Below are 55,750 nucleotides of genomic sequence, written 5' to 3' on the forward strand. Positions count from 1 at the left end.
CACCTCATCGGGGTTGAAGGTGATCGCGACGTAGAAGTAGGTGAAGCCCACGATGAGCAGGAAGTACAGCAGCATGTACAGCGGGTGGTCACCCTGCGTGAGGTAGTTCGTGATCCAGGTGACCCATGGCTGCGGGTCTTCGCCCTGGGCGGGCTGGTTGAACTGGGCGATGAGCGCCGGCAGGTACAGCAGCGACGAAGCGAAGATGACGGGCACGACGCCGGCCATGTTCACCTTGATCGGGATGTACGTGTTGTTGCCGCCGTACGTGCGCCTGCCGACCATGCGCTTCGCGTATTGCACGGGCACGCGCCGCTGCGATTGCTCGACGAAGACGACGGCGACCACGATCACCAGGCCGATCGCGAGCACCATCGCGAAGATGTCCCAGCCGCGCGAGATGCCGATCGCCCAGAGCGAGCCGGGGAAGGTCGCGGCGATCGAGGTGAAGATGAGCAGCGACATACCGTTGCCGATGCCGCGCTCGGTGATGAGCTCACCCATCCACATGATGAGGCCGGTGCCCGCGGTCATGGTGATGACCATGAGCAGGATCGCGTACCAGGCGTCGTTGGTGATGAGGGCCGAGCACGCCGGATCGGTCGACGGGAACAGCGCGCCCGAGCGGGCGACGGTGATGAGCGTCGTCGACTGCAGCACGCCGAGCGCGATGGTCAGGTAGCGCGTGTACTGCGTGAGGCGCCCCTGGCCCGCCTGGCCCTCTTTGTAGAGGGTCTCGAAGTGGGGGATCACCACGCGCAGCAGCTGCACGATGATCGACGCGGTGATGTACGGCATGATGCCGAGCGCGAAGACCGACAGCTGCAGCAGCGCGCCGCCCGAGAAGAGGTTGACGAGGTCGTAGAGCCCCGATGCGCCGCCCTGGTTGGCGGCGAGACACTGCTGCACGTTGCCGAAGTCGACGAAGGGCGCCGGAATGAACGAGCCGAGTCGGAACAGGGCGACGATGCCCAGGGTGAATCCGATCTTGCGGCGAAGATCCGGCGTGCGGAAGATCCGCCCGATGGCGTTGAACACTCGTCCTCCTGTTGCTCCGTCGTGGAGTCAGTCCTTATGCGGCTCGAGCCTGTCGAGACCCCCGTGAATCATACGCGAGGTCCCGACAGGCTCGGGCATTCAGTGGTGCAGCGGTCTCAGTTGACCGAGCCGCCGGCGGCGACGATCTTCTGCTCGGCCGAGCCGGAGACCTTGTCGACCGCGACGTTCAGCTTCACTTGGATGTCGCCGTTGCCGAGCACCTTGACGCGCTCGTTCTTGCGCACGGCGCCCTTCTCGATGAGGTCGGCGACAGTGACGTCGCCACCCTTCGGGTAGAGCTCCGCGAGCTTGTCGAGGTTCACGACCTGGTATTCGACCCGGAAGGGGTTCTTGAAGCCACGCAGCTTGGGCGCACGCATGTGGTACGGAAGCTGGCCACCCTCGAAACCGGGGCGGATGTTGTTGCGTGCCTTCGAACCCTTGGTGCCGCGGCCCGCCGTCTTGCCCTTCGAACCCTCACCGCGTCCGACGCGGGTCTTGTCTTTCTTGGCACCGGGGGCGGGGCGGAGGTGGTGCACCTTGAGCACCTGCTCGCGCGGTTCCACGACGTCGGCCTTGGGGGCCTTCTTCGCGGGTGCCTTCTTCACAGGGGTCTTGTTCTCGGCAGCGGCCTTCGCGGCCGGCGCCTTCTCGGCAGCGGCCTTCGCAGGCGCCTTCTTCTCGGCGGCGGGCTTCGCCGCTGCCTTCTTCGCCGGAGCCTTCTTGGGCTCGGCGGCCTCTGCGGCCTTTTCGTTCTCTGCCATTAGTCGATCTCCTCAACCTTCACGAGGTGGGCGACGGTCTTGACGTAGCCGCGGTTCTGCGGGTTGTCGTCACGAACGACCGAGTCGCCGATGCGCTTGAGTCCGAGGCTGCGCAGCGTATCGCGCTGATTCTGCTTCTCGCTCACCTTGGACTTGATCTGGGTCACCTTGAGCTGCTTGGCCATCAGGCACCTGCCTTCGCTGCTGCGGCGGCCTCGGCCGCCTGGGCCTCGGCACGGATCAGGCGGGCCGGAGCGACCTCGTCGTAGTCGAGACCACGACGGGCTGCCACTGCGCGGGGCTCCTCGAGCTGCTGCAGGGCCTCGACCGTGGCGTGCACGATGTTGATGGTGTTCGACGAGCCGAGCGACTTCGACAGCACGTCGTGAATGCCGGCGCACTCGAGCACGGCGCGCACCGGGCCACCGGCGATGACACCGGTACCGGGCGACGCCGGGCGAAGCAGGACGACACCGGCTGCGGCCTCACCCTGCACGGGGTGCGGGATGGTCGCGCCCACGCGGGGGACGCGGAAGAAGTTCTTCTTCGCCTCTTCGACGCCCTTCGAGATCGCGGTCGGGACCTCGCGCGCCTTGCCGTAGCCGACGCCGACGAGTCCGTTGCCGTCGCCCACGACGACGAGCGCCGTGAAGCTGAAGCGGCGACCGCCCTTGACGACCTTCGACACGCGGTTGATGGTCACGACGCGCTCGAGGAACTGGCTCTTCTCGGCGTCGCGGCCACCGCGATCGCGGCCACCCTGGTTGCGGTCGCGGCCACCGCCGCGACGACCGTCGCGCTCGTTGCGAGCGGGCTCGGAAGCGGCTGCCGTCTCGACGGGTGCCTCTGCGGTCACCTCGGTCTCCTTCATAGTGCCATTTTCAACAGATGCCGTGCTCACAGGTTCAGCCCTGCCTCTCGCGCTCCATCGGCGATCGCTGCGACACGACCGGCGTACTTGTTGCCACCGCGGTCGAACACGACGGACTCGATGCCGGCCTGCTTCGCACGCTCTGCGACGAGCTCGCCGACCTTCTTGGCCTTGGCGGTCTTGTCGCCGTCGAACGCACGGAGGTCTGCCTCCATGGTCGAGGCGCTGGCGACCGTCAGGCCCTTGCTGTCGTCGACGACCTGCACGAACACGTGACGTGCCGAGCGGGTGACGACGAGGCGGGGCCGCAGCTCGGTGCCGACGACCTTCTTGCGAAGGCGGGTGTGGCGGCGCGAACGCGCTGCCGTCTTGGTCTTCACAGCCATGATTACTTACCTGACTTTCCGGCCTTGCGACGCACGACCTCGCCGGCGTAGCGGATGCCCTTGCCCTTGTACGGCTCGGGCTTCTTGATCTTGCGGATGTTCGCGGCGGTCTCGCCGACGGCCTGCTTGTCGATGCCCGCGACCGTGAGCTTGTTGTTGCCCTCGACCGTGAACGTGATGCCTGCCGGAGCCTCGACGACCACGGGGTGCGAGAAGCCGAGCGCGAACTCGATCGACGAGCCCTTCTGGGCGACACGGTAACCGGTGCCGACGATCTCGAGGCCCTTCGAGTAACCCTGGGTCACGCCGATGATCTGGTTGGCGATGAGGGTGCGGGTGAGACCGTGCAGCGAACGCGAGTTGCGCTCGTCGTCGGGGCGGCTGACGAGAACCTGGTTCTCCTCGACCTTGGCCTCGATCGGGGCGGCGACGACGAGCGAGAGCTCGCCCTTCGGGCCCTTGACCGAAACGGCCTGGCCGTCGATCGTCACGGTGACGCCGGCGGGGATGTCAATGGGGAGTCGTCCAATACGCGACATCAGTAGCTACCACACGTAGGCGAGGACTTCCCCACCCACGCCCTTCTTCTCGGCCTGGCGGTCGGTGAGCAGACCGCTGGAGGTGGACAGGATCGCGACGCCGAGGCCACCGAGGACCCTGGGCAGCTCGGTCGACTTCGCGTAGACGCGGAGGCCGGGCTTCGAGACGCGCTTGATGCCGGCGATCGAACGCTCGCGGTTGGGGCCGAACTTGAGCTGCAGCGTGAGGGTCTTGCCGACGCGAGCGTCGACGACCTCGAAGTCCGCGATGTAGCCCTCTTTCTTCAAGATCTCGGCGATGTGCGCCTTGAGCTTGGAGTTCGGCATCGACACGGTGTCGTGGTGCGCGGAGTTGGCGTTCCGCAGTCGGGTCAGCATGTCAGCGACCGGATCGGTCATCGTCATGTCAGTCGTTTCCTTTGTTTCACCAGGTTTCAGGACCCGTTACACGGGGACTGACCTGTGGTGCGTCGGTTCCAGCGGATGCCGGGACCGGGTCGGATGCCGCAGAGCGAGCCCTGCGGCATCCGGAGTCTCAGTTGGCCGCTTCGGCCGACTTGAACGGGAAGCCGAGCTGCTTGAGCAGCGTGCGGCCCTCGTCGTCGTTCTTGGCAGTGGTCACCACGGTGATGTCCATGCCGCGGACGCGGTCGATCTTGTCCTGGTCGATCTCGTGGAACACGCTCTGCTCGGTGAGACCGAACGTGTAGTTGCCGTTGCCGTCGAACTGCGCGTCGGAGAGGCCGCGGAAGTCGCGGATACGGGGAAGCGCGAGCGAGAGCAGGCGGTCGAGGAACTCCCACATGCGGTCGCCGCGCAGCGTGACATGCGCGCCGATCGGCTGTCCTTCACGCAGCTTGAACTGCGCGATGGACTTGCGGGCCTTGGTGACCTGCGGCTTCTGGCCGGTGATCTTCGTGAGGTCGGCGATGGCGCCGTCGATGACCTTGCCATCGCGCGCGGCCTCGCCGACACCCATGTTCACGACGATCTTCACGAGGCCGGGCACCTGGTGCACGTTGGTGTAGCCGTGCGCCTCGGTGAGGCTCTTCGTGATCTCGTTGCGGTACTTCTGCTTGAGGCGGGGCTGGATTTTGCCAGTTCCCACGGCAGTGTCAGTCATTACAGGTCCTTACCTGACTTCTTCGCGTAACGAACGCGGACCGTCTTCTCGACGCCGTCCTTCGTCACGACCTCTTCACGGAAGCCGACGCGCGTCGGCTTCTTCGTCTCGGGGTCGACGAGCGCGACGTTCGAGACGTGGATCGATGCCTCGTGGGTCTCGATGCCGCCCGTCTTGGTGCCGCGCTGCGTCTGGCCGACGCGCACGTGCTTCGTCACGAAGTTGATGCCTTCGACGACGACGCGGTTCTCGGCGACGAGCACCTCGAGCACCTTGCCCTGCTTGCCGCGGTCTCCGCCGCGGGCCTGGCTGCGGCCCGAGATGACCTGAACGAGGTCACCCTTCTTGATGTTGGCCATGGCTTAGATAACCTCCGGTGCCAGCGAGATGATCTTCATGAACTTCTTGTCGCGAAGCTCGCGACCGACCGGTCCGAAGATGCGGGTGCCGCGGGGGTCACCGTCGTTCTTCAGGATGACCGCGGCGTTCTCGTCGAACTTGATGTAGGAGCCGTCGGGACGACGGGTCTCCTTGACGGTGCGGACGATGACGGCCTTGACCACATCGCCCTTCTTGACGTTGCCACCCGGGATGGCGTCCTTGACGGTCGCGACGATGACGTCACCGAGGCCGGCATAGCGACGCTTCGAGCCGCCGAGAACGCGAATGGTGAGCAGCTCCTTGGCGCCGGTGTTGTCGGCGACCTTGACTCGTGATTCCTGCTGAAGCACTTCGAACTCCTTCTTTCAAGCAAGCCCGAGGCTTACTTGGCCTTCTCGACGATCTCGACGAGACGCCAGCGCTTCGTGGCGCTGAGCGGGCGGGTCTCGGTGATGACGACCAGGTCGCCGATGCCGGCGGTGTTCTGCTCGTCGTGCGCCTTGACCTTCGAGGAGCGACGCAGGACCTTGCCGTACAGCGGGTGCTTGACGCGGTCCTCGACCTCGACGGTGATGGTCTTGTCCATCTTGTCGCTGACGACATAGCCACGACGCACCTTGCGGTACGGGCGCTGGGCGACGGCCGTCTCGGCGACCTCGGCCTCGGGGGCCTTCTCGGTCTCAGCCATGATCAGGCCTCCTTCGTCTCTGCCTCGGCAGCTGCATCAGCGGATGCCTCGGCCTTGGCCTTCTTCGTCTTCTTCTCGGCCTTGGCGGGAGCCGCCTCGACCGGTGCGGGAGTGGCACGGATGCCGAGCTCGCGCTCACGGATGACCGTGTAGATGCGAGCGATGTCGCGCTTGACGGCCTTGACGCGGCCGTGGCTCTCGAGCTGGCCGGTGGCCGACTGGAAGCGCAGGTTGAACAGCTCCTCCTTGGCCTTCTTCAGCTCGTCGACGAGTCGCTCGTCTTCAAAGGTGTCGAGCTCGGCGGGGCTGAGCTCCTTGGTGCCGACGGCCATTATGCGTCGCCCTCCTCGCGCTTGATGATGCGTGCCTTGAGGGGCAGCTTGTGGATAGCACGGGTCATGGCCTCACGAGCGAGCTGCTCGTCGACGCCGGAGACCTCGAAGAGGACTCGACCCGGCTTGACGTTGGCGACCCACCACTCGGGCGAACCCTTACCGGAACCCATGCGGGTCTCGGCGGGCTTCTTCGTGAGCGGACGGTCGGGGTAGATGTTGATCCACACCTTGCCGCCACGCTTGATGTGACGGGTCATCGCGATACGAGCGGACTCGATCTGACGGTTCGTCACGTAGGCGGGGGTCAGGGCCTGGATGCCGTACTCACCGAAGGAGACCTTCGTGCCACCGGTCGCCTGGCCGGAACGGCCGGGGTGGTGCTGCTTGCGGTACTTGACTCGACGGGGAATCAACATGGTTATGCCTCAACTCCTGCTGCCACCGGCTCCTGCGCCTTGGGCGCACGGCGGGGGCGGTCACTGCGGTCACCGCGCGAGGGCTTCTGCGAAGCCTGCTCGCGGGCGAGCTCCTTGTTGGTGATGTCGCCCTTGTAGATCCAGACCTTCACGCCGATGCGGCCGAAGGTGGTCTTGGCCTCGTAGAAGCCGTAGTCGATGTTCGCGCGCAGCGTGTGCAGGGGCACACGGCCTTCGCGGTAGAACTCGGAACGGCTCATCTCGGCGCCGCCGAGGCGGCCCGACACCTGGATGCGAACGCCCTTGGCGCCGGCGCGCTGTGCGCCCTGCAGGCCCTTGCGCATCGCGCGGCGGAAGGCCACGCGAGCCGAGAGCTGCTCGGCGATGCCCTGCGCGACGAGCTGGGCGTCGGCCTCGGGGTTCTTCACCTCGAGGATGTTGAGCTGGATCTGCTTGCCGCTCAGCTTCTCGAGGTCGGCGCGGATGCGCTCGGCCTCGGCGCCGCGGCGGCCGATGACGATGCCGGGACGGGCCGTGTGGATGTCGACGCGGACCCGGTCACGGGTGCGCTCGATCTCGATGCGCGAGACTCCCGCGCGGTCGAGCGACGTCTGCAGCAGGCGACGGATCTTGACATCCTCGGCGAGGTAGTCGGCGTAGCGCTGTCCGGGCTTCGTCGAGTCGGAGAACCACCGCGACACATGGTCGGTGGTGATGCCGAGACGGAAGCCGTACGGGTTGACCTTCTGACCCATTACTTCGTACCCTCCTCGGGCGTGGCGAGCACGACGGTGATGTGGCTCGTTCGCTTGTTGATGCGGAAGGCACGACCCTGAGCGCGCGGCTGGAATCGCTTGAGGGTGGTGCCCTCATCGACGAATGCGCGGCTGATGTAGAGGTCCTGCTCGTCCAGGTATGTGTTCGAGGCATCGGCCTTGACGCGAGCGTTCGCGATGGCCGAGGCGACGAGCTTGTACACCGGCTCGCTCGCACCCTGGGGTGCGAACTTCAGGATGGCGAGTGCCTCCTGTGCCTGCTTGCCGCGGATCATGTTGACGACGCGGCGGGCCTTCATGGGGGTCACGCGGATGTGTCGCACGCGTGCGATCGACTCCACCATTTCTTTCCTCCTTCACGCCACCGCGTCAGCGGCGGCGGCCCTTCTTGTCGTCCTTCACGTGTCCACGGAAGGTGCGGGTGGGGGCGAACTCGCCGAGCTTGTGACCCACCATGGTCTCGGTGACGAACACCGGGATGTGCTTGCGGCCGTCGTGCACGGCGATCGTGTGCCCCAGCATGGCGGGGATGATCATCGAGCGACGTGACCAGGTCTTGATGACGTTCTTCGAACCGGCTTCGTTCTGGTTGACGACCTTGCGAAGCAGGTGATCGTCGACGAAGGGGCCCTTCTTGAGACTGCGCGGCATCTTCTTCTACTCCTACTTGCGCTTCTTGCCGACGGTGCGACGACGGACGATGAGCTTGTCGCTCTCCTTGTTGGGGCGACGGGTGCGTCCCTCGGACTGGCCCCAGGGGCTGACCGGGTGGCGACCACCGGAGGTCTTGCCCTCACCACCACCGTGCGGGTGGTCGACCGGGTTCATCGCGACACCGCGCACGGTCGGGCGGACGCCCTTCCAGCGCTTGCGGCCGGCCTTGCCCCAGTTGATGTTCGACTGCTCGGCGTTGCCGACCTCGCCCACGGTCGCGCGGCAGCGCGCGTCGACGTTGCGGATCTCGCCCGAGGGCAGACGCAGCTGGGCGTAGGGGCCGTCTTTCGCGACGAGGCGCACCGAGGCGCCGGCCGAGCGGGCCATCTTGGCACCGCCACCGGGGCGCAGCTCGATGGCGTGCACGACGGTACCGGTGGGGATGTTGCGCAGCGGCAGGTTGTTGCCTGGCTTGATGTCGGCGTTCGGGCCCGACTCGACGACGTCGCCCTGGGCGAGCTTGTTCGGAGCCAGGATGTACCGCTTGGTGCCGTCGACGAAGTGCAGCAGCGCGATGCGCGCCGTGCGGTTGGGGTCGTACTCGATGTGCGCGACCTTGGCGTTCACGCCGTCTTTGTCGTTGCGACGGAAGTCGATCACGCGGTACTGGCGCTTGTGGCCACCACCGATGTGACGCGTCGTGATGCGGCCCTGGTTGTTGCGGCCACCGGTCTTCGACAGGGGGCGCAGCAGCGACTTCTCGGGGGTCGAGCGCGTGATCTCCGCGAAGTCGGCGACCGACGAACCGCGACGACCCGGAGTCGTGGGCTTGTACTTACGAATAGCCATGTGTTTTCCTCTGCTCCCTAGCCGACAGCCGTGAAGATGTCGATCGAGCCGGACTTGAGGGTGACGATCGCGCGCTTGGTGTCTTTGCGCTTGCCGATGCCGAACCGGGTGCGGCGGGTCTTGCCCTGACGGTTCAGGGTGTTGATCGACGCCACCTGGACGTTGAAGATCTTCTCGATCGCGAGCTTGATCTCGGTCTTGTTCGAGCGGGGGTCCACGATGAACGTGTACTTGCCCTCGTCGATCAGGCCGTAGCTCTTCTCGGAGACGACCGGCGAGAGGATGATGTCGCGCGGGTCCTTGTTGTGTGCGGCGCTCATGCCGAGACCTCTTCTTTCTTCGCCGACTTCGCGGCCACGAAGGCCTCGAGCGCGGCGCTGCTGAAGACGATGTCGTCGGAGACGAGCACGTCGTAGGCGTTCAGCTGGTCGACCGGCAGCACGTGCACGGTCGGGATGTTGCGCACGGCGCGCTCGGCGAGCTCTTCGTCACGCGTGAGCACGACGAGGTAGCGCTTGGCCGGGGCGATCGCACCGAGGAGCGCGAGGGCGTCCTTCGTCTTCGGGGTCTCACCGGCGACGAACCCGGAGACCGCGTGGACGCGGCCGCCGCGGGCGCGGTCGGAGAGGGCGCCGAGGAGGGCGGCGGCGATCATCTTCTTGGGGGTGCGCTGCGAGTAGTCGCGCGGCTGCGGGCCGTGCACGATGCCACCGCCGGTCATCTGGGGAGCGCGGATCGACCCCTGACGGGCGCGGCCGGTGCCCTTCTGCTTGAACGGCTTGCGACCGGCGCCGGAAACCTCGCCGCGGGTCTTGGTCTTGTGCGTGCCCTGGCGTGCCGCAGCGAGCTGCGCGACGACGACCTGGTGGATGAGCGGGACGTTGGTCTGCACGTCGAAGAGCTCGGCGGGCAGCTCGACCGAACCGGACTTCTTGCCGGTCGCGTCGAGCACGTCGATGGTGTTGGCGGTAGCCATGGACTACGCCCCCTTCACTGCGTTGCGGACGAAAACGAGACGGCCGCGCGCACCGGGAACCGCGCCCTTGACGAGCAGGAGGCCCTTCTCGGCGTCGACGGCGTGCACGCGGAGGTTCAGCACGGTCACGCGGTCGCCGCCCATGCGACCGGCCATGCGCATGCCCTTGAAGACACGGCTGGGGGTCGACGAGGCACCGATCGAACCGGGCTTGCGGTGGTTGCGGTGGGCACCGTGCGAAGCGGAGACGCCCTTGAAGTTGTGGCGCTTCATGACACCGGCGAAGCCCTTGCCCTTGCTCGTGCCGACGACGTCGACGAGCTGACCGGCCTCGAATGTGCCGTCGGCGGTGAGCTCCTGGCCGAGCTCGTAGCTCGACGCGTCAGCGGTGCGCACCTCGGCGAGGTGGCGACGCGGGGTGACGCCGGCGGCCTGGAAATGGCCGGACGCGGGCTGGTTCACCTTGCGGGGGTCGATGGCGCCTGCGGCGATCTGCACGGCCTCGTAGCCGTCCTTCTCCGCCGTGCGGAGCTGGGTGACCACGTTCGGGGCGATCTCGATGACAGTGACCGGAACGAGCTTGTTGTTCTCGTCCCACACCTGGGTCATGCCGAGCTTGGTGCCCAGCAGTCCCTTCACGTTCTTGGTAGCGGAAGACATCTGTTACCTCAGAGCTTGATCTCGATGTTGACGTCGGCGGGAAGGTCGAGACGCATGAGCGAGTCGACGGCCTTCGGCGTCGGGTCCACGATGTCGATGAGGCGCTTGTGCGTGCGCATCTCGAAGTGCTCGCGGCTGTCCTTGTACTTGTGGGGCGAACGGATGACGCACACCACGTTCTTCTCGGTCGGAAGCGGCACCGGGCCGACGACCGTGGCGCCCGCGCGGGTCACCGTGTCGACGATCTTGCGCGCCGAGGTGTCGATGACCTCGTGGTCATACGACTTCAGTCGAATGCGGATCTTCTGTCCCGCCATCTCGAACTCTCTCTCTGTCAAGGCGTCTTACCCCTTCCGAGGGCATTGGACGCCGCGTAGCCACTTCGTGCGAAGCACCACTGTTCTTCTGTCAAAGGCCGGTGATCGAGCCTGTCGAAACCACCGTTCGGGATCTCCCCGGGCGGTACCCTCGACACGCTCGACCTTCGAGCCTCACCGACGCGCGCGCGGACATAGGCGACCTATGGCCTCGAGGTTGTCGGTTTGTCTGTTCTCCTGCCTGCGGCCTAGCCTGACCCCTCGCCTGCTCTCTCACGAGCACCGCGGGTGGCTATGCACTGCCTGACAGTGATTCGATCAGCGCGCACGAGTGCACGCGTTCGAAATGTTGAACCCAACGAGTTTGCCACAGTCGCGGCATCCGTGCAACCCGGGCGTGTCGCGCCCGACGCATCTCCCAGCGACGTCGCAGGAACCACGGATTCCCGCGCCGCTGTGGCGCATGATGGAGGCAGCACCCACCGCGATGACAGGAGACCCCATGAGCGAGCACGCGCACCAGGTGAGCGAGCGGATCGGACCGGGCAGCGTCTCGGTCACCCGCACCGGAGGCCGCACGTATGAGGGCCTGAACGAGCGCGGCGCGACCGTGCGCATCGGCGGCTCCGAGCTCGAGGGCGAGCACTTCACCCCGGGCGAGCTGCTGAAGATCGCCCTTATCGGCTGCGCCGGACTCAGCACCGACCGGGTCGCCGCCCGCCGCCTAGGTGACGACTACGCCATCACCATCTGGGCGCACGGGGTCAGCGACCCCGAAGAGAACCGCTACACCCGCATCGAAGAGGAACTGCTCGTCGACCTCGGGGGGCTCGACGCCGGCGACCGCACCAAGCTCATCGACATCATGCAGCGAGCGATCCAACGCGGATGCACCGTGGCGCGCAGCGTCGAAGACAGCATCGAACTCGACACGACGATCGACGGCACTGCCGTCTGAGCCTGCGGCGTCGCATCAGTCGCCCTCGTCACGCCCCTGCGGCTGCGGCTGCGACTGCTCGCAGGCCAGCATGTTCTCGGCGGCGACGCTCGGAGCGACGAATCCGGCACCGACGATCACCGAGATGCTGGCCGCGAGCCCGCCGAGCAACACCCTCGACCGCACGCGTATGCCGTGCGCGCCATGTCGGAACGGGTCTTCGATCCACCGCTTGGAGAGGCCGGCGACCGTGAGCGAGACGACCACGAGCAGCACCATGAGCCACGGCGGGCTCGGCATACCGGTGATGTACGGGGTGAACATGAAGATCGGCCAATGCCAGAGGTACAGCGAGTACGAGACGTCGCCGACCCACTGCACCGGGCGGAGCCCGGCCACCCGGGCGGTCGACAGCGGTCCGGGTGGCATGCCCGCCCAGATGACCGCCATGGTTCCGACGACGGGGATGACCACGACGAGCCCGGGGAAGACCTCGGGCGACCGGAACGTCACGATCGGCACGACGATGAGCACGAGACCGACCCACGAGACCACCGTGCGCAAGCGGTCGTTGCCCGGCCAGGGCCTGCTCGCCACGATCGCGAGGATGCCGCCGACTCCGAACTCCCACGTGCGGGAGAGGGTCGAGAAGTAGGCGAGGTTCGCGTCGTCGGCGGTGAGCACGAGCGAGTGCGCGAACGAGGCGAGGGTGACGGCGCCGAGCATCGCGAGCACGGTGCCGACCGAGCCCGCGCCCCGGCGGGCGGCGACCCAGAGCGCGACGACGATCAGCAGCGGCCAGAACAGGTAGAACTGCTCTTCGACCGAGAGCGACCAGAAGTGCTGCACGGGCGTCGACTCGAGGTCGGCACGCTGCGGGATCTGCGAGTCGATCGCGAGCTGCCAGTTCTCGTAGTAGAGCGTGCTCGCGACGATCTCACGGAACCACGCCGCCCACTCGCGTTGCGGCACGAAGGCCAGCGTCATCGCCGAGATGACGAGCAGCGCGGCGACCGCGGCGGGAAGGATGCGTCGCGCGCGCCGCATGTAGAACTTGCGAAGCGAGATGCGGCCGCGCTGCTCGGCTTCGCGCATCAGCAGGCCGGTGATCAGGAAGCCCGAGACCACGAAGAAGACGTCGACGCCCATGTACCCGGCGGGAGCCACGGCCGGCCATCCGTGATGCAGGAGGACCGCGCCGACGGCCACGGCCCGAAGAGCTTGGATCTCGGGTCGTGCGGGGGATCTCGTGGGTGGCGGTGGTGCGGCCATCGGTACCAGCGTAAACGCGACAAGCCCTCAGAAAGAATCCGCCGCGCAATCATTTGTCACCACAATGGGGGACGCCCTGCTCGCGGGTGCGAAATGGGGCTCACGGGGTGCCACGAAGGGGGCCGGGCCCGCCGACCGCGCGATGCCGTCCCGACCTCCGCATGCACGACGAAGGGGGCCGGGCCCGCCGACCGCGCGATGCCGTCCCGACCCCCGCATGCACGACGAAGGGGGCCGGGCCCGAAGGCCCGACCCCCTTGCAGGTCGCAGATCGCGAAGACTACTTGATGATCTTCGTGACGGTACCGGCGCCCACGGTGCGGCCACCCTCGCGGATGGCGAAGCCGAGGCCCTCCTCCATGGCGATCGGCTGGATGAGCTCGACCGTCATGTCGGTGGTGTCGCCGGGCATGACCATCTCGGTGCCCTCGGGCAGCGTGATGACGCCGGTGACGTCGGTGGTGCGGAAGTAGAACTGCGGACGGTAGTTCGCGTAGAACGGGTTGTGACGGCCGCCCTCGTCCTTCGAGAGGATGTAGGCAGTGCCCTCGAAGTTGGTGTGGGGGGTCACCGAGCCGGGGGCCACGACGACCTGGCCGCGCTCGACGTCTTCACGCTTGGTACCACGGAGCAGGAGACCGCAGTTCTCGCCGGCCCATGCCTCGTCGAGCTGCTTGTGGAACATCTCGATGCCCGTGACGGTGGTCTTCTGCGTCGGGCGGATGCCGACGATCTCGACCTCGGAGTTGATCTTCAGCGTGCCACGCTCGGCGCGGCCCGTGACGACCGTGCCACGACCGGTGATCGTGAAGACGTCTTCGATGGGCATGAGGAACGGCTTGTCCTTGTCGCGCACCGGGTCGGGGATCGAGTTGTCGACGGCCTCCATGAGGTCGAGGACCGACTGGACCCACTTCTCGTCACCCTCGAGCGCCTTGAGGCCCGAAACCTGCACGACGGGAGCGTCGTCGCCGGGGAAGCCCTGGCTCGAGAGCAGCTCGCGCACCTCGAGCTCGACGAGCTCGAGGATCTCTTCGTCGTCGACCATGTCGCTCTTGTTCAGGGCGACGAGCAGGTACGGCACGCCGACCTGCTTGGCGAGCAGGACGTGCTCACGCGTCTGGGCCATCGGGCCGTCGGTCGCCGCGACCACGAGGATCGCGCCGTCCATCTGGGCTGCACCGGTGATCATGTTCTTGATGTAGTCGGCGTGACCAGGGGCGTCGACGTGCGCGTAGTGGCGCTTCGGCGTCTCGTACTCGACGTGCGAGATGTTGATCGTAATGCCGCGCTGACGCTCTTCAGGAGCGGAGTCGATCGACGCGAAGTCGCGCTGCACGTTGGTGGCCGACGGGTACTTGTCGGCGAGCACCTTCGAGATCGCTGCGGTGAGCGTGGTCTTGCCGTGGTCGACGTGACCGATCGTTCCGATGTTGACGTGCGGCTTGGTCCGCTCGAACTTGGCCTTAGCCACTGTGGGTCCTCCTCAGGACTCGTGTAGACACCCCGGGCGCTGGATTGCGACCGGTGTGCTACGGGGATTTGTTGATATGTTACGCGACCCGGGTGGGCCGTGCGGGCAGAGGGCCAGAGCCCCCGCTAGGGAGAATCATTCGCCCTTGTTCTTCTGGACGATCTCGTCGGCCACAGCCTTCGGGACCTCCGCGTAGCTCTCGAACTCCATCGAGTACACCGCGCGGCCCGAGGTCTTCGACCGCAGGTCACCGATGTAGCCGAACATCTCCGAGAGCGGGACGTGCGCACGCACGACCTTCACACCGGCGGCGTCCTCCATGGACTGGATCTGACCGCGGCGCGAGTTCAGGTCGCCGATGACGTCGCCCATGTACTCCTCGGGAGTACGGACCTCGACGCTCATCAGCGGCTCGAGCAGAACGGGGTTCGCCTTGCGAGCGGCCTCTTTGAAGCCCATCGACCCGGCGATCTTGAACGCCATCTCCGAGGAGTCGACGTCGTGGGCGGCGCCGTCGAGCAGGATGCCCTTGACACCGACCATGGGGTAGCCCGCGAGGATGCCGTACTGCATGGCGTCCTGGAAGCCGGCGTCGACCGAGGGGATGTACTCACGCGGAACGCGGCCGCCGGAGACCTTGTTCTCGAATTCGTACGTCGTCTCGGCGGTGACCTCGAGAGGCTCGAGGGCGAACTGGATCTTCGCGAACTGGCCGGAGCCACCCGTCTGCTTCTTGTGGGTGTAGTCGTGCTTCTCGACCGCGCGCTTGATGGTCTCGCGGTAGGCCACCTGCGGCTTGCCGACGTTCGCCTCGACCTTGAACTCCCGCTTCATGCGGTCGACGAGGATGTCGAGGTGCAGCTCGCCCATGCCCTTGATGACGGTCTGGCCGGTCTCGGGGTTGAGCTCGGTGCGGAACGTCGGGTCTTCTTCGGCGAGCTTCTGGATCGCAGTGCCGAGCTTCTCCTGGTCGGCCTTGGTCTTGGGCTCGATCGCGACCTCGATGACCGGCGCCGGGAACGTCATCGACTCGAGCACGACCTGCTTGTCGGGGTCGCACAGCGTGTCACCCGTGGTCGTGTCCTTGAGGCCGATGACCGCGTAGATGTTGCCGGCGGTGACCGAGTCGACCGGGTTCTCCTTGTTGGCGTGCATCTGGAAGATCTTGCCGATGCGCTCTTTCTTGCCCTTGGTCGAGTTGATGACCTGGGCACCCGAGTCGAGGTGACCCGAGTAGACGCGCACGTAGGTGAGGCGGCCGAAGAACGGGTGCACGGCGACCTTGAACGCGAGGGCGGCGAAGGGGTCGTTGGCGTCGGGGTGACGCTCGATGATCTCTTCTTCGTTGCGCGGGTTGCGGCCCTCGATGGCGGGCACGTCGAGCGGCGACGGCAGGTAGTCGACGACCGCGTCGAGCATCGGCTGCACACCGCGGTTCTTGAACGCCGAACCGCAGAGCACGGGGTAGATCTCGGAGTTGACAACCATCTTGCGGATGGCGCCCTTGATCTCGGCGACCGTGAGCTCTTCGCCGCCGAAGTACTTCTCGAGCAGCGCGTCGTCGGTCTCGGCGACCGTCTCGAGCAGCGTGTGGCGGTACTCGTCGGCCTTCTCCTTGAGATCGGCCGGGATCTCTTGCACCTCGTACTTGGCGCCCATCGTCACGTCGCCCTTCGAGTCGCCGGGCCACACGAGGGCGCGCATCTCGACGAGGTCGACGACACCGATGAAGTCGTTCTCGGCACCGATCGGCAGCTGCAGCACGAGCGGCTTCGCACCGAGGCGCGAGACGATGGTGTCGACGGTGAAGTAGAAGTCGGCGCCGAGCTTGTCCATCTTGTTGACGAAGCAGATGCGGGGCACGTCGTACTTGTCGGCCTGACGCCAGACGGTCTCGGACTGGGGCTCGACGCCCTCTTTTCCGTCGAACACGGCGACGGCACCGTCGAGCACGCGCAGCGAGCGCTCGACCTCGACCGTGAAGTCGACGTGGCCGGGGGTGTCGATGATGTTGATCTGGTTCTTGTTCCAGAAGCAGGTCACGGCGGCAGACGTGATCGTGATGCCGCGCTCCTTCTCCTGCTCCATCCAGTCGGTCGTCGAGGCGCCGTCGTGGGTCTCGCCGAGCTTGTGGTTGACGCCCGTGTAGAACAGGATGCGCTCGGTGGTGGTGGTCTTGCCGGCATCGATGTGCGCCATGATGCCGATGTTGCGGACCTTGCTCAGGTCGGTGAGCACGTCTTGTGCCACGGGGGTTCCTCCGGAGGATTCAGGCAGGGGAAGGGAGTGCGAGCGGATGCCCCGTCGTGCTGTTGCCCGATGAGCACAGCGGGTCGGGACATCCGCTCAGCCCATTACCAGCGGTAGTGGGCGAAGGCGCGGTTCGACTCGGCCATCTTGTGGGTGTCTTCGCGGCGCTTGACCGCGGCACCCAGGCCGTTCGATGCGTCGAGGATCTCGTTGGTGAGACGCTCGGTCATGGTCTTCTCGCGACGGGCCTTGGCATAGCTGGTGAGCCAGCGCAGCGCCAGGGTGTTCGCACGGTGGGGCTTGACCTCGACGGGGACCTGGTAGGTCGAGCCGCCGACGCGGCGCGAGCGCACCTCGAGGGTGGGGCGCACGTTGTCGAGCGCTTTCTTGAGGGTGGCAACGGCGTCTTGGCCCGACTTGGCGGCGACGGTCTCGAGCGCGTCGTAGACGATGCGCTGCGCGAGGTCCTTCTTGCCGTCGATGAGGATCTTGTTGACGAGCTGGCTGACGACGGGCGAACCGTAGACCGGGTCGGCGACGACGGGGCGCTTCGGAGCGGGACCCTTGCGAGGCATTACTTCTTCTCCATCTTCGCGCCGTAGCGGCTACGAGCCTGCTTGCGGTTCTTCACGGCCTGCGTGTCGAGCGCGCCGCGGATGATCTTGTAGCGCACACCGGGCAGGTCTTTCACACGACCGCCGCGCACGAGCACCATCGAGTGCTCCTGCAGGTTGTGGCCCTCACCGGGGATGTAGGCGGTGACCTCGGTGCCGTTCGAGAGCTTCACACGAGCGACCTTGCGGAGCGCGGAGTTCGGCTTCTTCGGGGTGGTGGTGTACACACGCGTGCACACGCCGCGCTGCTGGGGGTTGGCCTTCAGGGCGGGAGCCTTGGTCTTGGTGACCTTCGGCGAGCGACCCTTGCGGACCAACTGCTGAATGGTTGGCACTGCTTCTCCTTGTTGTGCTGCACGGTGACAGCGTTGATGGAATTTCACATCACGACCCACCGGCCCTGCAGAACTGCAGGGCCTTCAGTTGGTGGGTATGCCGTGGGGGCGACCCGTCGGGTGCCCGTGGAGTGTGCGACCTTCGCCCGCTCGCCGCCTGCCCATGTCGTTCACGATCGAATGTCGCAGATCGAATGTTGCCATCGAACTGCAGGCAGGAAACAAGCACGCGTCAACGCGCACACCCGATCAATGGTAATGCCGCGTAACGTTGCGGTCAAATGACGGTCGGATGCCGCATGCCGCGGCCGTTCGTCAGCCGAGCCATCCCGGTGAGTCGAGTTCGCGATCGAGATCGGCGAGGAGGTCTTCGATCTGCGGCTCGACGAACTCGGCGACGGCGACGCCGATGCGTTCGCGGTGATGCGTGAGCTCGCTGCAGATGCGGCGGCCGAGCTGCTTTGCGAAGTCGTCGGCGAGGCGCACCTCTTCGCGCAGCGCCTCTTTCTCGTCCATGGTGAACGGCCGCGGCGCGGGCTCGGCGGCCTCGGCGGCGGCATCGGCCTCGAGGCCCGTGAGGGTGAACAGGAACGGCTGGTCGGGCACGGGCTCGGGGTCGAGCTCGAGCCCCAGGAACTCGGGATCGAGCCCCTCGCCCGCGCGGTACGGCCGGCGCGCCTTGCGCTCCTCGGCGAGGCGGATCTCGCGGTGCAGCATCGGCAGGTTGCGTGCCGTGTAGTCGTCGACGGCGAGGTCGATGATGCCTTTCATGCGCATCGAGAACGCGTGCTGCACGGGGTGCGGAACGTCGACCTCGAGGCCGGCCGCAGCGAGGATCGGCGAGCCGAAGCAGCGCTGGCAGAGGCGAACGCGCGCGCGGTGCGTGCCGGGTCGCCACCGCGGCAGCCAAGCGAGCCAGCGGTCGACCTCGTGGCTCACGCGCGCCTCGACGGAACCCTCCACGGTGTTCACGATACTGCGAGCGGTGACGGGCCGGGCGACCGGGCGAGCAGGTGGCGCGTCGCAGGTGCCGCTCACGCAGGCTCAGGCCGCGCCGTCATTCGTCTTCATCGCGCTCCCACGGCCACCGCGGGCGCTCGGCCCCGCCCTGCTGGCCGCGCGCGATGAGCACGGCGAGCGAGGCGACGAGCCCCGCGAGCGCGGGGATCAGCAGCCCGAACCAGCTGACGCCGAACCCGAGCGCGAACAGCAGGCTCGCCAGTGCCGTGCCGGTGGCGAGCGAGTAGGCGATCGTCGCGACGACCACGGCCGCGAGCCACGTCCAGAGGGCGGCGAGCAGAACGGCGCCCGCCATGTGCGCCGGTCGGCGCAGCGCCCGCCCGAGGTGCAGCAGCAGTGCGGTCACGGCGGCAGCGACGATCGCGGGGCCGACGAGCAGCCCGGCATCGGGGCTGGCGATGACCTCGGCGTCGGTGAAGAGGCTGACGAAGCCGTAGGCGCAGACGACGAGCGCGAGATATGCCGCCGCCGAGAACGCGGCGACGACCCAACCCGAGCGTCGCGTCTGATCCACACGTCGAGCCTACGCACCGGGTTGCCGTCGACGGTGCCGGAGCCGCCGGTCGTCCGCACCCGACGCGGGTGCCGCCTCGGCGAATCGGTAGGGTCGATGCGACGCCCCGATTCCGAAAGGCCGACCGTGAAGCCGACCGACGCCACCCTCAGCGCGCTGCCCGAACAGTTCCGACGCACCCGCTCGGCGGCCCGCACCGCGGTCTACTCGGCACTCGCGGCGAGTGCGCTCATCGGCCTCGTGCTCGCCGTCGTCGCCTTCGACGCGATCGTCGTCGACTCGTCGCAGATGACCGGGCGTCGCGCCGGCATGAGCGGCCTCGTCGCCCCCGGGCTCGTGGTGCTCACGGCGTTCTTCGCGTTCCTGTTCGGATGGCTCGCCATCAGCGGCTCGTACACGTGGCGGCTGCTCCCCTCGGGTGCGCCGCTGACGCGCCGCATGTTCCGCATCGATTGCAACGCCGAGACGGCCGCCAGGTGGCATGCCGCGTTCGCGAGCGGCGACCCCGCACAGTACCTGCCGATCGGCAGCCACAAGAAGGGCGAGACGTACGTCGGAGTCTACGTCTCGACCGACGAGCAGGTCGCGTTCGTCACCGTGGCGCACGGCACGGGCGCCGCAACCCGCACGTGGCCGCTCATCACCCTGCGCGACGGTGCCTACGCGCAGCTGAAGGCCCTCGGCCCGGACGACTACGGCAGGCCGTCGAAACGGGGCGCCGCCGGCTCGATCGACCCCTTCCTGCGGGGCTGAGCCGTGGAGGTCCTGCCGACGGGCGGCCCCGCCCGATTCGACGTGCCGCTCGATCTCGCGAAGGTCGCGACCGCCGGGCGGTGGAACTCGGGGTTCATCGTGGTCGGCGTCGTGCTGCTGCTCGCTTCGCTCGCGGGCATCTGGGCGATGGCCGCGACCGGATTCGGTTCGTGGTTCACGATCACCCTCGCGGCCGTCTTCGCCGTCGCCTCGGCGGGCCTCGTCGTGACGAGCGTGCTGCGCCGGCGCCTGCTCCTACTGCTCGTGGGCGACTCGTCGTCGGCGTGCACGATCACCGAGCGCGGCATCACGCTCGCGGGAGCGCCCGAGATCGAATGGGGCGACCTCGTCTTCGTGGCCGTGCTCAACGACCGCCCCCGCACCAACCGGCTGCGCTCGGTGCCGATCTACGGCTGGTTCGGGCGACTCGCGCTGAAGGCGGGCAACGGCACGGTGCTCAGCGAGCTCGCGGTGCGCGACGGCGAGGCGCTGCGGCGACGCTGCGCGTCACTCGCGGCCGCGAAGCGCATCACGCTGTACGGAAGGTGGCCCGACGGCAGCCGCCGCGGCGTGCTGCCCCTATTGCTCGACGCTGTGCTCTCGGAGCAGTCGACGAGCGATGTCGTATGCGCGCTGTTCGCGGCGGCGACTGCGCACGGCATCCCGGCGACGCTGCACGAGTCGGCGTTCGACAGCCTCAAGTGGAAGGCCCCGCAGCTCGACCCGAAGTGGCCGGCCGAGACGACCTGACCGCGACGCCGGCAAGGGGCTGCTCACCAGCCGGGAACGCCCTGGCAGGCCTCGCCGAGCGGGTTGAACCCGATGTTCGGGTCCTTGAGGAGCGCCCACGCTCCCGCGGCGTCACCGGCGCGTGCTGCGGCATCCATTCGGTGCAGTGTCGCGACCCCGATCGGATGCCAGTCGAGGTACGCCTGCTCATCGATGCCGGCAGTGCCGGCGGCGAGCACCGAGCGCACCGCCTCGATGCGCTCGGCGAGCTGCGGAACGGCCGACGGCTTCATGGTCGCCAGGATGCCGATCTCGACGAGGTCGAGCACCGGCTGGCGCAGCTCCTCGCAGCGCGAGGCGAGCGCGTCGCTGGTCATTCGGGCCGTCCCGCCGCCTCAGATCCGTCGATGACGAACTTCTCGGGCGGCGTGCGCACACCGTCGAGGAACGCACCGAGTCCGGCCTCGAAGTTGACCGCCGAGCCCACGAAGAGCACGCTCTCGTCGGGCGCGACGTAGATCTTGCCGCCACCGCGGATGGCGTGCACGATGCACACCCCCGCATCATCGGCGAGTTCGACGACATTCAGCCGGGTGTCGGGAGTGAGCTTCGCGAAGTACGCGGTGCCGACCTCGGTGAGTCGTCGGATGTCGATCTCGGCCATCGGATGGCGCCCCTTTCGAGAGTCACGGTACCCGCGGAAGCCTATCGGTTCGGCCCGCGAGGGGCCTCGGGGAGCACTCCCCATGCACCCGCGCGAGATGGGGAGCTCTCCCCATGCCCGAGCCGGTCGCGGCCGACTTCGAACGGATACGCTGGACGGCATGTTCGACGATCTTCGGCAGCAACTCGACGCCCGCGGCATCCTCAAGACTGCCGTCGTCCTTCCCGGCGACGATGTGCGGCCCATCGAGGGTGCGCTCGAGATCCTCGCTGCCGACGGCGGCTTCCAGCTCGCGACGCTCGACTACGGGCAGGCGGCGCCCCTCGCCCGCGATGACACCGAGGCCGGCATCGCCCGGCTGCTGCTCGAGTACCTCGACCGGCCGCTGCCCGTTCCGCGCACCCTGCCCGCCGCCGAGTTCGAGGCGCTCGCCGCGGGTGCGGCCGGGCACTACGCCGAGCTTCGCGAGCGTCTCGCCGCCGGCAGCCAGCTCATCACGCTGCCGCCCGAGCTTGCGCTCGATCGCATCGGTGCGCTCGACGGCGTGCTGCTGTTTCCGGCCGGTACCTCGGTCGAGGCGCGTGCGCTGCCGCCGACCGCACTCGTCGAGGGAGCCGAGCTGCATCGGTTCGTGACCGCCGGCGACGTGCTCGTGCGTGCCGACCTGGTGCAGCCATGGTTCGGCCAGCCGGGTGGCGCACTGCGGTTCACGCTCGCCGAGGACTTCCGCGGCATCCGCGACCTCGTCGTCGCCGGCTCGCTCGAACAGGTCGCGCTCGCGTAGATCGCGCTCAGGCGGTGGCGAACAGCGGTCGACCGCTCGGCTCGAGCAGCGATTCGATGAGTGTACGCTCGGACGCCGTGGCGTAACCGGCGAACTGCACCGCGTCGCGTTCGCCCGCACTGCCGGGCCGGAATCGCGCCGACATCGCTTCGCCGCGCTCGGTCCACACGAGCTCGATACCGTTCAGGTCGCTGACGGTGTCGGCGCCGCTGACGGTGTCGGCGTCGACTGCGTTGCTGAGCACGAAGCCGTCGGGCAGCGCGGCCGGATCGAACGCAAGCGCCAGGCGCGGCAGTCGCAGCTCGGCACGTACGGTCACACCCAGCACGCGCAACAGGAACCGGCGCACCGCCTCGAGCGACGTGCTCGACATGAGCAACATGGGTGCGGGGCTGCGCTGCTGCCGGGTCAGCTCGAACCGTTCACCGTGCTGCCGCAGCTCGTAGAGCTGTTCCATGTCGCCGATGCGCAGCATCGCGTCGTCTGGGGAGAATACGGTGATTCGACCCTTCGCCGCGAACGCGAGGAGCTCTGCGTCGGCGTCGCCGATGCGGCCGGCGTCAGGCGTGCTCGCCTGCCCGCCGGTCACAGCGGACCGCGGACGGCGACGGTGTTGCCCGCGAGTTCGATGATCGCGTCGATGCGCGATTCGCTCACGATCGCGCCGTAGCCCTCGGGCAGCGCCAGCGCCCGGGCGAGGTGCTTGTTGATTCCGAGGGTCTGGTACGCCGGCCAGCGCACGAACTCCGCGGGCTCGCGCCGACGGTCGGGCTGCGGGAAGACGTCGATGAACCAACCGGAGTCGTCGGGCGCGTCGCGACGCGTCGTGCGGCTCATGATGAGGCGCTCGGCACCCTCGATGTCGCGGGCGCAGAGCACCGTGTCGGCGAAGTGGATCGGACGGGCGGCCGTCTCGGGCAGTTCGCGGGCGAGCGTGACCTGCCCGTTCAGCACCCACAGCGCGAGGGTGAGATCGGTGACCCAGCCGACGTGCTCGGGCGTCTTCGTGGCGAAGTCGGGTGCTGCGACGTCGAATCGCCCCTCGCCCCGTTCGACGAGCATGAGCGGCGCCCATCCGGCCTGGATGCTGAAGCCGTCGACGAGCTCGCCGTCGTGCGACTCGAACAGGTCGAGCACTGCCGCGGCCTGGGTCACGAGGGTGTCGGCGGCGTTGACGGCGACTCGGGCCGCGCCGATCTGCCGCGAGAACTCGCTCAGCTGAAGGCTCACGTGGGGTTCCGTTCCGGTCGAAGGTCTCTGTCGATGATGTCAGAGCCGCGGGGCGTTTCAGCCGCGCAGCAGCTCGTCGATGTGCGCCTGCAGCGCCGCCTCGGACTGCTCGCCGATGCGCGACCAGGCCGCCGCGACGTGCGCCGGCACCGGAGGTCGGCCCTGATGCCCGCCTGCGGCGAACCACTCGGCGAACGTGCGACCGCCCTTCGAGGAGTTCGATCCGCCCTCGAGCCCGACGAAGTTGTCGGCGAGGTTCACGACCTCGAGCATCTGGGGCCAGGTGAGGTCTCGGAATCCGGGCATGTCCACGATCTGCACGAGCGGGTGGATGTGGTCGGCGTGCAACGTGGTGGCGCTCACGTTCGTGTAGATCGGATCGTGGCCGGGTGAGGCCTGGTTCACCATGACGCGCAGCTCGTCGGTCGGGGTGAGGTCACGCAGCTCGCGGGCCAGTTCGGGGCCGTCGAGGCCGTCGGTCTGGGGCGAGTTCGGGGTCGAGAGGCTCCCGGCGGGGGTCAGGCCCTCACCGGCCGCGTCGATTCGCGACTCACGCTCGATCTCGGCCCGCACATCGTCGGGGATCGGCGCGTCCGAGTCGATGCCGCGGCTCGCGAGCTCCGCGTCGAGTTCGGCCAGCATCGCGTCGATGCTCTGGGCCGAGCCGCGGGTGGTCGCACCGCGCTCGGCCGGTGCGTCACCGGCCGGTGCGTCGGGCGTTCCCGTGTGAGGGGCCTGCGCTTCGGGTGAGGAGGCGCGGGACGGGCCGTCGACCTCGGTCTGGTGCAGGATGCCGCGGTCGAGGAGTTCGTCGACCGGCATCGGGTTGCCGTCGGCGTCGAGGATGCGCACCTGCAGTCCGCCGCCGTCGCGACCGAACGCCGGTGCGATCTCGGAGACCTCGATGCGCGTGCCGGCCGGCATCGAACCGCCGAACTCGTAGGTGAAGTACGGGCTGCTCAGGTTGCTCGGCGGCAGCGCACGGTGCTCGAACGGCGTGCCCGGGAACGAGAGGAAGTCCCCTGCCGGGCCGCCCATGCGGTCGAGCAGGTCGCCGTAGTTCGCGATGAACGCGTCGAGGTCGTGGAACTCCACGAACGAACCGGGCGTGCCGCCGTCGTTGCCGGGGTAGATCGGCCGTCCGTCGGCGTTCGTGTAGCGCGCCTCCCACTGCTCACGGGTGAACGGGGATCCGTCGGGACCCCGGCCGTACGGCGCGTCGGGGTCGGTGATCAGGTGGGCGATCTCGTTCGGCACCGTTCCGGGGTGTGCGTAGGGGTCGGCGAGGTGGCCGCTCTCTGCCGGTGCTCGGACATCGCCGTAGTTCGGGTCGATCGGGTTGTGCGGGGTGCGGTCGGGCACGCGCTCCCAGCCCGGCCCGTTGTCGGCACCCGACAGCACCGGATCGCCCGGGCCGTCGGCCGGTGTCGCGGGGTCGGGACTCGTGCTGCGATCACCCATCGTCGCGGGCTCGGATGCCGGCACCGTGGTGTTCGGGGCAGAGGCATCGGGTGCCGTCGCAGCCGGTGCCGTCGCATCCGGTGCCGTCGCAGTCGGTGCCGTCGCATCCGGTGCCGCCGCATCCGGCGACGACACGTCGGGCGTCGTCGCGGTCGACGTCGGCGGCGCGGCCGGCGCGACGTGCTCGGGCGGGATCGACGCGTCCCAGGTGGTCGCGTTCGGCTCGTTCGGCGGCCAGGGGCTCATCGTGCCGGGCTGCGCATCGACGACCCACACGTTCGTGCCGTCGAAGTAGGCGTTGAACCAATGACCGTCGCCGTGCGAGCGGTCGATGCCCACGACGCAGTGCGAACCCGGGCCGAGTGCCCGCAGCGACGCCTCGATCTGATCGGGCGTCATCGGCGTCTGCGGGTTTCCGGTGCGCGCCTCCATCTGCGCGATGTCGAGCGTTCCGGTGGGCGCTTCGGCGGTCGGCGACCCGTTGAAGAAGTCGTTCATGTTCGCCGAGGTGTTGCCGCAGTTCGTCGCGTACCCGTTCGACGGGTCACTCGGGTCGTAGTTCGGGTTGATCTCGCCGAGCGCCTGCAGGATCTCGTGCGGCGTGCGCTCGGTGCGGTTGTTCGCTGTCGTGTCGGGAGTACCTTCGGGCCCGTCGGCCGGCGTGCCGTCGTCGGGCGTGCTGCCGTCGGGCGTGCTGCCGTCGGGCGTGCTCGCGTCGGGCGTGTTCGCGTCGGGCGTGCTGCCGTCGGGCGTGTTCGCGTCAGCGGGCGTGTTCGCATCGGGCGCGTTCGGCGCGGATGGCGTCGTCGGCTTCGCGCCCAACCCCGCGGGCTTCGAGAGCAGAGCTGCGCCACCGGCGGCGGCGGCCGCCCCGCCCGCCGCAGCGACCTCGTCGGGCTCGGGGCCGTCGACGGGCTTCGAGCCGTCGACGGTGTCGGCCGACGAATCGGCATCGGGTGCGTCGGCCTCGGTGCCGTGCGCATCGGGCGCGGTCGCGTCGGCCGCGGGCTTCGACGAGCCGGCACCGGTCGCCGCTGCGACGGGCGAGTCGGAGCCTGGACCGCTCTGCGCATCGACGGGCGCCTCGGGGGCGGTCGGCGCGTCAGGTGCGGATGCCTCAGGCCTCGCCGCATCGTGTGCGCCCGCGTCGCTCGCGGTGGGCGCGTCAGGCGTGCTCGCATCGGGTGCGCTCGGGGCGTCCGTCGAGTTGGGCGCCTCGGGTGCGCTCGCGCCGTCGGGGGTTCCCGCGTCGGGCGTGACCGGCGCATCGGGCGTGCTCGGCGCGTCAGGCGTGCCCCCATCGGGCGCGCTCGGCACGTCGGGCGTTGTGGGGGCGTCGGGTGCGCTCGGCGCATCCGGCGTGCTCGGCACATCAGGCGTACCCGCATCGGGTGAGCTCGGCGCATCCGGCGTACCCGCATCGGGCGCGCTCGGCACATCAGGCGAACCCGCATCGGGCGCGCTCGGCACATCAGGCGTGCCCGCATCGGGCGTGCTCGGCAGGTCGGGCGTTGTGGGGGCGTCGGCCGAGGGCAGGTCGATGCCGGGGCCGTCGCCGCCCGCCGGCGTGCCGGCGTCGCCGGAACCGGGGGTCGGGGCATCCGATGGAACATCGACCGACGTGCCGTCGCCTGTCGGCGTGGTGCCTGCGTCGCCGGCGCCGGGCGTCGGCGCGTCGTTCGAGACGTCGACGGGGTTGGCGCCGCCCTGGTTCGACCCAGCGGCGCCCGTGCCGCCGGTGGGAATGCCGCTCAGGTCGGGCGAGTCGACGTTCGAGCCGGCGCCGTTGCCGCCGGGGCCCGTGGGCGAGGTCGGGGCGGAGCCGGCGTTGCCGCCGGGACGCCCCGCGAGTGCGCCGCCGAGCAGCGCGCCGGCCGCCATCGAGCTGAGCGGGCTGAACGGGGTGCCGTTGAGTCCGGACTCGGCCGCGCCGCTGACGAGGCCGTCGATCGCGCCGCCGCCGGTCTCGACGCCGACGTGCGTGAGGCGCTGCAGCGCGCCGGGGTTGACGTTCGAGGTGAGCCGACCGCCGATGCGGGACGCACCGCCGCCCGCAGCGCCGCCGGCAGCGGCCGAGAGCGCGGCGTTGAGCACGTTCTGGGGCTGGTAGTTCGGGTCGAGGGCGCCGCGAACCTGGTTGAACGACGCGGTCGTGATGGCGCTCGCAAGACCCGCCGAGAGCGTCTCGCGGATGACCATGGCGCCGGCGCGGATCGCCATGCGCGCCATGCGCAGTGCGGCCATGACGAGCATGCGCAGCTTCTTGCAGAGGGCCGCGATCTTCAGCGCCCAGCGCATGACCGTGGTGGCGATCTTCAGCGCCATCGCCGCCGCACCGGCGCCGAACGTCACGGCACCGAGCAGCGCGCCGAGGCCGATCTCGATCGCGATCTCGACGGCCATCTGGGCGATGAACCAGCCGATCTCCTCCCACGCCTTGTTGACCGAGTCGATCATGCTGCGTGCGAAGCCGCCCATCGACGACGCAGACTCCGAGACCTTGCCGAGCGTGGTCGAGAGCGACCGCTGGCACGAGAGCATGCTCTGCTTCTGGGGCAGCGTCATCGCCGAGACGTTGGTGAACCCGGCGTCGACCTGCCCCTGGATGCGGGTGATGTCGCCAGACAGCGTGTTCCACGCCGACTCGGCGTTGCCGAGTTTGCCGGTGTCGGCGTCGGGGAGCATGACGCCGATCTTCGCGAGCGCGTCTTGCAGGAACTCGCCGAACTCGCCGAGCGGTGTCTCGGGGCCCTTGCCGAGCGCGGTGGGCACGCTCGCCGACGGCTCGCTGATGGTCGCCGTCGCCTCGGGGAAGCTCGACGACGAGGCCGGCTTGAACGCACCGACCAGTTGGGCGCCGTCGTAGGCGCGGGCCGAGTTGCCGAGGGCGGCGTCGACGACCTTGAGCGAGTTCGCGATGCCGAGCGCGCCCTTGAGCACGTCGACGGCGTACTGGTCGTAGCCGGGCTCGCCGTCTTGGCCCTGCGCGAAGACCTGTGCCGACTCCTCGTCGCCGGCCATGCCGCCGGTCGAACCGAGCGCGGACTCGCAGGCGCGCACGGCCTGGCTGAGCGAGTTGGCGATGCCGTAGAGGCTGTCGCCGTCGGTCACCAGACGTGCGGGATCAAGCTGAACCGAAGCCACCGTGGTTCCTCTCTTCGTCGATGCCGTCTAGCCGTTCAACGCCGCGGCGAGTTTCGACCACGCTTCGTCCAACGTCTGGATCGTCTCGGTGTACGCGGTGTGCGCACCCGTGACCTGGTCTTGCAGCCCTTCGGCCGCGAGCGTCATCGCCTCGGCGCCGAGTTGCCATTTCTCGAACATGCCGAGGAAGTTCGCCATGGCCGGACCCTGCCATTCGGCCGGCAGCATGTAAGCGAAGCCGGCTGCGCCCTGCTTGAGCGCCGAGCAATAGCTCACGAGTTCGCCGAGCGTATCGGCGAGCGCCTTGAGCTCGGCGGTGTCGGCCTGCTGTTCAGCCATCGCTCGGCTCGCTTTCGATCAGGGCGGCGGATGCCACGGGGCCGGAGTCGCCGCGGAACTGGTCGCCCTCGGGCCCGTCGGGGATGAGGAACACACCCTCGCCGATGGAGTCGTCGTCGCCGTCTGCATCGGTGTCGCCGTCTGCAGGGCCCGACCGGGTGCCCTGGCCGGCGCCGGGGCGACCGATCGCGCCGCCACCGAACTGCTCGACCTCGTCGTCGCCGGCATAGTCGCGGCCGAAGAACTCGGCCATGTCTTCGGCGCGTTCCTCGCCGCGGGCGACGCGCGCGCCGAGCGTGCCCTGCGACGACCGCAGGGCGGCCACCGCGGGAGCACGACCGGTGAACGAACGCTGCACTCCGCTCTCGTTCTGGGTGTACGAGCCGTCGGCGGCGATGAGGCCGGCCTGCAGCGCCGCGAGCGACTGCCGCACGAAGCCGGCGGTCGTCATGAACGTCGCCCAGCCCTCGGAGAAGCTGTCGGCGTCGTCGCCCTTCCAGCTCACGTCGACCGTGCGCTTGACCGCGCCGTCGACCGTCGACAGGTTCGTGTCGAACGTCGAGATCACGGTGCCGAGCAGCGCGGCGACCTCGCTGAGCGCCGCGGCGCGTACCCTGAATGCGACCATCTCACCCCTCCGAGAACGATCGGCCGGCGCGACTCACGCGCCGACCGATGTGTCTGAAACGTCAGCCGTTGAACGTGCCGGCGATCGCGTTCTCGCTGTCTTCGTACGACAGCGCGGCCTGGTTGAGCAGGTCGCTGATGCCCTGGAGGGACTCCTTCAGCTGCAGGCCGGCCTGGTCCCACTGCGAGTAGAGCTCGTTGAAGCTCTGCGACGCGGTGCCCGACCAGTCGCCCGAGATGAGGCCCTCGACGAGCGACTTCAGGTTCGACAGCTGCGACTCGATCGACTGCGAGCCGCTCGAGAGCTGCCCGGCGACGCCGGCGAGGGAGTCTGAAGTGACGCGGATCTCCGCCATGGTTTCCTCCGTGGATCAACGAGAATCTTGGGTGTGCTCAGTCACGCTACCAACCGAGCGCGAACGAACGAATGGGGAGCCCTCCCCATGGGTGCTCAGGCGGCGCGAATGGCGAAGCTGATGTCGCCGACCCAGACGGTGTCGCCCGGCACGACCTCGACCCGCGTTCCGGCGCTCTCGAGCTGCGCCACGGCGCCATCGCGCTCGACGCCCGAGCCGTTGCTCGACCCGGCATCACCGACCGTGATCACACCGTCGGCGACGTCGAGGAACAGGTGCACGCGCGAGACCGACCGGGTGTCGTCGGCGACCTCGATGGCCTGCACGCCCATCGCCAGCGCGGTGTCGGCCGGTTTGCGGCCGATGACGGCGCTACCGCCGACGATGACGCGCTGACCGGTCGAGAACGCGAGTTCGACGCGCTCGACGGGCTGCGCAGCGGCCTGCGGCTGCGCAGGGGCCGACGCGGGCGCATCGGCGGACGCGGCCGGGCGCTGCTGCCACGGGAGCGTGCCCGGCAGCGGCACCGGCTCGATGCGCGACGAGGGCTGCGGCACCGACGGCGCGGGCGCCTCGGCGGCCGGCGTCGCGGGGCGCGCGAACTGCGCCGGCACCGGGGGACGTGCGGGCTCCTGCGGGATGAGCTGCCCGCACTCGAGGCAGTACATGGTGTTCGGCTGCAGGGTTGCGTCGCAGTAGGCGCAGCGCGCAGAAGCCACGGATGAAGTCCCTTCGTCGAGGCGCGCGGGTGGCACGCACAACGGCACCAAGTCTACGACGGGTCATCCGTCGCGCTCACTGGCGGATGTCGGGTACCCGCACCGGCAGCCAGCCGGCCGAGGTGGTGAGCACGCCGGCGCCTGCCGAAGCCCGCCCGAGCATGAACTTCGGGATCGGCGAGCCGACCACCTGGGTGCCGTTGATGGCGCTCTCGGGTCGCAGCACGAGCGCGCGCCGCGACTTCTTGGCTTCGACGATGGGGCCGCCGAACAGGGTCGAGACCGACTCCGTGTCGGCCGACACGATGAACGTCGCGCGGTGCTTGACGCCGGCGAGGGCGTGCTCGATCGGCGCGTTCTTGTACTGCTCGGCATCGTCGACGACGACCGTGACCAGCTCGCCGAGCCCGTCGAGCACCTCGTCGAGGTGCGCCGGCGAGGTGTCGCCGGCCGCGATGACCGGGATCGAGTGCCCGGCTGCGACATCGGTGAGGATCGACTGGCGCGACGACACGACGAGGATGGGCTCCTTGCGCCACGCGAGCTGGTGCACGACCGCGGCGAGTGCCGACGACCGGCCCGACTTGCGGCTGCCCGTGACGACGAAGCCGCCCTCGGCCGGCCAGTCGAGGGTGAAGCGCGAGAGCTGGTCGCCGCCCACCGCGACGACCGGGCCCTCTGCGGGGCCCGATTCGCCGAGCGGCAGCTCGTACGACGCCGTGAGCGCGAGATAGGTCGGCAGCGGATCGACGCGGAACGGCCGCGGCAGCTCGGCCAGCTGCGGGAACCGGTCGAAGTGGTCGCGCACGCGCTCGACGGTGCGGCGAAGCGCGGTCGTCTGCGCCTCGCCTCGGGTGTCGCGCACGAGCACCGCGAGTTGGGCCTCGTTGCCCGCTGCGCCGTAGAGCACGCGGCCCGGCGGCAGGTCGAGCGGAATGTCCTTGGCGAGGATGCCCGCCGTGCGGTAGTCGCTGATGTCGCGCATCGGCAGCACGTACTGCTCGTCGATGAACGACGTGATCTTGTCGCCCGAGATGCCCCGGTCGCCCGTGATGAGCACGCGCACGCCGACCGCCGGGCCCTCGCGCAGCACCCGCATGAACTGGTCGCGGAACGTGATGAGCTGGTCGGCGTTCATCGTCGAGAGCATGCGCTCCCAGCCGTCCATGGCGACGAGGGTGTACGGCAGCGCGTCGGCGGGGGCCGCCTGCGCGCGCTGCTCGCTGATGTGGCCGACTCCAGCGGCCGAGAGTGTCGCCTGCCGGCGCCCCAGCTCCTCGAGCAGGCGCTGGATGAGCCGTGGCAGGCGGTCGGCGTCGAGCTGGGTCACGACCGCGCCGCAGTGCGGGGCGTCGACGAACGGCAGCAGCGCGCCGTTGCCGAAGTCGATCACGTAGAGGTGCAGGTCGGCCGGCGAGAACTGCTGCACGACCTGGGCGAGCGAGGTGCGCAGCGCGGTCGTGCGCCCCGACATCGAACCACCGAGGAACAGCAGGTGCGAGCCGTCGGCGACATCCCAGGTGAGGCCGCGCTGCGACTGCTCGCCCGGCACGTCCTCGAGGCCGAGCACGATCGAGGTCTGCGAGATCTGCTGGTCTTCGAACCGCTCGAGCGGCAGCACGGCCGGCAGCGGCAGCAGCCACGGCGACGGGTTCTTCGCGATGCCGAGCTGCTGGGTCGCCGCCGTGATGAGGTTCACGAGGGCTCGAAGGTCGGTGTCGTCGTGGTCGGTATTGGCGGCGTGCGTCGCGGCCGCGGCCGGGAACTTCGCCGGGAACCCGAGCGACGACCACTCGAGCGGAGCCTTGCGCGGTAGCTGCTTCACCGAGCGCGCCGCGCCGGGGCGAATGCCCGCGACGCGCGCGGTCTGGAACCCCTGCGGGGCCGCCGACGGGCCGAGGCGCACGTAGCCGCGGCCCGGCGTCGCGGCGCTGATGAGCGCCGCCTCGCCCGAACCCAGCACGTCGGCGGAATCGGCACGGTCGGTGACGCGCAGCGCCACCCTGAGGTTGATGTTCGACTGCATCTCGGGCGTGACGACGCCCGAGGGACGCTGCGTCGCGAGCACGAGGTTGACGCCGAGCGAGCGGCCGACGCGGGCGATACGCACGAGCCCGTCGATGAACTCGGGCAGCTCGGTGCGCAACTCGGCGAACTCGTCGATGACGATCATGAGGCGGGCGAGGCCGCGCCTGGCGGCGGTCTCGGCGTCTTTCGCCCACGCGCCGTCGACGTCTTTCGCGTTCATGTCGCGCAGCACGCGCTCGCGTCGCTTGAGCTCGGCGTCGAGTGAGGCGAGCGCACGCTCGGTCTCGCGGGCATCGAGATTCGTCACCATGCCGACGGTGTGCGGCAGCCGCTCGCAGTCGGCGAACGCCGAGCCGCCCTTGTAGTCGACGAGCACGAAGTTGAGCGCGTCGGGGCGGTTGGCCATCGCGAGGCTGACGACGAGCGCCTGCAGGAACTCCGACTTGCCCGAGCCCGTCGTGCCGGCGACGAGCGCGTGCGGGCCGTCGCGCGAGATGTCGAGCGCGAACTCGCCGTCGGTGTTCGCGCCGACGACCACGAACGTGTTGCGCGGCTGGGTCTGCCACCGCTTCACCAGATGCGAGGGGTCGTCGAGGTCGATCTTCAGCAGGTCGACCATGCGCACGCTGGTCGGCAGCATCGCATCGTCGCCGACGCCGCTGACGTGACGGATCGAGCACAGGCTGCGGGCGACCTGCTCGGACCGCACGATCGAGAGTCCGTCGACGAGCACGGTGGGGAAGTACTCGGAGCCGGTCTCGAAGCGCGCCAGAGCGGGATCGGCCCCGTCGATGACGACGACGCTCCTCGCCTCTTCGGGCAGTCGCGCGCGCTCGGTGTCGAGCGCGATCACGTGGATGTGGTGCGCGGTGCCGTGCTCGAGGATCGGCACCATGCCGGGCAGCATGCGCAGGTCGCGGGCACCGTCGACGACGATGACGAGGTCGCCGGGCGCCTCGGCGCCGCGCTGGCCCGCCACGCGCATGCGCAGGTCGAGCGCGACGGCGGCCTCACGCAGGCGTTCGCGGCGCGAGTCGTCGGTGTTGCCGAACATCGCGGGCACCCGCCCTGCGGGCTGAGCGTGCGGCAGCCACTGCGCCCATGCCCACGCCTCGGCATCGGCGTCGTCGCAGAGGATCATGATCTCGGCGTCGCGGGGCGAGCGCAGCGTCGCGAACGAGGTAAGCATCGCGCGGGCGACGCTGCGGGCCGCGTCGGCGGGGCCGGCGATGCCCACGACGCCCGTGCGCAGGTCGGCCGCGACGGGCACCGGCGTGACGCCGACGCGCGGCGTGACCGTGCGGTCCTTGCCGCCGCCCTCGAAACGCACGTCGAGTGCGACCTCGGTGACGCCGACGCGCATGAGCAGCGCGTCTTCGTCGCCGCGGCGTCGCTCCCAGAGTCGCGCCGACGGCGCCGTGGCGATGTCGGCGACGACGACCGGGTCGGGCAGCCGGTACCACGCCGCGATGCGCTGGATGCGCGCGAGCTCGGCGATGCGACGCCCTGCGGCCTTCACGTCGTCGATCCACTGCCCCTCGGTCTGCAGCCCCTTGCGCTTGGCCATGCGCCGGTTGGCCATGAACGAGCCGATCACCATGATCGGGCTCGCGGCCGCCATGAGCAGCATGATCGCGCGGCCGAAGACGATCGCCATCGTCACGCCGAGCACCACGGGAATGATCGCCGAAAGCCACGGCATGGGCGACTGGTCGGGGTCGGCCGGCTTGTCGCCGGGCAGCGCCACGACGGGCTGTTCCTGTGCCGGGCGGATACGAGAGGGCCTGTTGAAGCCCCGGGCGCCGAGCGCGTCACGGGTGAGGTCGGCGTCGGGCATCGGGGCGACGCCGATGCGCAGCATGCTGTTGCCGAGCTGCACCAGGTCGGCGGGCACCACGTCGACGGGCGCTTCGACCGCTTCGCCGTTCACCCAGATCGCAAGCCCGGGCGCCGCCGGCGTGACGGTGGCGGTGAGCGGGGCGCTGCGCCCGTTGTCGCCCACGGTGGCGGCGCTCACCGAGATGGTCGCGTGCAGCGGCGCGAGCGACGGGTCGGCGATCGCGACCGACGCGTTCGACGCCGACCCGATCGCGAGCGTCGCGCCCCGCGTGATCGGAACCGCCTCGCCCGCGAACGGCCCGCCGACGATCTCGAGCCGCAGCGTTCCCGGCACGACTCGGTCGGAATGCCGGCGGTCGGCGGGCAGCCGTGCGCCCGACAGCACTGTGGATTCGCTCAGCGGCGCATCACCGGTCGCGGTCGGGTCGAGCAGCGTCGAGGGCACCCCGAGCGACTCGGCGGCCTCGCCGATCGTCGTGGCCTCATCGACCTCGAGCAGCCACGAGCCGCTCGCGCGCTTGGCCGGATCGTCGACCGTGATGCGTACCGTCATTCGTTGCGTCCTCCTTCGGCGCTCAGTGCGCGCCGACCCGATCGAGTGTGCCGATGAGCGGGGCGAACACGCCGCCGCGGGATGTCTGTTCGCCTTCGACCGGCAGGCGCGGCACGATCGGCGTCGAGACGCCGTCGTCGCTGCGGGAACCCTGCGCCGGCGCAGGTCCGGCCTGGGGCAGGTCGGATGCCTCTCCGACGACCGTGACCGAACCGCTCGCCTGCTCGCCGTCGGCAGAGACGACGCGGAAGCTGAACTGGTCGACCGCGACGTCGCTCGATGACGCGTAGATCGCGGTGCCGTCGGCGGCGCAGGTGACGCTGCCGTGGATCGGGGCGCCGCACCCGGCGAGACGCACGTCGGAGCTGCCGGAAGAGAAGGCGAGGCCGGCGAGGTCGACCGTGACCGAGCCGTCGGCGCCTCGAGGCACGAACACGCTCTGGGCGATGAGCGCCTCGGGGCCGGGTGCGTACACGGGCACCACGACCTTCGCGTCGGCCGACCACGTGCCGAACCCGTCGGCGAACCGACCCACCAGTTCGGCGTCGCCGGTGAAGTCGAGCGCGGGGCGGAACACGAGGTGCGTCGGCGTCGCCGCGAGTGACCCCGCCTCGGCGGGCTGCACGGCCACGGCGGCGAGGGTGCCGCCCTCGGCGCAGACGGCGCACTCGGCGTCGAGGTCGCTGACCGGGACGAGCAGCACCGAGCCGGCCGCAACCGGACCGGGTGCGCGACGCGACGTCAGCGTCGGAGCCTCGGGCGCGGCGAGCTCGACTCGATACTCGAATGTCATCGAGGTGCGGCCGTTGCTCATCGGCACGGGAACTGCGGCCGGCACGGCCTCGGGGTCGTATCCGGTCGACGAGAGCTCGACCCGGCCCTCGTCGCACGCCGTGACGAGATCGGATGCCGCTGCCGGCGCCGCGCAGTCGGTGATGCGCCAGCCCTCGGCGGGCTCGATCGTCGCGGTGCCGAGATGGGGCACCGAGACGGAAGTGGGCGAGGAGGCCGGCGGCGCCGGCGTCTCGGCGGCACCCGCCGAACTCGAGACAGCGAGCGTGCAGACTGACAGGGCGATGATGCCGACGGCGATGGCCGTGATGCGCACGACCGAGCCGATCACCCCCGTCATCGTGCTCCCGTCGTCCCGTCTCGGGCGTCAGAGCACCCGATATAGCATGGTACGCGGTCGCCAGCGGCCGATACGCCCCGCCATCCGCGCGGTACACGAAGGGGAGCGATGTCCGACGATCTGCGGCCACCCGTTGCCGCGCGCACCGTGATCGGCACCGCCGCCGGGCAGCCACGACTCGACACCGCGGGCGCCGTGCGCCCGCTCGGCACCACCGGTTCGGTGCTGCCCGAGCTCGCCGAAGCCCCCCAGGCCGAACGCAAATGGTGGCGCCACCCCGCCTTCATCGTGTCGATCGGGCTCACCGTGCTCGCCCTTCTCGGGCTCGCGGCCTGGCTCGTCATCTCGGCCCTCACCGACGACTCGGTGCGGGTCACCGGGCTCGACATCGCCGACGACGGCGGCAACGTGCACCTGACGTGGGGCGACCCCCACGGCGACGTCGCCCTCTACGCGGTGCACGGCGACGGCGAGATCGTCGACCTCACCCAGCTGGTGCACGGCCACGAGGCCTGGGTGCCGGCCGCGACCGCACTGTACGAGAGCGACACGTGCTTCGTGGTGCGCCCCGCCTCGACGACCGCCGACGTGTCGCTCGACGCCGCGACGCTCGGGTCGCAGCGCGGCCAGAGCGCCTGCGTCGCCGACCTCGGCGCGTGACCGACCTCGCCATGACCCGCAGGCGACGAGCACTCGCCGGCGCGGCCGGCATCACGGTCGCGCTGCTGCTCGCCGGGTGCGCGGGTGCGTCGACGCAGGTCATCGCGACGCCCGACCTCGGCCCCTCCCCGACCGACGACCCCATCTCGGGCAACGGGCTCTGGCTGCTCGACGGCACCGCCGCAGCCGACGAGATCGTCGACGCCGTGCGCTCCGCGGGCACGGTGCGCTACTCGGGCACGTTCACCGAACTCACCGCGGCAAGCCCCGACACCGAGCCCGCGCCCGGCCGCGGGCTGACCGTCGAATACGAGGGCGGCCCCGCCGGGTCATCCGCTTCGTTCGCAGCCGGCGACCAGCGGGCGCACGTCGTCATGGTCGACGGACGCACCTACACGACCGGCAACGACGCGTACGCGACCGCGACCGCGCTCGACGCCGCCGCACGCGGGTGGGTGTGCTCGATCGGCACGACGAGCGCGCGCGACGAGTGGGCGCCGCTCCTCGATCCGGCAGAGCTCGTCGCATCGCTGCTCGGCACCGGCGAGTCGATCGCCGTCGAGACGCCCGCCGACGCCGACACGGTCGTCGAGGTGATCATCGGCTCGGCCGAAGCGCCGGTCGGCATCATGACCGTCGCGCGCGAGGGCGCGCCGCTGCCCGCGGAGTTCACGGCGGGCGACACCAGCGGCGACGGGTCGTTCACCTTCTCGGCATGGGGCGACCCGGTCGCGGTCGACGCACCCGACGACCCGCTGATCGCCTGCAGCGACTAGCTCCGCTGCACCTGCGGCCCTGCCGCGATCTGCCGGTCGTACTCCTCGAGTGCGAGCCGGTTGCGCTCGGTGACGGCGCGGCCGCGCGCCGCGATCCAGCCGCCGAGCCAGATCGGAATCTCGCGGGCGATCGCCGCCGCGATGATCGCGAACGGATCGAGCCAGCGCTGCGACACGAACTCCGACGCCTCTTCGAACGAGAGGGTCCACGCCTCGACCGTGAGCAGCGCCCCACCGATGTACGAGAAGTAGACGAGCGCTGCGACGAGCAGACCGAACACCGCGTAGGTCCACCACGGGCCGCGGTTGATGATCGCGGCGAGCACCATGAAACCCACGAAGAACGCCGCGACCGGCACCCAGAACACGGCGCGCGTGAGGAACTGGGCGAAGACGGTCGATGGGTCTTGCCCGGTGAGCAGCACGAGGTAGCCGATCGCGGCATACAGCAGCGCGAACAGCACCGTGCCGATGAGGGCGACCAGAATGCCGAAGCCGCGGTTGCCCTTCGCCTTCGGCGGGTTGGGCGCCTGCACGTAGACGGTCTGCGGAGCCGGGGTCGGCGCGACGTAGAGCGGCTCGGGCTCGGGCGCGAGGGTCGCCGCACCCACCGCGGCGCTGGTCGCGGCCGTCGAGGCCGGCACGTAGGTCTCGCGTCGTACCGAGTCGGCGGCGACCGGCGCCGGCGTCACGTCGGCATCGTCGACGCCGTCGTCATCGGATGCCGCAGCGCCGGCGTTCGCGCGGGCGACCGCCTCGTCGAGGGGAGAGGCCGACGCTTCGGGCTCGGGCTCGGGCTCGCGATCGGTGGGGTCGGGCTCGGATTCGGATTCGGATTCGGATTCGGGCTCGGATTCGGATTCGGATTCGGGCTCGGGCTCGGGCTCGGGTTTGTCGGCGACTGCCCCCTCTTCGTCTGCGGGGCGTTCGCGCGCCGATTCGTCGACGTCGGCGTCATCGGGCGACGTCTCGTCGGGCGCTGACTCGTCGTGTGCCGCTGCAGGCGTCGACTGGTCGGGCGCCATCTCATCGGGTGCCGTTTCGGGCGTCGACTCGTCGGCGGTCGCGTCGAACAGCGTCGACTCGTCGGCGGTCGCGTCGACCGGCGTCTCTTCGGGAAGATGCGACGCGTCGTCGGCGCGGCCGGGCTCGGAACCGGGAGTCGTGCTGCTCATGGTCGCGCTCCTTCCGGGCACCGTCGCGCCCACATTCGGCCTCCACCTTAACGCCGCGACACGCCCGAGCGCCTTATCCCGCGCCGCGCGCGTTTCAGTTCGGAGATCGCCGTGACGACGCCGTCGCCGGCCGGCCGAGGAGTTGTCGCGGCCCGTACCGCGCACCGACGCCGAAGGGCCCCGATCTCTCGGGGCCCTTCGTGCGGAGCTCGATTCGCACCGCCGTGGCGGCACGAATCGATCACCTGGATCAGCTGTAGTTGCCGGGCGTGAAGTCGTCGCTCGAGAACGCGTCGAAGTCGACGAAGCTGAGGTCGCCCTCGCTGAAGGCCGCGTCGTCGGTGAAGATGCGGTTCGGGTAACGCTCCGCCTTCGCCTCTTCGGTTGCCTCCACCGCGACGTTCCGGTACTTCTGCAGTCCGGTGCCGGCGGGGATGAGCTTGCCGATGATCACGTTCTCCTTGAGGCCGACCAGCGGGTCGGACTTGCCCTCCATGGCGGCCTGCGTGAGCACGCGGGTCGTCTCCTGGAAGGACGCGGCCGACAGCCACGACTCGGTCGCCAGCGACGCCTTGGTGATGCCCATGACCTCTTGGCGTGCCGAAGCCGTCTTCTTGCCTTCGGTGAGCGCGGCACGGTTGATGCCGTTGTACTTCAGGCGGTCGACGAGCTCGCCGGGCAGCAGGTCGGTGTCGCCGTGGTCGACGACCGTGACCTTGCGCAGCATCTGCCGCACGATGACCTCGATGTGCTTGTCGTGGATGGGCACGCCCTGCGAGCGGTACACGTCTTGCACGCCGTTGACGAGGTGCTTCTGCACCTCGCGCACGCCCTTGACCCGCAGGACCTCCTTGGGGTCGACCGTGCCGACGATCAGCTGCTGGCCGAGCTCGACGTGCTGGCCGTCCTCGACGAGCAGCGTCGAGCGCTTGAGCACGTTGTACGCGATCGGCTCGTCGCCGTTGTCGGGCGTGAGGATGACCTTGCGCTGCTTGTCGGTCTCGTCGATCGTGATGCGACCCGGGGCCTCGACGATGGGCGACGCACCCTTGGGAGTACGCGCCTCGAAGAGCTCCTGCACGCGGGGAAGACCCTGCGTGATGTCGTCGGCCGAGGCCGAACCACCGGTGTGGAAGGTACGCATCGTGAGCTGGGTGCCGGGCTCACCGATCGACTGGGCCGCGATGATGCCGACGGCCTCGCCGATGTCGACGAGCTTGCCGGTCGCGAGCGAACGGCCGTAGCACTTCGCGCAGACGCCGACGCTCGACTCGCAGGTGAGCACGGAGCGCACCTTGATCGACTCGACGCCCGCGCCGACGAGCTTGTCGATGAGCACGTCACCGACGTCGGCACCGGCTTCGGCGACGACCTCGCCCTTGGCGTCGACCGCGTCGGCGGCGAGGCTGCGGGCGTAGACCGCGTTCTCGACGTTCGGGTCGCGAACGAGCTCGCCCGAGGCGTCGACCGCAGCGATCGGAAGGTCGAGGCCCTTGGTCGTGCCACAGTCGTCTTCACGGATGATGACATCCTGCGAGACGTCGACGAGACGACGCGTGAGGTAACCCGAGTCGGCCGTACGGAGAGCCGTGTCGGCCAGGCCCTTGCGGGCACCGTGCGTCGCGATGAAGTACTCGGCCACCGACAGCCCCTCGCGGTACGAGGAGATGATCGGGCGAGGGATGATCTCACCCTTCGGGTTGTTCACGAGGCCTCGCATGCCGGCGATGTTGCGCACCTGCAGCCAGTTACCACGAGCACCTGACGTGACCATGCGGTTGATGGTGTTGTCGGTCGCGAAGTTCTCGCGCATCGCGACCGCGACCTCGTCGGTGGCCTTCGTCCAGATCTGGATGAGCTCCTGACGACGCTCGAGGTCGGTCGTGAGACCCTTCTCGAACTGCGACTGCACCTTGGCGGCCTGCTTCTCGTACTTCGAGACGATCTCGCCCTTGTTCGGCGGGGTCACGATGTCGGAGAGCGCGACGGTCACGCCCGATCGGGTCGCCCAGCGGAAGCCGGCGTCCTTGATGCGGTCGAGGGTCGCGGCGACCTCGGTCTTCGGGTAGCGCTCGGCGAGGTCGTTGACGATCTCGGAGATCTGGCCCTTGCCCGCCTGCTTGTTGAAGAACGGGTAGTCGACAGGGAGCGCCTCGTTGAAGAGCGCGCGGCCGAGGGTCGTCTCGATCAGGAACGGCTTGCCCGACTCGAAGCCCTCGGGCTCCTCGCCATCGGCGAAGTGCAGGCCGTCGAGACGGATCTTCACCTTCGCACCGAGGTCGAGCGCGAGCTCGCCCGGCTTGTTCTGGTCGAACGCGAGGATCGCCTCGGCGATCGACGAGAACGCGCGACCCTCGCCGGCGCCGCCGGGCTTCTCGGTCGTCAGGTGGTGCAGGCCGATGATCATGTCCTGCGAGGGCAGGGTCACCGGTCGCCCGTCGGACGGCTTCAGGATGTTGTTCGACGCGAGCATCAGGATGCGCGCCTCGGCCTGGGCCTCGACCGACAGCGGCAGGTGCACGGCCATCTGGTCGCCGTCGAAGTCGGCGTTGAATGCGGCACACACGAGCGGGTGCAGCTGGATGGCCTTGCCCTCGACGAGCTGCGGTTCGAAGGCCTGGATGCCGAGGCGGTGCAGCGTGGGTGCACGGTTCAGGAGAACCGGGCGCTCCCGGATGATCTCTTCGAGCACGTCCCAGACCTGGGGGCGCGAACGCTCGACCATGCGCTTGGCAGCCTTGATGTTCTGCGCGTGGCTCAGGTCGATGAGGCGCTTGATGACGAACGGCTTGAAGAGCTCGAGCGCCATCTGCTTGGGCAGACCGCACTGGTGCAGCTTCAGCTGCGGGCCGACGACGATGACCGAACGGCCCGAGTAGTCGACGCGCTTGCCGAGCAGGTTCTGGCGGAACCGGCCCTGCTTGCCCTTGAGCATGTCGCTCAGTGACTTGAGGGCGCGGTTGCCGGTACCCGTGACCGGACGACCGCGGCGGCCGTTGTCGAACAGTGCGTCGACGGCCTCCTGCAGCATGCGCTTCTCGTTGTTCACGATGATCTCGGGGGCACCGAGGTCGAGCAGGCGACGCAGGCGGTTGTTGCGGTTGATCACGCGACGGTAGAGGTCGTTGAGATCGGATGTCGCGAATCGGCCACCGTCGAGCTGCACCATCGGGCGCAGCTCGGGCGGGATCACCGGCACGACATCGAGCACCATCGCGGCGGGCGAGTTGCCCGTGGCGAGGAACGAGTTCACGACGCGCAGTCGCTTGATGGCGCGGATCTTTTTCTGACCCTTGCCCTCGGCGATCTGCAGGTGCAGGTCTTCGGCCTCGGCGGCCAGGTCGAACGAGAGCAGGCGCTTCTTGATGGCCTCGGCGCCCATGTAGGCGTCGAAGTACATGCCGAAGCGATCCTGCAGCTCGTGGAACACGGAGTCCTCGGGCTTGAGGTCGCCGACCTTGAGGGTGCGGAAGTCCTCCCACACGCGCTCGAGGTGCGCGATCTGCTCGTCGCCCGACTTGCGGACCTGCGTCATCTCCTTGTCGGCGGCCGCTTCGGCGCGCTTGCGCTGGTCGCTCTTGGCGCCCTCGGCCTCGAGCTGCTCGAGCTCAGCCTCTTTGCGCTTCATGAGCTCGGCGATGCGCGCGTCGCGCTGGTCGCCGATGGTCTTGATCTCGAGGCGGAGCTCGTTCTCGAGACCCGGCATGTCGGCGTGACGACCCTCGTCGTCGACGTCGATCACCATGTAGGCGGCGAAGTAGATGACCTTCTCGAGGTCTTTCGGCGCCATGTCGAGCAGGTAGCCGAGTCGGCTGGGCACACCCTTGAAGTACCAGATGTGCGTGACCGGGGCGGCGAGCTCGATGTGGCCCATGCGCTCACGACGCACCGAGGACTTGGTGACCTCGACACCGCATCGCTCACAGACGATGCCCTTGAAGCGCACGCGCTTGTACTTGCCGCAGGCGCACTCCCAGTCGCGGCTCGGGCCGAAGATCTGCTCACCGAACAGACCGTCCTTCTCGGGCTTCAGGGTGCGGTAGTTGATGGTCTCGGGCTTCTTGACCTCACCGTAGGACCACTTGCGGATGTCCTCTGCGGTGGCCAGGCCGATGCGAAGCTCGTCAAAAGTCGTTGCGTCGAGCAATTTCTCTCCTTGGAAAGTTCTGTAGTCGTCTACTGGCCTGGCTTAGATCTCGTCGATGTTCGACGATTCGAAGCGCGCGGAGATGTTGATGCCGAGCTCTTCCGCAGCGCGGAAGGCCTCGTCGTCGGTGTCGCGGAGCGAGACCGCCGTGCCGTCGGCCGAGAGCACCTCGACGTTCAGGCAGAGCGACTGCATCTCTTTCATGAGCACCTTGAAGGACTCGGGGATGCCGGGCTCCTGGATGTTCTCGCCCTTGACGATCGCCTCGTACACCTTGACGCGGCCGAGGATGTCGTCGGACTTGATCGTGAGGAGTTCCTGCAGCGCGTAGGCCGCGCCGTAGGCCTGGAGCGCCCAGACCTCCATCTCACCGAATCGCTGACCACCGAACTGCGCCTTACCACCGAGCGGCTGCTGGGTGATCATCGAGTACGGCCCCGTCGAACGCGCGTGGATCTTGTCGTCGACGAGGTGGTGCAGCTTGAGGATGTACATGTAACCGACCGAGACCGGGTACGGGTAGGGCTCGCCCGAGCGGCCGTCGAAGAGCTGCGTCTTGCCGCTCGAGTCGATGAGTCGCTCGCCGTCGCGGTTGGGAAGCGTCGAGTCGAGCAGACCCGCGATCTCCTCTTCGAACGCCCCGTCGAACACCGGGGTCGCGACCTTGGTGCCGGGCGCGGCCTCGTGGGCGTCCTTCGGGAGCTTCTTGGCCCACGCCGGGTTGCCCTCGACCTTCCAGCCCTGCTTGGCGACCCACCCGAGGTGGGTCTCGAGCACCTGGCCGAAGTTCATGCGGCCGGGGATGCCGAGTGGGTTCAGGATCACGTCGACCGGAGTTCCGTCGGCGAGGAACGGCATGTCCTCGACCGGGAGGATCTTCGAGATGACGCCCTTGTTGCCGTGACGGCCGGCGAGCTTGTCGCCCTCGGTGATCTTGCGCTTCTGCGCGATGTACACGACCACGCGCTGGTTGACGCCCGAGCCGAGCTCGTCGTCGCCGTCTTGCGCGTCGAACACCTTGACGGCGATGATCGTGCCCTGCTCACCGTGGGGAACCTTCAGCGACGTGTCGCGAACCTCGCGGCTCTTCTCGTTGAAGATCGCGCGCAGCAGGCGCTCTTCGGCCGACAGCTCGGTCTCGCCCTTCGGTGTGACCTTGCCGACGAGGATGTCGCCGGGTCGCACCTCGGCGCCGATGCGGATGATGCCGCGCTCGTCGAGGTCGGCGAGCAGGTCGGGGCTCACGTTGGGGAGGTCACGGGTGATCTCCTCTTTACCGAGCTTCGTGTCGCGCGCGTCGACCTCGTACTCCTCGATGTGGATCGACGAGAGCACGTCGTCCTTCACGAGGTTCTGGCTGAGGATGATCGCGTCCTCGAAGTTGTGACCCTCCCACGGCATGAACGCGACGAGCAGGTTCTTGCCGAGCGCGAGTTCGCCGTTGTCGGTCGCGGGACCGTCGGCGATGACCTCGCCGGCCTCGACGCGCTCGCCCGCATTCACGATGACGCGGTTGTTGTACGACGTGCCCTGGTTCGAGCGGTCGAACTTGCGCAGGAAGTACGTCTGCGTTCCGCCCTCGTCGAGCTGCACCGTGACGGAGTCTGCCGAGACCTCGGTGACGACACCGGAGCTGTCGGCAGTGATGACGTCACCGGCGTCGATCGCGGCGTAGCCCTCCATGCCCGTTCCGACGAACGGCGAGTCGCTGCGCAGCAGCGGCACCGCCTGACGCTGCATGTTCGCACCCATGAGGGCGCGGTTCGCGTCGTCGTGCTCGAGGAACGGGATGAGCGAGGTCGCCACCGACACCATCTGGCGCGGCGAGACGTCCATGTAGCCGATCTCGTCGGCGGGGAACAGGTCGACCTCGCCGCCCTTCTTGCGGGCGAGCACGCGCTGCTCGGCGAAGTGCGAGTCCTTCGTCAGCGGGGCGTTCGCCTGCGCGACGATGTAGTCGTCTTCTTCCATCGCGGTGAGGTAGTCGATCTGCTCGGTGACCTTGCCGTTCACGACCTTGCGGTACGGCGTCTCGATGAAGCCGAACGAGTTGATGCGCGCGAACGATGCGAGCGAGCCGATGAGACCGATGTTCGGGCCTTCGGGCGTCTCGATCGGGCACATGCGGCCGTAGTGCGAGGGGTGCACGTCGCGCACCTCGACGCCCGCGCGATCACGCGAGAGGCCGCCGGGGCCGAGCGCCGAGAGGCGACGCTTGTGCGTGAGGCCCGCGAGCGGGTTGTTCTGGTCCATGAACTGCGACAGCTGCGAGGTGCCGAAGAACTCCTTGATCGCGGCGACGACGGGTCGCACGTTGATCAGGGTCTGCGGGGTGATCGCCTCGATGTCCTGCGTCGTCATGCGCTCGCGAACGACGCGCTCCATGCGGCTGAGGCCGGTGCGCACCTGGTTCTGGATGAGCTCGCCGACCGCGCGGATGCGACGGTTGCCGAAGTTGTCGATGTCGTCGACGTCGAGCCGGATGTCGACGGCCTTGCCACCGCGGCGACCGGCGATCGTGGTGCGCTCGTCGTGGAGGGCGACGAGGTACTTGATCGTGGCCACGATGTCTTGCACCGTGAGCACCGAGTCGGTGAGCGGCGCCTCGAGACCGAGCTTGTTGTTGATCTTGTAGCGGCCGACCTTGGCGAGGTCATAGCGCTTCGGGTTGAAGTAGAAGTTGTCGAGCAGCGCACGCGCAGCTTCGGCGGCGACCTGCTCGCCCGGGCGCAGCTTGCGGTAGATGTCCTTGAGCGCCTCTTCCTTCGTGAGGATGTTGTCCTTCTCGAGGGTCAGGGCGATCGACTCGTAGCCGGCGAACTCCTCGAGGATCTCTTCGGAGGTGAGGCCGAGGGCCTTCAGGAACACCGTGACCGACTGCTTGCGCTTGCGGTCGATGCGAACGCCGACCTGGTCGCGCTTGTCGATCTCGAACTCGAGCCATGCTCCCCGGCTCGGGATGACGCGTGCCGAGTAGATGTCTTTGTCGCTGGTCTTCTCGGGGGTGCGCTCGAAGTAGACGCCGGGCGAACGCACGAGCTGCGAGACGACGACGCGCTCGGTGCCGTTGATGACGAAGGTGCCCTTGGGGGTCATCAGGGGGAAGTCGCCCATGAAGACCGTCTGGGTCTTGATCTCACCCGTGAGGTGGTTCATGAACTCCGCGTTCACGTAGAGCGGGGCGGAGTAGGTCTTCGACTTCTCTTTGCACTCGTCGATCGTGTACTTCGGCGGCTCGAGCTCGGGGTTCGTGAACGAGAGCTGCATGGTCTCGCCGAGGTCTTCGATCGGGGAGATCTCCTCGAAGATCTCTTCAAGACCGGTGGTCTCGGGCAGGTCTTGGCGGCCTGCGGCCTTGCCTTCGGCGAGGCGAGCCTTCCAGGTGTCGTTTCCGACGAGCCAGTCGAAGCTCTCGGTCTGGAGTGCGAGCAGGTCGGGTACCGTGAGGGTATCGGTGACCTTCGCGAACGAGAGGCGGCTGGCACCGCGTCCGTTCTTGGGGGTGGGCGTGGTTGCGTTGCGCGCAGCAGCCAAGTGAATAACCTCCATGGCCCATCGGCCGGTTCACTGTCGGTAGCGGAGAGTTGAGTACCCCTCAGACGAGGTGCGGATGCCGGAGACCGGGAGTCTCGACACGCACGAAGCCGACCGCAATATGAAGGCATGGTGGGTCTGGGAGCGCAAAGGTTAACTATAGGGCGCATGGCACGCCGTGTCCAGTCGATTCTTGACCTCGCCGCAGATCTCAGGTATAACCCAGCTTCGAGTCGGCGCGCGGACGCCACGAGCCCCGGCTTTCCGCGGAAGGATCCATACCCCTGGGGTATCGATAGAATACCGGTGCGGCACTGCGCCGCCCGTATCGACGACACGACCGAAGCGGCTGACCAGACGGAGGACACGGTGACCGAGACATCCAGCGAAGCCCAGCGCCGAATCGCGAATCGACTGAAGCGCGCGCGGGGGCAGCTGAACGCCGTGATCGAGTCCGTCGAATCGGGCGCCGACTGCCGCACCGTCGTGACGCAACTCTCGGCGGTCTCGAGCGCGCTCGACCGGGCGGGCTTCGCCGTCATCTCGGTCGCCATGCGCGACTGCGCGACCGACCAGGCCGGCGCCGAGCAGTCGGGCGCCGCCACAGGCGAGTCGCTCACATTCGAGGACCTCGAGAAGCTCTTCCTCTCGCTGGCCTGAGTAGTGTCCGATCCTCGGCCGAACAATACCCCTGAGGTATTTTGACAATACCCCGTGGGTATTTTACGATCGGTGCCATGACTTCCAAGCGCTACCTCATCATCGGCGGCGTCGCCGGCGGAATGTCCGTCGCGACGCGACTGCGCAGGCTCGACGAGCACGCACAGATCACCGTCCTCGAGCGCGGCGGCCACGTCTCGTTCGCCAACTGCGGCCTGCCCTATCACCTCGGCGGTGTGATCGAAGAGCGCTCCAGCCTGCTGCTGCAGACCCCTGAGTCGCTGCGCTCTCGGTTCGACCTCGACGTGCGCGTGCGCACCGAGGCCGTCGCGATCGACCGCGCGGCGCGCACCGTCACGGCCCGCGACCTCACGACCGGCGAGCAGACGGTGCTGCCGTTCGACGCGCTCGTGCTCTCGCCGGGGTCTGTGCCGATCCGCCCGCCGATGCCCGGCGGCGAGCGAATGCTCTCCCTGTGGAATATCGACGACCTCGACGCCGCCATGTCGCGCCTCGAGGCCAAGCCGCGGACGGCCCTCGTCATCGGGGCCGGGTTCATCGGCCTCGAGATGGTCGAGAACCTCGCGCACCGGGGCATCGACGTCGCCCTCGTCGAGCTCGCCGATCAAGTACTGCCGCCGGTCGACCCCGAGATGGCCGGCCCCGTGGCGCAGCGGCTCATCGACCGCGGGGTCGACGTGCGGCTCGGCACCGAGGTCGTCGAGATCGGGCCCGGCTCCGCCATGCTCGACGACGGCTCGGTCGTTGCGGCCGAGTTCGTGCTCGGCTCCGTCGGCGTGCGCCCCGAGACCGGGCTCGCTCGAGCCGCCGGCCTCGAACTCGGCGAGCGCGGCGGCATCCGGGTCGACGACCGGCTGCGCACGAGCGACCCGCACATCTGGGCCATCGGCGATGCCGTCGAGAAGGTCGACGCCATCACCGGCGAACACCGCCTCATCGCTCTCGCGGGCCTCGCCAACCGGCACGGCCGGCTCGCGGCCGACGCCATCACCGGTCGCGACATCCGCGTGCGCGACGCACTCGGCACCGCCGTCGTCGGCGTCATGGGGCTCACCGTGGCCGCCACCGGCTGGAACGAGAAGCTGTTGCGCTCGCGCGGTCGCGACATCCGGGTGCTGCACACCCACCCCGCCTCGCACACCGGCTACTACCCGGGCGCCGAGACGATGTCGCTGAAGCTCCTCGTCGACGCCGAGACCGACCTCATCCTCGGTGTGCAGGGCGTCGGCGGCGACGGCGTCGACAAGCGCATCGATGTGATCGCCACCGCGATGGCGGGCGGCATCACCGCCTCCGAGCTCGCCGAACTCGAACTGGCGTACGCGCCGCAGTACTCCTCGGCGAAAGACCCGGTCAACATGCTCGGCTACGTCGCCATGAACGCCGCCGACGGACTCACCCCGTCCATTCAGTGGCATGAGGTCGACCGCGCCGTCGAGGCCGGAGCCACCGTCCTCGACATCCGTACCGCGGGCGAGGTCGACGAGGGCGCCGTTCCGGGTTCCTTGCGAATTCCCCTCGACGAACTCCGCGACCGTCTCGACGAGCTGCCCGAGGGTCGACTCGTCGTTCACTGCAAGGTCGGCCAGCGCGGCCACACGGCGGTGCGCCTGCTCGCGCAGCACGGCCGCGACGCGGTCAACCTCGACGGCGGCTACCTGACCTGGCGGGCCGGCATCGACTCACGCCGCCTCGTCGCCCCCGCACCCGCTGGTACTCGCGCCGCATGAGCCCACTCCCGATCGTGCACGTCGAACCGGCATCGATCGCGAGCCCGACCCGAACCCCGACATTCGAGGAGAACCACCATGTGCAGTCCCGTCACCTGCAGCGTCTGCGGCAAGACCACCTGGGCCGGCTGCGGCCAGCACGTCGACCAGGTCATGCGCGGCATCCCGCTCAACCAGCGCTGCGCCGGACACCGGAACGAACCGTCCACCGGATTCTTGGCGCGTCTCTTCGGCCGCTGAGCCCCTGACCCGATCGCGAACCGCCCGGCCGGCCGGCCCAGCGATCCGGGCGATTCGCGTGGGACGATGCTCAGGTGCCGACACCCCCTCGCATCGAGTTCGAGACCGACGTCTTCTCGGCCTCCGGGCTCACCCTGCTGGTCGACGGCACCGCGCAGTCGCACGTGGACCCCGACGATCCGACACGCCTCTTCTTCGAGTACGTGCGCCGCATCGGCAACGTCATCGACGCGATCGGGCCGCCGGGCTCGCCGGTGCACGCCCTGCATCTCGGCGGCGGCGCCCTGACCCTCGCGCGCTACGTCGCCGCGACCCGGCCCGGCTCACGGCAGGTGGTCGTCGAGCTCGATGCCGAGCTGCTCGAGCTGGTGCTCGCCCGCCTGCCGCTGCCGGCCGGAGCCGACATCGCGATCATGGTCGGCGACGCGGCATCCGTCATCGACGACCTCGCGTCGCAGCGGCCGTTCGACGTCGTCATCGTCGACCTGTACGCGAGGCTCGAACCGCCGGCGTTCGTCGCGACGCCGGCGTTCATGAGCGGATGTCTCGCGCTCGTCGCCCCCGGCGGGCTGCTGGCCGTGAACGTGGCCGATGCCGCGGGGCTTGCGCGACTGCGCGCGCACTCACGCGCCGTCGCCCGCGCCGACCCGACCGCCGAGCTGCTCGTCACGGGCGACGCCGCGGTGCTCTCGGGCGCCGACGAGGGCAACGCGGTGCTCATCGCGGCTCCCGACGGCCTGCCCGGCCGGCTCGTGGAGCGGCTCGCGGCGAACGGCCCGCATCCGGCCGAGGTGCTCACCGGCGCGCGTCTCGACTTCGCGCTCTGGGGAGCGTGCTGACTCGCGGCAGTCAGGGGCACCGCGGGCAGGGGGTAGCGTGGCCAGCGTGCCAGACCTCGAACGCCGCCTCGCCGTGAGCGGGCACCTCGCCCGGCTCGAGGAGTCCCGCCAGACGCCCGGCTCGTGGACCCTCTACGTCGACGGCACGCCGCAGTCGCACGTCGAGCTCGAGCGTCCCGAGTGGCTCGGCTTCGAGTACGTGCGACGCATCGGGCATGCCGTCGACCTCGTGCGTCCCGAGGGCGAGGCGATCACGGCGGTGCACCTCGGCGGCGGTGCGCTCACCCTGCCCCGGTACGTCATCGCCACGCGCCCGGGTTCGCGACAGCAGGTCGTCGAACTCGAGTCCGACCTCGTCGACCTCGTGCGCGAGCACCTGCCACTCCCCCGCGGGGCCCAGCTGCGCATCCGCCACGGCGATGCCCGCGAGGTGCTGGCGAAGCTGCCCGGCGGCCTCGACGGCGCGGTCGACCTCGCGATCGTCGACATCTTCTCGGGTGCCCGCACCCCCGCGCACGTCACGAGTGCCGAGTTCTACGGCCTGATCGTGCCGCGGCTCGCGCCGGGCGGAATCGTCGCGGTGAACGTCGCCGACGGCGCGGGCCTCGCGTTCGCACGATCGCAGGCGTCGACGCTCTCGTACGTCTTCGACCACGTCGCGATCGCGGCCGACCCCGCGATGCTCAAGGGCCGGCGCTTCGGCAACGTCGTCATGTACGCGTCGAACGCCCCGCTGCCGTTCGATGCGATGCCGCGCCGCCTCGCGAGCGATCCCGCTCCGGCGAAGCTCGTCGAGGGTGACGAGCTTCGCCGGTTCATCGCGGGGGCCCCCGTGGTGACCGATGCCACGGCGGTGCCGTCGCCGCCGCCGGCGCGCAGCGTGTTCCTCGCGAAGCCCGGCGGCTGACGCGCGCCACAACTTCGGCGATATTCACCGAATCGGACTGAATCGTTCGTCCCGATCCGATTGCGTGCATATCTCCGAAGTTGTGGCGCAGGGCGCGGGGCACATCCGTAGGCGTTCGGTTTCGGAAGACACGTCCATACTCGGCGATACCTGTGAAGTGTTTCTTCCACGCCTTCACGCGTGCCGGAATCTCACCTCCTGGCCCGGGCGCACCTGCGCCACTGCGTCGAGCGCGGCCGGCGTGACGATGGCGATGACCGGGTAGCCGCCCGTGACCGGCCCGTCGGCGAGCAGGATCGTCGGCTGGCCGTCGCCCGCGACCTGGATCGACCCGGGCACGGTGGCCTCGCTCGCGAGTTCGCCCTCGACGCGGCGGGTGAGGGGCGCGCCGACGAGGCGTACGCCGACCCTGTCGGCCCGCTCGGACACGCGCCATGGCGTGTCGAACAGGGCTCTGCGCGAGGCATCCGTGAACCAGTCGGCGCGCGGCCCGGGTAGGAGCGCGAGGGTGACGGCGCCGCTGGCGGGCGGGAACGCCGCGTCCTGGTCGATGAGCGGCACGGACGCCGCGGGCTCGGCCCCGATCGCGAGCACGCGGCCGGGCGTGACGGGCTCGGGTCCGAGCGCGGCGAGCGTGTCACGTGAGCGCGAACCGAGCACCGTCGGCTCATCGATGCCGCCCCGCACCGCGAGCACATAGCGGATGCCCCGCTCGGCGGCTCCGAGATCGAGCACCGAACCCGCGCGCGCGCGGGCCGCCGCGTACGGTGCGACCGGCCGGCCGTCGAGGGCCACCGGGCCCCAGCCACCGGCGACCGCGAACCACGTCTCGGCGTCTTCGAACCGCGCCCGGAACCCGCCGACGAGCACCTCGAGCACCGCGTGGCCGTCGGGATTGCCCACGAGGCGATTGGCGAGCTTCGCCGCGCCGCGATCGAGCGCCCCCGATCGCGAGACGCCGAGGTGCGCGAACCCCGCGCGCCCGAGATCCTCGACCAAGGCCAACGCGCCGGGCTGCTCGACGACGAGCCGTGACATCAGGCGGCCACCTCGAATCGCACGCGACGCCCGGGCGTGAGCAGCGCGGGCGGGTCGGCCTGCGCGTCCCACAGCACCGCGTCGGTGCGGCCGATGAGCCGCCAGCCCCCCGGGCTCTGTCGCGGGTACACGCCCGCGAAGGCTCCGGCGAGCGCGACGGAGCCCGCGGGCACGCGCGTTCGCGGTGCGTCGAGCCGGGGCACCATATAGGGCCAGTCGTCGCAGACGAGATAGCCGAACCCCGGGGCGAAGCCCGCGAAGGCGACCCGCCATGCCGCGGCCCGGTGCGCGGCGACGAGCGCCTCGGTCGAGATGCCGAGCAGATGGGCCGTCGCCGCGAGGTCGTCGCCGTCGTACACGACGGGAATCGTCGCGGCATCGGCGTCCGCGGGCGCAGCGGCGGCAGGCGACGCGGGCGGAACGCGCCGGATCCACGTGATCGCCGACTCGAGCGGCAGCACGTCGGGGTCGACCCCCACGAGCACCGTGCGCGCCGCCGGCACGAGCTCGATGACCCCGGGCCGCCGGTCGGCGACGAGTGCATCATGCAGGGCGAGCACCTCGTCGAGGTCGTCGCACTCGACGAGCACGGCCGTCTCGCCGCTGGGCAGCAGCCGACGACTCACGCGAACGCCTCGATGCGGTGCCCGGCGCGTTCGAGCGCGGCGCGCACCGCGCGACCGATCGCGACCGCGCCGGGGGTGTCGCCGTGCAGGCACAGCGAGTCGGGCGCGAGCTCGACTCGGCTGCCGTCGTCGGCGGTGATGCCGCCCGTCTCGACGAGTTCGAGTGCGCGATCGGATGCCGATGACGGGTCGTCGATCACCGCCCCGGGTTCGCCGCGTGGAGCGAGCGAGCCGTCGGCGACATAGCCCCGGTCGACGAAGGCCTCGCGAGCGAACGCGAGTCCGGCCTCGCGGGCCGCCTTCTCGATCGCGCTCATGGGCGGGCCGAGGATCGGCAGCGTCGCGTCGTAGGCGGCGACCGCGTCGGCGAACGCCCGCGCCGCGGCCGCGTCGACCGAGAGCCGGTGGTAGAGGGCACCGTGCGCCTTGACGTACTTCACACGGGTGCCGGCGGCCCGGGCGACGCCGTCGAGCGCGCCGAGCTGGGCGAGCAGCTCGGCGGCGATCTCAGTCGGAGTGGTCTCGAGTGCCCGGCGACCGAAGCCGACGAGGTCGCGATAGCCGGGGTGCGCGCCGAGTGACACGCCGTGGCGGGCGGCGAGGCGCGCGCTCGCGGCCATGGTCATGGGGTCGCCCGCGTGGAACCCGCATGCCACGTTGGCGCTGGACACGAGCGTGAACATCGCCTCATCGTCGCCGACGCGCCATGCGCCGAAGGACTCGCCCAGGTCGCTGTTGAGATCGATCGCCGGTCGCATGCTCCCATTCTGCCGCCGCCGCGGGCACACTTGAGCGGGGAGGGACTCCATGCGACGCACGCCGTCTCACGACCGGGCAGCGCGGGAGCGCGCCGCGGTGAGCGGTGTGCGGGCGATCGCGGTGCGCGCGGTCTGGATCGCCGTCGGCGTCGGCCTGCTCACAGCCTGCACCCCCGAAGCCGTCACCCCGCCGTCGTCGGTGGCCCCGTCGCCGTTCCCCCCGCCGAACCCATCGGCGACGGCGCCGGTCGAACCGCCCCCGGTGCTGCTGCCGGCCGGCGAGCCCGAGGTACTCGCGTCGGGCCTCGAGGCGCCGTGGTCGATCCTGCGGGTGCCGGGCGGCGGCGTGCTCGTGAGCGAGCGCGACACGGGCCGCATCGTCGAGGTGCTCGACGACGGGTCGCTGCGAGTGGCCGGCGAGGTGGCGGGCGTCGTCGCGGGCGGCGAGGGCGGACTGCTGGGCATCGCGTACCGGCCGAGCACGGGCGCACGCGAGCCGTTCGTGTACGCCTACCACACCGCGGCATCCGACAATCGAATCGTTCGGATGTCGCTGCGCGGCGTTCCGGGGGCGTTCGAGCTCGGTGCTGCCGAACCGATTCTCACCGGCATTCCGCGCGCGGGCAATCACAACGGCGGTCGCCTCGCGTTCGGGCCCGACGGGTTCCTCTACGCGACGTCGGGTGACGCGGGCGACCGCGATGCCGCGCAGGACCCGGCATCGCTGTCGGGCAAGATCCTGCGCATGACGCCCGAGGGCGGGCCCGCCCCCGGCAACCCGTTCGACAACCTCACGTGGTCGCTCGGGCACCGCAACCCGCAGGGCATCGCGTGGGATGCCGCGGGCGGCATGTGGGCGGCCGAGTTCGGCCAGAACACGTGGGATGAGCTCAACCGCATCGAGCCGGGTGCGAACTACGGCTGGCCGGTCGTCGAGGGGGCGGCGGATGACCCGCGGTTCGTGAACCCCGTCATGCAGTGGCCGACGTCGGAGGCGAGCCCGTCGGGGCTCGCGATCGTCGGCGACACCCTGTTCCTCGCGGCGCTGCGCGGGGAGCGCATCTGGTCGGTCGCGCCCGCGACGGCGGGCGGCGAGCTCACGACGACGGAATGGTTCCCTCGCGAGCTGGGGCGCATCCGCGACGTGACGGCCGGACCCGACGGGATGCTCTGGTTCATCGGCAACAACACCGACGGGCGGGGGTCGCCGCGCGAGGGCGACGACCGGCTGTTCCGGGTGCAACTCGACGCAGTCGGCTGAGTGCTGCGTTGCTCCCCGTTCTGGGGATGCGGAATTCGACTCCCCGTGTCGGCGCGCGGGTCTATTCTCAACCCATGGCGGATCTGGAACGGGTGCGGCGGTGGGCAGAGGCGCTCATCGTGCTGCACCTCGATGCTGCCGAGTGGTCGTTCGGGTTCGACAACGCGAAGAAGCGCGCGGGCCTGTGCAACTACACGGCCAAGCGAATCTCGGTGTCGCGCTACCTCGCGGCCCGCTACGACGACAACGAGATCCACCAGATCCTCTTGCACGAGGTCGCCCACGCCATCGCCGGCCCGCGCGCCGCGCACGGTCCCAAGTGGGCTGCGACCGCCGCGCAGCTCGGCTACGTGGGTCGTCGCACGCACGATGGCGAGGTGGCGCATGAGCTCGCCCCATGGATCGGGCGGTGTCCGGCAGGCCACGAGCACTTCCGGTACCGCGAGCCGCGTCGGCCGCTGAGCTGCGGGCTGTGCCGCCGCGGATTCGACACGGCGAACCTCATCATCTGGCACCATCGCGAGATCACCTCGGCCGTGCGTCGCAGGGCTGCGAGCGCGGCAGCCGAGTAGCCCGTCACCCAGTAGGTTGGTTGCGTGCCCGTCTCAACCGTGTCGATCCCCGTCGGGCAATGGCTCATCTCAGCCGAGGGCACCCGCTGGTGGTTCGACTCGGGGTCGCTCGCGCTCGACTTCGCCACGACCGGCACCATGACCGGCAGTGTCACCGGCTCGGGCATCGTGGCACGGGCCGATCGGCTGCACTCCCCCGACGACCTCAGCTCGTGGCTGCGCGAGCGGTACCCGGTCGCCATCGGCGTCGCGCGCACCCGCGACCTCTTCGACGCGATCTCGCTGCGCAACGCGATCAGCCGCATGGCGATGCGCGCCAGCGCGGGTCGGGCACCGTCGCCCGCCGACATCGACGTGGTCAACCTGTACGCCGCGACCCCCGACGTTCCCCCGTCGATCGCCGGGGGCACCCGGCAGGTCGGCCGCTCGGTGCACACCGTGCCGCAGGCCCTGTCGACGATCGCGCGCGACGCGGTCGACCTTTTCGCCCCCGCGAACGCGGGTCGCATCCGCGTGTGCTCGGGCGACGACTGCGGCATGGTCTACCTCGACACCTCACGCGCGGCCACTCGCCGCTGGTGCTCGATGCAGCGGTGCGGCAACCGGGCGAAGGTGCGTGCGCATCGCGCGCGCAAGCGCCCCACCGCGGGCGACGTCGCCGCCTGAGCCGCCGTGGGCCGCAGGCGGTCGCCCTTCAGCCCCCGACACCGCTGTGTCGCCCTACGCCGGCGCGCCGCCGCGACATCGCGGTGTGTCGAGCTACGCCGGTGTGCCCGCCCCGCCGGTCACGACTCCGGTGCGGCTGATGCGCACCACGCTCGAGCTGTCGAGCGCACTCGCCGCGTGTATCTCGGCCGAATCGACACCCGATGCGACCGCGGAACGGCCGGCCCCCGACGCACCCGTCAGGTGGCGCACCGCACGGCGCAGCGAAGTGAAAGCAGCGCATGCGACCGCGGCTTCGGGCGAGGTGTCGTCGATGCCGAGCGCGATGAGCGCATCGACGATCGCGCCGCTCGCGAGTACGTCGTCGGCGGCGAAGGCACCGTCGGGGTCGCCGGCGGCGACGATCGCGATGTAGAGACGGCGACCCAGACGCTCCTGCTCGGCGAGCAGCCACGCGGCGATGGCCGAGGCATCGATGAAACCGCCTTCGAGCACGGCCGGGCCGGCCGGCATTTCGGAGATGGCGGGTGACGGGACATCCGTCAGCACGTCGACCCACACGACCACGTCGGCACCGCCGCCGATGCGGTGCG

General features: G+C 69.4%; 60 protein-coding genes (2 of these 60 running past the window's edge). 14 read left to right on the plus strand and 46 right to left on the minus strand.

The genetic code is table 11. The features are described from left to right. The 21 genes from secY to rpsJ form a co-directional block, all read right to left on the minus strand. A protein-coding gene (secY, locus tag ABD164_RS09890; RefSeq protein ID WP_344295762.1) for a preprotein translocase subunit SecY crosses the window boundary here: on the minus strand, positions 1–1,038 show its 5' portion. Its footprint begins 285 nt before the window's first position; only the first 1,038 of its 1,323 coding nucleotides appear in the window; the start codon lies at positions 1,036–1,038; its stop codon lies off the left edge, out of view. Between the two features lie 116 nt (positions 1,039–1,154). Further along, positions 1,155–1,802: a 50S ribosomal protein L15 gene (rplO, locus tag ABD164_RS09895; RefSeq protein ID WP_344295764.1), complete on the minus strand. Its 648-nt coding sequence runs from the start codon at positions 1,800–1,802 to the stop codon at positions 1,155–1,157. After that, positions 1,802–1,987, minus strand: coding sequence for a 50S ribosomal protein L30 (gene rpmD, locus ABD164_RS09900; RefSeq protein WP_344295765.1), 186 nt, complete (start codon positions 1,985–1,987; stop codon positions 1,802–1,804). Before rpmD ends, rplO begins: the two co-directional genes overlap by 1 nt. Next, a complete protein-coding gene (gene rpsE, locus ABD164_RS09905) occupies positions 1,987–2,673 on the minus strand; it encodes a 30S ribosomal protein S5 (RefSeq protein ID WP_344295766.1) in 687 nt (228 codons plus the stop codon). The genes rpmD and rpsE overlap by 1 nt, the downstream gene beginning before the upstream one ends. 26 nt (positions 2,674–2,699) lie before the next feature. Then, complete coding sequence (rplR, locus tag ABD164_RS09910) at positions 2,700–3,059, minus strand: 50S ribosomal protein L18 (protein WP_156999956.1); 360 nt, start codon at positions 3,057–3,059, stop codon at positions 2,700–2,702. 2 nt (positions 3,060–3,061) lie between these two features. Further along, positions 3,062–3,598, minus strand: a complete 537-nt coding sequence (gene rplF, locus ABD164_RS09915; RefSeq protein ID WP_344295768.1) for a 50S ribosomal protein L6 — start codon at positions 3,596–3,598, stop codon at positions 3,062–3,064. A 6-nt stretch (positions 3,599–3,604) separates the two neighbouring features. Further along, a complete protein-coding gene (gene rpsH, locus ABD164_RS09920; RefSeq protein ID WP_344295769.1) occupies positions 3,605–4,003 on the minus strand; it encodes a 30S ribosomal protein S8 in 399 nt (132 codons plus the stop codon). A gap of 130 nt (positions 4,004–4,133) precedes the next feature. Next, positions 4,134–4,721, minus strand: a complete 588-nt coding sequence (gene rplE / locus ABD164_RS09925; protein ID WP_344295770.1) for a 50S ribosomal protein L5 — start codon at positions 4,719–4,721, stop codon at positions 4,134–4,136. Beyond that, positions 4,721–5,080, minus strand: coding sequence for a 50S ribosomal protein L24 (rplX, locus tag ABD164_RS09930; protein WP_344295772.1), 360 nt, complete (start codon positions 5,078–5,080; stop codon positions 4,721–4,723). The genes rplE and rplX overlap by 1 nt, the downstream gene beginning before the upstream one ends. A gap of 3 nt (positions 5,081–5,083) precedes the next feature. Beyond that, complete coding sequence (rplN, locus tag ABD164_RS09935; protein ID WP_156999952.1) at positions 5,084–5,452, minus strand: 50S ribosomal protein L14; 369 nt, start codon at positions 5,450–5,452, stop codon at positions 5,084–5,086. 32 nt (positions 5,453–5,484) lie between these two features. After that, positions 5,485–5,790, minus strand: a complete 306-nt coding sequence (gene rpsQ / locus ABD164_RS09940) for a 30S ribosomal protein S17 (RefSeq protein ID WP_344295773.1) — start codon at positions 5,788–5,790, stop codon at positions 5,485–5,487. A gap of 2 nt (positions 5,791–5,792) precedes the next feature. After that, positions 5,793–6,122 (minus strand): 50S ribosomal protein L29, encoded by a 330-nt coding sequence (rpmC, locus tag ABD164_RS09945; RefSeq protein ID WP_022889732.1) that lies wholly within the window; start codon positions 6,120–6,122, stop codon positions 5,793–5,795. Next, positions 6,122–6,541: a 50S ribosomal protein L16 gene (gene rplP / locus ABD164_RS09950; protein ID WP_344295774.1), complete on the minus strand. Its 420-nt coding sequence runs from the start codon at positions 6,539–6,541 to the stop codon at positions 6,122–6,124. Before rplP ends, rpmC begins: the two co-directional genes overlap by 1 nt. Before the next feature lie 2 nt (positions 6,542–6,543). After that, positions 6,544–7,296, minus strand: a complete 753-nt coding sequence (rpsC, locus tag ABD164_RS09955) for a 30S ribosomal protein S3 (protein WP_231046103.1) — start codon at positions 7,294–7,296, stop codon at positions 6,544–6,546. Next, complete coding sequence (gene rplV / locus ABD164_RS09960; protein ID WP_130353516.1) at positions 7,296–7,661, minus strand: 50S ribosomal protein L22; 366 nt, start codon at positions 7,659–7,661, stop codon at positions 7,296–7,298. Before rplV ends, rpsC begins: the two co-directional genes overlap by 1 nt. A 25-nt stretch (positions 7,662–7,686) precedes the next feature. Next, on the minus strand, positions 7,687–7,968 hold the full coding sequence (gene rpsS, locus ABD164_RS09965; RefSeq protein WP_307039500.1) for a 30S ribosomal protein S19: 282 nt from the start codon (positions 7,966–7,968) through the stop codon (positions 7,687–7,689). Positions 7,969–7,980: 12 nt separating this feature from the next. Beyond that, entirely contained in the window at positions 7,981–8,820 is an 840-nt protein-coding gene (gene rplB / locus ABD164_RS09970) for a 50S ribosomal protein L2 (protein WP_344295775.1), read from the minus strand. A 17-nt stretch (positions 8,821–8,837) separates the two neighbouring features. Beyond that, complete coding sequence (gene rplW / locus ABD164_RS09975) at positions 8,838–9,140, minus strand: 50S ribosomal protein L23 (RefSeq protein WP_344295776.1); 303 nt, start codon at positions 9,138–9,140, stop codon at positions 8,838–8,840. After that, positions 9,137–9,796: a 50S ribosomal protein L4 gene (rplD, locus tag ABD164_RS09980; RefSeq protein WP_344295777.1), complete on the minus strand. Its 660-nt coding sequence runs from the start codon at positions 9,794–9,796 to the stop codon at positions 9,137–9,139. Before rplD ends, rplW begins: the two co-directional genes overlap by 4 nt. A gap of 3 nt (positions 9,797–9,799) precedes the next feature. Continuing rightward, entirely contained in the window at positions 9,800–10,456 is a 657-nt protein-coding gene (gene rplC / locus ABD164_RS09985; protein WP_344295778.1) for a 50S ribosomal protein L3, read from the minus strand. Between the two features lie 8 nt (positions 10,457–10,464). Then, positions 10,465–10,773: a 30S ribosomal protein S10 gene (gene rpsJ, locus ABD164_RS09990; RefSeq protein ID WP_017201594.1), complete on the minus strand. Its 309-nt coding sequence runs from the start codon at positions 10,771–10,773 to the stop codon at positions 10,465–10,467. A gap of 502 nt (positions 10,774–11,275) precedes the next feature. Between rpsJ and ABD164_RS09995 the strand changes: the two genes are divergently transcribed. Further along, complete coding sequence (locus tag ABD164_RS09995) at positions 11,276–11,731, plus strand: OsmC family protein (protein ID WP_344295779.1); 456 nt, start codon at positions 11,276–11,278, stop codon at positions 11,729–11,731. 15 nt (positions 11,732–11,746) lie between these two features. Here the strand turns inward: ABD164_RS09995 and ABD164_RS10000 are convergent, their stop codons facing one another. From ABD164_RS10000 to ABD164_RS10030, 7 genes are all read right to left on the minus strand, one after another. Then, the gene (locus ABD164_RS10000; RefSeq protein WP_344295781.1) at positions 11,747–12,982 is read right to left on the minus strand and encodes an acyltransferase family protein; all 1,236 of its coding nucleotides are present in this window, start codon (positions 12,980–12,982) and stop codon (positions 11,747–11,749) included. A 280-nt stretch (positions 12,983–13,262) separates the two neighbouring features. Continuing rightward, positions 13,263–14,456: an elongation factor Tu gene (gene tuf, locus ABD164_RS10005; protein ID WP_344295783.1), complete on the minus strand. Its 1,194-nt coding sequence runs from the start codon at positions 14,454–14,456 to the stop codon at positions 13,263–13,265. A gap of 135 nt (positions 14,457–14,591) precedes the next feature. Continuing rightward, positions 14,592–16,706, minus strand: a complete 2,115-nt coding sequence (gene fusA / locus ABD164_RS10010; RefSeq protein WP_344295785.1) for an elongation factor G — start codon at positions 16,704–16,706, stop codon at positions 14,592–14,594. 104 nt (positions 16,707–16,810) lie between these two features. After that, positions 16,811–17,281 (minus strand): 30S ribosomal protein S7, encoded by a 471-nt coding sequence (rpsG, locus tag ABD164_RS10015; RefSeq protein ID WP_344295787.1) that lies wholly within the window; start codon positions 17,279–17,281, stop codon positions 16,811–16,813. Further along, positions 17,281–17,655 carry a 30S ribosomal protein S12 gene (gene rpsL / locus ABD164_RS10020; RefSeq protein WP_022889720.1) on the minus strand — a complete coding sequence of 125 codons (375 nt, stop codon included), beginning with the start codon at positions 17,653–17,655 and terminating at the stop codon, positions 17,281–17,283. The genes rpsG and rpsL overlap by 1 nt, the downstream gene beginning before the upstream one ends. 315 nt (positions 17,656–17,970) lie before the next feature. Further along, complete coding sequence (locus ABD164_RS10025) at positions 17,971–18,618, minus strand: spermidine/putrescine ABC transporter substrate-binding protein (RefSeq protein ID WP_344295789.1); 648 nt, start codon at positions 18,616–18,618, stop codon at positions 17,971–17,973. Positions 18,619–18,712: 94 nt separating this feature from the next. Continuing rightward, on the minus strand, positions 18,713–19,189 hold the full coding sequence (locus tag ABD164_RS10030; RefSeq protein ID WP_344295791.1) for a DUF6121 family protein: 477 nt from the start codon (positions 19,187–19,189) through the stop codon (positions 18,713–18,715). A 126-nt stretch (positions 19,190–19,315) separates the two neighbouring features. Between ABD164_RS10030 and ABD164_RS10035 the strand changes: the two genes are divergently transcribed. Both ABD164_RS10035 and ABD164_RS10040 read left to right on the plus strand, forming a co-directional pair. Further along, complete coding sequence (locus ABD164_RS10035; RefSeq protein WP_344295793.1) at positions 19,316–19,942, plus strand: hypothetical protein; 627 nt, start codon at positions 19,316–19,318, stop codon at positions 19,940–19,942. A 3-nt stretch (positions 19,943–19,945) separates the two neighbouring features. Continuing rightward, on the plus strand, positions 19,946–20,692 hold the full coding sequence (locus ABD164_RS10040) for a hypothetical protein (RefSeq protein ID WP_344295795.1): 747 nt from the start codon (positions 19,946–19,948) through the stop codon (positions 20,690–20,692). A gap of 23 nt (positions 20,693–20,715) precedes the next feature. Here the strand turns inward: ABD164_RS10040 and ABD164_RS10045 are convergent, their stop codons facing one another. Both ABD164_RS10045 and ABD164_RS10050 read right to left on the minus strand, forming a co-directional pair. Then, the gene (locus ABD164_RS10045) at positions 20,716–21,048 is read right to left on the minus strand and encodes a hypothetical protein (protein WP_344295797.1); all 333 of its coding nucleotides are present in this window, start codon (positions 21,046–21,048) and stop codon (positions 20,716–20,718) included. Next, positions 21,045–21,335 carry a hypothetical protein gene (locus tag ABD164_RS10050; protein WP_344295799.1) on the minus strand — a complete coding sequence of 97 codons (291 nt, stop codon included), beginning with the start codon at positions 21,333–21,335 and terminating at the stop codon, positions 21,045–21,047. The genes ABD164_RS10045 and ABD164_RS10050 overlap by 4 nt, the downstream gene beginning before the upstream one ends. A 160-nt stretch (positions 21,336–21,495) precedes the next feature. On the opposite strand from ABD164_RS10050, the gene ABD164_RS10055 reads away from it, so the two are divergent. Then, the gene (locus ABD164_RS10055; RefSeq protein ID WP_344295801.1) at positions 21,496–22,119 is read left to right on the plus strand and encodes a TNT domain-containing protein; all 624 of its coding nucleotides are present in this window, start codon (positions 21,496–21,498) and stop codon (positions 22,117–22,119) included. Between the two features lie 7 nt (positions 22,120–22,126). On the opposite strand, the gene ABD164_RS10060 is transcribed toward ABD164_RS10055, so the two are convergent. The 9 genes from ABD164_RS10060 to ABD164_RS10100 all read right to left on the minus strand — a co-directional run bounded on the left by ABD164_RS10060 (position 22,127) and on the right by ABD164_RS10100 (position 35,547). Next, the gene (locus ABD164_RS10060) at positions 22,127–22,708 is read right to left on the minus strand and encodes an Imm61 family immunity protein (RefSeq protein ID WP_344295803.1); all 582 of its coding nucleotides are present in this window, start codon (positions 22,706–22,708) and stop codon (positions 22,127–22,129) included. Next, on the minus strand, positions 22,705–23,349 hold the full coding sequence (locus ABD164_RS10065) for an immunity protein Imm33 domain-containing protein (protein ID WP_344295806.1): 645 nt from the start codon (positions 23,347–23,349) through the stop codon (positions 22,705–22,707). Before ABD164_RS10065 ends, ABD164_RS10060 begins: the two co-directional genes overlap by 4 nt. Positions 23,350–23,406: 57 nt before the next feature. Beyond that, a complete protein-coding gene (locus ABD164_RS10070) occupies positions 23,407–27,954 on the minus strand; it encodes a glycohydrolase toxin TNT-related protein (protein WP_344295808.1) in 4,548 nt (1,515 codons plus the stop codon). A 27-nt stretch (positions 27,955–27,981) separates the two neighbouring features. After that, positions 27,982–28,293: a WXG100 family type VII secretion target gene (locus ABD164_RS10075; RefSeq protein WP_344295809.1), complete on the minus strand. Its 312-nt coding sequence runs from the start codon at positions 28,291–28,293 to the stop codon at positions 27,982–27,984. After that, positions 28,286–28,921, minus strand: coding sequence for a WXG100 family type VII secretion target (locus ABD164_RS10080; RefSeq protein WP_344295811.1), 636 nt, complete (start codon positions 28,919–28,921; stop codon positions 28,286–28,288). The genes ABD164_RS10075 and ABD164_RS10080 overlap by 8 nt, the downstream gene beginning before the upstream one ends. A 61-nt stretch (positions 28,922–28,982) precedes the next feature. Further along, on the minus strand, positions 28,983–29,276 hold the full coding sequence (locus ABD164_RS10085) for a WXG100 family type VII secretion target (protein WP_056010942.1): 294 nt from the start codon (positions 29,274–29,276) through the stop codon (positions 28,983–28,985). 95 nt (positions 29,277–29,371) lie between these two features. Next, positions 29,372–29,995: an FHA domain-containing protein gene (locus ABD164_RS10090; protein WP_344295813.1), complete on the minus strand. Its 624-nt coding sequence runs from the start codon at positions 29,993–29,995 to the stop codon at positions 29,372–29,374. Between the two features lie 76 nt (positions 29,996–30,071). Beyond that, a complete protein-coding gene (locus tag ABD164_RS10095) occupies positions 30,072–34,415 on the minus strand; it encodes a type VII secretion EssC family protein (protein ID WP_344295815.1) in 4,344 nt (1,447 codons plus the stop codon). A gap of 22 nt (positions 34,416–34,437) precedes the next feature. Next, complete coding sequence (locus ABD164_RS10100) at positions 34,438–35,547, minus strand: Ig-like domain-containing protein (protein WP_344295816.1); 1,110 nt, start codon at positions 35,545–35,547, stop codon at positions 34,438–34,440. Between the two features lie 108 nt (positions 35,548–35,655). Here ABD164_RS10100 and ABD164_RS10105 point away from each other — a divergent pair, with 108 nt between their 5' ends. Together ABD164_RS10105 and ABD164_RS10110 are read left to right on the plus strand one after the other, a co-directional pair. After that, positions 35,656–36,207, plus strand: a complete 552-nt coding sequence (locus tag ABD164_RS10105) for a hypothetical protein (RefSeq protein ID WP_344295818.1) — start codon at positions 35,656–35,658, stop codon at positions 36,205–36,207. Next, complete coding sequence (locus tag ABD164_RS10110; protein WP_344295819.1) at positions 36,204–36,983, plus strand: hypothetical protein; 780 nt, start codon at positions 36,204–36,206, stop codon at positions 36,981–36,983. Before ABD164_RS10105 ends, ABD164_RS10110 begins: the two co-directional genes overlap by 4 nt. Here ABD164_RS10110 and ABD164_RS10115 read toward each other — a convergent pair. The 3 genes from ABD164_RS10115 to rpoB all read right to left on the minus strand — a co-directional run bounded on the left by ABD164_RS10115 (position 36,980) and on the right by rpoB (position 45,839). Then, complete coding sequence (locus tag ABD164_RS10115) at positions 36,980–38,158, minus strand: Asp23/Gls24 family envelope stress response protein (RefSeq protein WP_344295820.1); 1,179 nt, start codon at positions 38,156–38,158, stop codon at positions 36,980–36,982. The two genes, ABD164_RS10110 and ABD164_RS10115, sit on opposite strands and share 4 nt — an antisense overlap. Before the next feature lie 250 nt (positions 38,159–38,408). Continuing rightward, the gene (rpoC, locus tag ABD164_RS10120; protein ID WP_344295822.1) at positions 38,409–42,305 is read right to left on the minus strand and encodes a DNA-directed RNA polymerase subunit beta'; all 3,897 of its coding nucleotides are present in this window, start codon (positions 42,303–42,305) and stop codon (positions 38,409–38,411) included. A gap of 42 nt (positions 42,306–42,347) precedes the next feature. After that, a complete protein-coding gene (rpoB, locus tag ABD164_RS10125) occupies positions 42,348–45,839 on the minus strand; it encodes a DNA-directed RNA polymerase subunit beta (protein WP_344295823.1) in 3,492 nt (1,163 codons plus the stop codon). 369 nt (positions 45,840–46,208) lie between these two features. On the opposite strand from rpoB, the gene ABD164_RS10130 reads away from it, so the two are divergent. The 5 genes from ABD164_RS10130 (at position 46,209) to ABD164_RS10150 (ending at position 50,236) form a co-directional block, all read left to right on the plus strand. Beyond that, positions 46,209–46,499: a metal-sensitive transcriptional regulator gene (locus ABD164_RS10130; protein WP_344295825.1), complete on the plus strand. Its 291-nt coding sequence runs from the start codon at positions 46,209–46,211 to the stop codon at positions 46,497–46,499. A gap of 77 nt (positions 46,500–46,576) precedes the next feature. Continuing rightward, positions 46,577–48,250, plus strand: coding sequence for an FAD-dependent oxidoreductase (locus ABD164_RS10135; RefSeq protein ID WP_344295826.1), 1,674 nt, complete (start codon positions 46,577–46,579; stop codon positions 48,248–48,250). 78 nt (positions 48,251–48,328) lie between these two features. Next, positions 48,329–48,490 (plus strand): hypothetical protein, encoded by a 162-nt coding sequence (locus tag ABD164_RS10140; RefSeq protein WP_344295828.1) that lies wholly within the window; start codon positions 48,329–48,331, stop codon positions 48,488–48,490. A 74-nt stretch (positions 48,491–48,564) separates the two neighbouring features. Next, positions 48,565–49,329, plus strand: a complete 765-nt coding sequence (locus tag ABD164_RS10145; RefSeq protein ID WP_344295829.1) for a spermidine synthase — start codon at positions 48,565–48,567, stop codon at positions 49,327–49,329. A gap of 46 nt (positions 49,330–49,375) precedes the next feature. Continuing rightward, positions 49,376–50,236, plus strand: a complete 861-nt coding sequence (locus ABD164_RS10150) for a spermidine synthase (RefSeq protein WP_344295830.1) — start codon at positions 49,376–49,378, stop codon at positions 50,234–50,236. A 174-nt stretch (positions 50,237–50,410) separates the two neighbouring features. Here the strand turns inward: ABD164_RS10150 and ABD164_RS10155 are convergent, their stop codons facing one another. From ABD164_RS10155 to ABD164_RS10165, 3 genes are read right to left on the minus strand one after another with little or no spacing between them, the layout of a single operon-like run. Continuing rightward, entirely contained in the window at positions 50,411–51,274 is an 864-nt protein-coding gene (locus ABD164_RS10155; protein ID WP_344295832.1) for a 5-oxoprolinase subunit C family protein, read from the minus strand. Next, on the minus strand, positions 51,274–51,900 hold the full coding sequence (locus ABD164_RS10160; RefSeq protein ID WP_344295834.1) for a 5-oxoprolinase subunit B family protein: 627 nt from the start codon (positions 51,898–51,900) through the stop codon (positions 51,274–51,276). The genes ABD164_RS10155 and ABD164_RS10160 overlap by 1 nt, the downstream gene beginning before the upstream one ends. Beyond that, positions 51,897–52,658, minus strand: a complete 762-nt coding sequence (locus ABD164_RS10165) for a LamB/YcsF family protein (RefSeq protein ID WP_344295836.1) — start codon at positions 52,656–52,658, stop codon at positions 51,897–51,899. The genes ABD164_RS10160 and ABD164_RS10165 overlap by 4 nt, the downstream gene beginning before the upstream one ends. Before the next feature lie 49 nt (positions 52,659–52,707). On the opposite strand from ABD164_RS10165, the gene ABD164_RS10170 reads away from it, so the two are divergent. From ABD164_RS10170 to ABD164_RS10180, 3 genes are all read left to right on the plus strand, one after another. Continuing rightward, positions 52,708–53,919, plus strand: a complete 1,212-nt coding sequence (locus tag ABD164_RS10170; protein WP_344295837.1) for a PQQ-dependent sugar dehydrogenase — start codon at positions 52,708–52,710, stop codon at positions 53,917–53,919. Between the two features lie 74 nt (positions 53,920–53,993). Further along, positions 53,994–54,491 carry a SprT-like domain-containing protein gene (locus ABD164_RS10175; RefSeq protein ID WP_344295838.1) on the plus strand — a complete coding sequence of 166 codons (498 nt, stop codon included), beginning with the start codon at positions 53,994–53,996 and terminating at the stop codon, positions 54,489–54,491. A gap of 24 nt (positions 54,492–54,515) precedes the next feature. Next, on the plus strand, positions 54,516–55,157 hold the full coding sequence (locus ABD164_RS10180; protein WP_344295840.1) for a CGNR zinc finger domain-containing protein: 642 nt from the start codon (positions 54,516–54,518) through the stop codon (positions 55,155–55,157). A gap of 93 nt (positions 55,158–55,250) precedes the next feature. On the opposite strand, the gene ABD164_RS10185 is transcribed toward ABD164_RS10180, so the two are convergent. Beyond that, on the minus strand, positions 55,251–55,750 hold the 3' portion of the coding sequence (locus tag ABD164_RS10185; RefSeq protein ID WP_344295841.1) for a 2-phosphosulfolactate phosphatase. It continues 79 nt past the right edge of the window; the window shows 500 of its 579 coding nt (coding positions 80–579); its start codon lies off the right edge, out of view; it ends in the stop codon at positions 55,251–55,253.

This window comes from Agromyces neolithicus (genome assembly GCF_039529735.1).
Classification (GTDB): Bacteria; Actinomycetota; Actinomycetes; order Actinomycetales; family Microbacteriaceae; genus Agromyces; species Agromyces neolithicus.

Excerpts from the sequence above, each read along its gene's own strand:
- rplO (WP_344295764.1), bottom strand. The coding sequence starts at position 1,802 with ATGGCAGAGAACGAAAAGGCCGCAGAGGCCGCCGAGCCCAAGAAGGCT.
- rpmD (WP_344295765.1), bottom strand. The coding sequence starts at position 1,987 with ATGGCCAAGCAGCTCAAGGTGACCCAGATCAAGTCCAAGGTGAGCGAG.
- rpsE (WP_344295766.1), bottom strand. The coding sequence starts at position 2,673 with ATGAAGGAGACCGAGGTGACCGCAGAGGCACCCGTCGAGACGGCAGCC.
- rplR (WP_156999956.1), bottom strand. The coding sequence starts at position 3,059 with ATGGCTGTGAAGACCAAGACGGCAGCGCGTTCGCGCCGCCACACCCGC.
- rplF (WP_344295768.1), bottom strand. The coding sequence starts at position 3,598 with ATGTCGCGTATTGGACGACTCCCCATTGACATCCCCGCCGGCGTCACC.
- rpsH (WP_344295769.1), bottom strand. The coding sequence starts at position 4,003 with ATGACGATGACCGATCCGGTCGCTGACATGCTGACCCGACTGCGGAAC.
- rplE (WP_344295770.1), bottom strand. The coding sequence starts at position 4,721 with ATGACTGACACTGCCGTGGGAACTGGCAAAATCCAGCCCCGCCTCAAG.
- rplX (WP_344295772.1), bottom strand. The coding sequence starts at position 5,080 with ATGGCCAACATCAAGAAGGGTGACCTCGTTCAGGTCATCTCGGGCCGC.
- rpsQ (WP_344295773.1), bottom strand. The coding sequence starts at position 5,790 with ATGGCTGAGACCGAGAAGGCCCCCGAGGCCGAGGTCGCCGAGACGGCC.
- rpmC (WP_022889732.1), bottom strand. The coding sequence starts at position 6,122 with ATGGCCGTCGGCACCAAGGAGCTCAGCCCCGCCGAGCTCGACACCTTT.
- rplP (WP_344295774.1), bottom strand. The coding sequence starts at position 6,541 with ATGTTGATTCCCCGTCGAGTCAAGTACCGCAAGCAGCACCACCCCGGC.
- rpsC (WP_231046103.1), bottom strand. The coding sequence starts at position 7,296 with ATGGGTCAGAAGGTCAACCCGTACGGCTTCCGTCTCGGCATCACCACC.
- rplV (WP_130353516.1), bottom strand. The coding sequence starts at position 7,661 with ATGGTGGAGTCGATCGCACGCGTGCGACACATCCGCGTGACCCCCATG.
- rpsS (WP_307039500.1), bottom strand. The coding sequence starts at position 7,968 with ATGCCGCGCAGTCTCAAGAAGGGCCCCTTCGTCGACGATCACCTGCTT.
- rplB (WP_344295775.1), bottom strand. The coding sequence starts at position 8,820 with ATGGCTATTCGTAAGTACAAGCCCACGACTCCGGGTCGTCGCGGTTCG.
- rplW (WP_344295776.1), bottom strand. The coding sequence starts at position 9,140 with ATGAGCGCCGCACACAACAAGGACCCGCGCGACATCATCCTCTCGCCG.
- rplD (WP_344295777.1), bottom strand. The coding sequence starts at position 9,796 with ATGGCTACCGCCAACACCATCGACGTGCTCGACGCGACCGGCAAGAAG.
- rplC (WP_344295778.1), bottom strand. The coding sequence starts at position 10,456 with ATGTCTTCCGCTACCAAGAACGTGAAGGGACTGCTGGGCACCAAGCTC.
- rpsJ (WP_017201594.1), bottom strand. The coding sequence starts at position 10,773 with ATGGCGGGACAGAAGATCCGCATTCGACTGAAGTCGTATGACCACGAG.
- ABD164_RS09995 (WP_344295779.1), top strand. The coding sequence starts at position 11,276 with ATGAGCGAGCACGCGCACCAGGTGAGCGAGCGGATCGGACCGGGCAGC.
- ABD164_RS10000 (WP_344295781.1), bottom strand. The coding sequence starts at position 12,982 with ATGGCCGCACCACCGCCACCCACGAGATCCCCCGCACGACCCGAGATC.
- rpsG (WP_344295787.1), bottom strand. The coding sequence starts at position 17,281 with ATGCCTCGCAAGGGTCCCGCTCCGAAGCGCCCCGTCGTCGCCGACCCG.
- ABD164_RS10045 (WP_344295797.1), bottom strand. The coding sequence starts at position 21,048 with ATGACCAGCGACGCGCTCGCCTCGCGCTGCGAGGAGCTGCGCCAGCCG.
- ABD164_RS10050 (WP_344295799.1), bottom strand. The coding sequence starts at position 21,335 with ATGGCCGAGATCGACATCCGACGACTCACCGAGGTCGGCACCGCGTAC.
- ABD164_RS10055 (WP_344295801.1), top strand. The coding sequence starts at position 21,496 with ATGTTCGACGATCTTCGGCAGCAACTCGACGCCCGCGGCATCCTCAAG.
- ABD164_RS10075 (WP_344295809.1), bottom strand. The coding sequence starts at position 28,293 with ATGGCTGAACAGCAGGCCGACACCGCCGAGCTCAAGGCGCTCGCCGAT.
- ABD164_RS10080 (WP_344295811.1), bottom strand. The coding sequence starts at position 28,921 with ATGGTCGCATTCAGGGTACGCGCCGCGGCGCTCAGCGAGGTCGCCGCG.
- ABD164_RS10085 (WP_056010942.1), bottom strand. The coding sequence starts at position 29,276 with ATGGCGGAGATCCGCGTCACTTCAGACTCCCTCGCCGGCGTCGCCGGG.
- ABD164_RS10095 (WP_344295815.1), bottom strand. The coding sequence starts at position 34,415 with ATGACGGTACGCATCACGGTCGACGATCCGGCCAAGCGCGCGAGCGGC.
- ABD164_RS10100 (WP_344295816.1), bottom strand. The coding sequence starts at position 35,547 with ATGACGGGGGTGATCGGCTCGGTCGTGCGCATCACGGCCATCGCCGTC.
- ABD164_RS10105 (WP_344295818.1), top strand. The coding sequence starts at position 35,656 with ATGTCCGACGATCTGCGGCCACCCGTTGCCGCGCGCACCGTGATCGGC.
- ABD164_RS10115 (WP_344295820.1), bottom strand. The coding sequence starts at position 38,158 with ATGAGCAGCACGACTCCCGGTTCCGAGCCCGGCCGCGCCGACGACGCG.
- ABD164_RS10135 (WP_344295826.1), top strand. The coding sequence starts at position 46,577 with ATGACTTCCAAGCGCTACCTCATCATCGGCGGCGTCGCCGGCGGAATG.
- ABD164_RS10140 (WP_344295828.1), top strand. The coding sequence starts at position 48,329 with ATGTGCAGTCCCGTCACCTGCAGCGTCTGCGGCAAGACCACCTGGGCC.
- ABD164_RS10155 (WP_344295832.1), bottom strand. The coding sequence starts at position 51,274 with ATGTCACGGCTCGTCGTCGAGCAGCCCGGCGCGTTGGCCTTGGTCGAG.
- ABD164_RS10165 (WP_344295836.1), bottom strand. The coding sequence starts at position 52,658 with ATGCGACCGGCGATCGATCTCAACAGCGACCTGGGCGAGTCCTTCGGC.
- ABD164_RS10170 (WP_344295837.1), top strand. The coding sequence starts at position 52,708 with ATGCGACGCACGCCGTCTCACGACCGGGCAGCGCGGGAGCGCGCCGCG.
- ABD164_RS10175 (WP_344295838.1), top strand. The coding sequence starts at position 53,994 with ATGGCGGATCTGGAACGGGTGCGGCGGTGGGCAGAGGCGCTCATCGTG.